This is a genomic window from Prosthecobacter sp. (assembly GCF_034366625.1).
Taxonomy (GTDB): domain Bacteria; phylum Verrucomicrobiota; class Verrucomicrobiia; order Verrucomicrobiales; family Verrucomicrobiaceae; genus Prosthecobacter.
This window is the reverse complement of record NZ_JAXMIH010000015.1, coordinates 57,672-115,342: the sequence shown is the minus strand read 5'-3', so window position 1 is coordinate 115,342 and position 57,671 is coordinate 57,672. Positions and strand designations below refer to the sequence as shown.

The following is a 57,671-nucleotide window of genomic DNA, read 5'->3' as shown; positions in this document are numbered from 1 at the left end:
CCTGCATCCAAAGTGCCTGCGGTGGTCAAGACGCTCGACAAGAAGCAGATGGAAGAACGCCTCGTGCGCACCTTCCCTGAAGCGTTGCGTGAAACCCCGGGCATCACCATTCAAAAGACCTCCAACGGCCAAGGTTCGCCCTTCATCCGCGGGTTCACCGGATTCCGCAACCTGCTGCTCATCGACGGCACTCGATTCAACAACTCTACCTTCCGCGAAGGCCCGAACCAGTATTGGAACACCATCGATCAGTTCGCCCTTGATCACATCGAGGTGCTGCCCTCGCAAGGTGGCACGCTCTATGGCAGCGACGCCATCGGCGGCACCGTGAACGCCTTCACCAAAGGCTCCGGCTTCCTCAGCGAAGCGGAAGGCAGCTTCTTCACCCACGGTCAGGCCGACTACCGCTACGCCAGCGCCGAACGCAGCCACGTCGAGCATCTCGAAGCCAGCATCGGCCAGGGCCAGCAGTGGGGGCTGCACCTCGGCGGCACCTTGAGCCAGTTCAACGACGTGCGCACGCGCCAGGGCATCCAGCGCCACACCGGCTATGACCAGTGGGCCTTCGATGTCCGCCTCGATGTCGCCCTGGATGACCAGTGGCAGTTCACCATTGTGCATCAGCAGGCACGTCAAAACGATGTGTGGCGCACACATGACACCACCTCCGGCGTGTCGTTTGCCGGCACCACCATCGGCACCAACCGCCTGCGCCTGTTTGACCAGGAACGCAGCCTGTCCTACCTGCGCCTCGCCGGCCATGATCTGCACGGCATGATCGACGCCGCCAGCCTCACCCTTTCGCTGCAAACCGCCGGCGAAGACCAATATCGCATCACCGGCCCCGGCGTGGTGAGCTATAACGATGTCGATGTCACCACGCTCGGTGTCGATCTTCAGCTCGAAAGCGCCTCGCCGATCGGCAAGCTCGTCTATGGCATCGACTACTACCACGACTGGATCGAATCCGACGGTGCGAACAATTTTGCCGGGCCCGTGGCCGATGATTCGAGTTATGACCTCCTCGGCATTTTCATCCAGGACGAAATCAACGTCTGCGACCGCGTGCATCTCTTCCTCGGCGGTCGTTTCACCCATGTGCGCGCCGATTTGGGGAAATTCCGCAATCCCGTGACCCTCACCCAGTCCAACTACTCGGATGAATGGGCCAACTTCTCCGCGAGCGCCCGCTTCCTCATCGACCTCGATGAACACGACCGCTTCCAGCTCTTCGGCGGCGTTTCACAAAGCTTCCGCGCACCCAACCTCTCCGATCTCTCCCGCGATGACTTCTCCGCCACCGGCATCATCGAAGTTCCCTCCACCGGCCTCAATCCCGAGACCTATCTGACCTATGAACTCGGTCTCAAAGCCCAGACCGAGGCCGTCACCACCAGCTTCAGCTATTTCTTCACCCAGATCGAAGACATGATCGTGCGCCGTGCCACCGGCGTGCCCGGCCAGGTGTCCAAAACCAACGGCGGCGACGGCTACATGCAGGGCGTCGAGTTCGCCACGCGCTGGCAGATCAACCCACATTGGAGTGTGTTCGGCCAGATCGCGTGGGTCGAAGGCGAGGCGGATCAATTCATCGGCACCACTCAGCAGACACGCCGCGAACCGCTCGGCAAGATCGCCCCGCTCGTTGGTTTCGGCGGCGTGCGCTGGCAGACGAAGGACCGCCGCTTCTGGACGGAACTCGTCTGCCTCAGCTACGGCGAAGCCGCCCGTCTCAGCACCCTCGACCAGGCCGACACCTCGCGCATCCCGCCCAACGGCACGCCCTCCTTCTGGCTGCTCAGCCTGCGCGGCGGCTGCAAGGTCAACGACCACCTCATCCTCACCGCCAGCCTCGAAAACCTCCTCAATCAAACCTACCGCTACCACGGCTCCGGCTCCAACGAACCCGGCTTTGGCGTGAACCTGGGTGCCACGGTGATGTTTTAACCGGGTATTGGCGCTTTACAGACCTCGGCCCGCTGGGAAAACTGCGAGCCTATGAAATGGCTCCTCCGCATTGTTGTCGTTCTCGTTGTTCTCATCGCCGCCTTCCTCTGGCTGGGCTATTCCCAGATCGACAGGCTGATCAAGCTTGGCATCGAAAAAGGCACCCCGCCCGTTGTGCAAACCAGTGTGACGGTCGCCGCCGTGAAACTCTCACCTTTTTCCGGTACGGGCACCATTGAAGGTTTCGAAATCGGCAATCCTAAAGGCTTCACCGGGCCCCGGGCCATGCACATCGGCAAAGCTGAGATGGCCTTGGACACCTCCAGTGTCAGCGGTGACAAAATCGTCATCAAGCACATCCGCATCGCCGCCCCCGAGATCAACCTCGAAGCCGGCCTCGGTGGCACGAACCTCAAGCACATCGCCAAAAATGCGCAGGACTTCGTCTCACAACAAAGCACCGCCGCCGGCAAGGACAGCACAGCCGCGCCAGCCGACGACGGCAAGCCCAAGAAATCCGTCAAACTCCAGGTCGATGAACTGCTCATCACCGGTGCCAAGCTCAGCGCCAGCGCCGCTGGTATCGTGCCCGGAGCCAATGCCAACGTGACCCTGCCGGACATCCGCCTGACCAACCTCGGCTCCGGCGGTGCTGGCATCTCCCCGGCCGAACTGATCGCCCAAGTCCTCAGCCGCATCAGCACGGAAGCCGCCAAGGCCAGCGCCAACGGCTCCCTCAAAAACCTGCTCCAAGGCAGCGGAGTCAAAATCGAAAGCGACGGCCTCAAGGACGGCGTGGATGGCGTCAAAAAGCTGTTCAGGAAATAAACGACCTCACGCATCCACCACACGCAGCACCACCTCAGATGAGGCGTCGTGCATGATCTGACTGGTGAGTCCGGCGATGCTGTGCCGCCCGGCGGGCTTTTCCTGAATCATCTCGTCCCGCGTGACGATGTCCCATTCCAAATGAAGGTATTCGGCGATCACATTGGTAAGGCTGAGCTGGAAAAAATGTCCGACCGCCGCCCACACGATGGCGATGTGTCCATCACACCGCCCCTGCTCCACCGCCTCACGCAAACGGCCCAGCACGGCCTGATAGCGGGCATGGCGCGTTGATTTAAGGAGCACGGCACCCGCGAACACGCTGCGTTTTGCCGCAGCGGCAGGAAGCTGTGCCGACAAGGCCGCATCTGTGGCGATGAGACCTTCCAGATCGCCGGCCTGAGCGGACTGCCAGGCCGACTTGAGCGCCGGGCCGAGCACCTCCCGCAACACCCCTTCCGTGAACTCCTCCCATGCCGCAGGCAAAGGCAGCACGCCGTCGTCCACCAACAACAGCTCCGTCCGCGCACGCACACTGCCGAGCAACCACTTCACCCAGTCCAGACCACGGGACCAGTCCTCGATGATCTGCGCCTCATCCGCTGTGTCATGCGGTGTCGGTAGCAGGGTGATGGATGGCAGCAGATGAAGTTTCATCACGACAACAGCTCGCGCCGCGGCTTGGGGCGGCGATTATCAAACCTTCGTTGCAGGAACCGATTCATCGCGTGAATTATGCGCTCACGCGCTGCATTGCGCGAACAGAATACTTTTCATGAGCGAAGCCTCCCCACTTGACACCACCACGCCCTGGTATGCCTGCCAGCGCTGTGGCAACTGCTGCCGCTGGCCGGGCGACGTGCGTGTCACGGACGAGGAGATCACCCGCATCGCGGCGTTTCTGGACATGCCCCGGATCGAGTTCATCGAGCAATGCACCCGCCTGAATGCCAACCGCACCGGCCTGAGCATCATCGACAAGCCGAACGGCGAGTGTCTGTTCCTCGAAGGCGTGAATGTCTGCCGCATCCAGCCGGTGAAACCGGCACAGTGCGAAGGATTCCCCAATGCGTGGAAATTTCCCGGCTGGCGGGAGAAGTGCGAGGCGGTGGAGATGCCCCGCCCTGCCGCAGTTCAGTCCTGAAGCTTCACAGTGGGCTTCGCGTGCTTGTCGAAGACGACGGTTTTCTTGTACGCGTAAGGTTTGCACAGCACCACCTTGCTTACCTCGGTGCGGATGACGGCGAATTTGTGGTAGTCCTCGGTCTGGCAATATTTGCGGTAGTAGGCCTGCGCTTTGCCCGGCATCTGGTCCCAGTAACGCTTCGCTGCCTCGCCCTCGACGATCCGCGTGAAGCCGGAAAGGTAAACGAGCGTCTCCAACGACGCCGAGGCGAACATCCACTCTGCCTGCGGATTGCGCCGCAACTCGGCCACTTTTTGCGAGGTGGGCGCCGTGATTGAGACGATCTCCTCCAAATCGCCCGTGACCTGCGTGGTCATCCATGTGGCATGTGGATGCCCCTGGTCATCCGCCGTGGCCAGCACGGCATTTTTGCAATTCATCACCAGTTGCTGAGCCTCGCGGGTCACATCATTGTCGATTTTCATGCTTAAACATAGCGCCCGGTCTCCCCGACGACTCCGCCTGCCTTGCCTGACTGTGCACGAATCTTGAAAAGGCACGGTGCTGGACAAACCGCCGATCTCATGACATCTCCACGCGATGAAACCCCAAACCATCGTCACTCTCGACCTCGAAGGCGTCCTCGTGCCCGAAATCTGGATCGCCTTTGCGGAGAAGACCGGCATCCCCGAACTGCGCCGCACCACGCGCGATGAACCGGACTACGATGTCCTGATGAAGGGGCGCCTGAAGATCCTCGATGAGCATGGATTGAAGCTGCCGGACATCCAGCAGGTCATCGGCACGCTGTCGCCCATGGAAGGCGCGAAGGCGTTCCTCGATGAGTTGCGCTCCATCACGCAGGTGATCATCCTGAGCGACACCTTTGGCGAATTCGCCCAGCCTTTGATGCGCCAGCTCGCCTGGCCGACGATCTTCTGCCACCAGCTCGAAGTCGCCGCCGATGGCCGCATCGTGAACTACAAACTGCGCCAGCCAAACCAGAAGCAGAAGTCCGTGGCTGCCTTCAAAGCGCTCAACTACCGCGTCATCGCCGCCGGGGATTCCTTCAATGACACGACAATGCTCGGCGAGGCCGATATGGGCTTCTTCTTCCACGCCCCCGCCAGCATCCAGGCGCAGTTCCCGCAGTTCCAGGCCTTCGAAGCCTATCCCGACCTGCTGAATGCGATTCGCGGTGCGCTTTGAAGCGCCGTTGCCACATGGCGCATTTGCATCCAGAATGCGCGCTCGTTTCCTGCCGCGCATGCCCCAGCTTCATCTTCAGCCCGACTTCGCCACCTTCCAGACTCTCGCGCAGAAGGGTAATCTCGTGCCAGTGATGGCCGAACTCGCCGCCGACTACGAAACGCCGCTCTCGGCCTTCCAAAAGATCCACGATGGCCGCTGCGGTTTCCTTCTCGAGTCCGCCGAACTGACGCAGCACTCGGGACGCTACTCGCTGCTGGGCAGCTCACCGCGCATCATCTTCACCGCACGCGGGCGCGAGATCGAAATCGAGGAGCGCGGCAAGAAGCGCAGTTTCACCACCACGGGCGATCCATTGACGGAGTTGCAGACCTTGATGCAGCCGTTCCGCCCGCTCGAAGCGCAACCGCTGCCCGTTTTCCACGGCGGTGCGGTCGGCTATCTGGCCTATGACATGGTGCGCTTCTTTGAACCGACGCTGCCCGCGCCGAAAAAGGACGAGCTGGGCCTGCCGGACATGGTGTTCATGATCACCGACACCGTGCTGGTGTTCGATCACCGCACGCGCCGCCTGTCCATCGTCGCGAATGTGCATACCGACGAGCATGCGACCTTGGAAGCGTCCTACGAATGGGCGCGTGAGCAGATCTCAGACGTGATTGCGAAACTGGAGAAGCCGCTGGCCGCCAAGCCGCTGCAAACCTTCGCCCCTGCCGGCCATAACCCCCTGCCCGCTCCGGTGAGCAACACCACACGCGAGGAATACGAGTCGATGGTGCTCAAGATGAAGGACTACATCGGAGCCGGGGATATTTTCCAAGGCGTGCCATCCCAGCGTTTCGAGACGGACTATAACGGCAGCACATTGGACCTGTTCCGGGCACTCCGGCATGTGAACCCCAGTCCCTACATGTTCTGCCTCGACTTCCCCCAAGGCTTCGCGCTCGTCGGCAGTTCGCCGGAGGTGCATGTGAAGTGCATGAACGGCCGCATCGACATCCGCCCTATCGCTGGCACACGCTGGAGAGGCAAAACCACCGAGGAGGATGATGCACTGGCCCAGGAACTGCTAAATGATCCCAAAGAACGCGCCGAGCATATCATGCTCGTCGATCTCGCCCGCAACGATGTCGGACGTGTCGCCGATTACGGAACCGTGCGTGTCAGCGACCTGATGATCATCGAGCGCTACTCCCACGTCATGCACATCGTCTCGAATGTGGACGGGCATCTGCGCGCCGATAAAACGGCCTATGACGTGATGCGCGCCACCTTCCCCGCTGGAACGGTCAGCGGATCACCCAAAGTGCGTGCGATGGAAATCATCAACGAATGCGAGAAAAGCAAACGTTGCGCCTATGCCGGTGCGGTGGGCTACTTCGGCTTCGACGGCAACCTCGACTCCTGCATCGCGCTACGCACATGCGTGGTGAAGGATGGCAAAGCCTATGTGCAGGCCGGTGCTGGCATCGTGGCCGATTCGATCCCCGCATCTGAGTACCAAGAGACAGTCAACAAAGCAACCGGCATGCTGCGTGCGATCCAATGGGCACGTCAACTCGGCGCGTCGTGATCATTGCTCGCGGTTGCTCACAAACTAATCACACACTTGCTCACAGTGAGACAGCGCACTGCCCCAGAAACAGAGAACCCTCCGGCATGCGTAGCCGGAGGGTTCCATTGCGATCCAGCAACCAACAACGATGGAGGACCGATTGGCACGAAATGCGGAGCTGAGGAAGCTTGCAAATGTGGCCTGCGAGTTGCCTCACAGACGCGACCATGTTAAAAAGTTTTGCCTGTCCCGTCAACCCACCCACCCTTCTTTTGCAAAAAGAAACCCCTGAGTCGCAACCTTGAGAGCCGAAAACCCTCAATTCTTCTCAAACTTTTAGCAAAACGACCCTTGACACCTCTTCCGGTCCCTGGCCCCACCTGATCGCCCCCTCACTGAGCTTCTGAACACCTCTCCCATGCCCTCCTCTCTCCCCCTTGGCCAGCTCCTTCTCATGGGTGTCCCCGGCCCCGAACTCACCCCGGAAACCGCCTCGCGGCTCAAAAGTCTCCAACCCGGAGGCTTCATTTTGTTTGGTCGCAACATCCAGACCCCTCAGCAAATCCGCAAGCTCATCGATGACCTGCGTGATCTGTCCGATATCGAGCCGTTCATCACCATTGATCAGGAAGGTGGGCGCGTATCGCGACTTCGCCTCATCGGCGAGGAGCCGCCAAATGCCCAGGCGCTGCGCGACAAGGGAGATCCCGCGCTCATCAAACGCCACGGACAGCTCACCGGCCAGATTTTACGGCTGTTCGGTTTCAATCTCGACCTCTGCCCTGTTTTGGACATCTCCTATGATGATGCAGCGGACAATTCTCTCAAAGGCCGCACCTATGGCCGCAATCCGCAGCAGGTGATCGACAACGCCGGCATCTTCAACCGCGCCATGCGTGCGGAGGGCATCCTATCCTGCGGCAAACACTTTCCAGGCTATGGCCCAGCGGAGTGTGATCCGCATGAATTCCTGCCGGTGATCACCAAAAGCCGCGAGGAAATGGAAAAGAGCGAACTGCTCCCCTACTCCGCCCTGCTCCCGGAACTCGACTGCGTGATGACCTGCCACAGCAACTACACCGCCTACGATCCTGATCGAGGCCGCTGGCCCGCCAGCCTGAGCCACAACATCGTGACGAAACTGCTGCGCCATCAATACGCCTTCGACGGCCTTGCAATGACCGACGATCTCGACATGGGGGCCATCTTGAATGAAGTCACCTTTGAGCAGGCCATCCAGGAAGCCGTGCGTGCCGGAAATGATCTCGTGATGATCTGTCACCGCGTTGAAATGGTCGAACTGGCCCGCCAGCATCTCGAAGGCGTCGAAGAACCGGCTCTGCATGATGCCCTCGTGCGGATTGAGAAGACCAAAAAGCGCCTGATGAAACCCGCCAAATTCGATCTCGACCGCTTCGCGGCAATCAATCGTGACATCTGGCAGCTTCGCGTGGATACCCTCGGCGAGGACGGGGCCAAGGTTCTCAGCGTCGAAGACGGCAAACGGTCACCTGTCGAGCTGTATTGATCTTCATCTCTCGAATGGAGCCTGTGTCACAGGCTCTTGTCGATCAGCAAGGATGCAGAACGGCGTGGATTGGGATGATAGCCGTTCATCGCCGCACGAATGCGTTTGGCGCGATCCACACAGGCCTCGGCTTTTTGGAAATCGCCAGCGGCTTTGTACACCGCCCCCAAGTTGATGAAGGTCTGGGACAGATCCGCAGGATCCATCTGGCTTTCGTTGAGGTTTTGCCGAATGGCCAGCGCCCGCTCGTGCATGGCCTGGGCGCGATCCACATCCATGCTGCTGTAGTAGAGAACGCCAAGGTTGTTGTAAACAGAGGCGACACGGGAACTTTGCTCGCCATCAATACGCTGGAAGGTTTCGAGAGCCTCGCAGTAATAGCCCTCCGCCTTTTCGAACTGACGGAGCTGCTTGAAGATCATGGCAAGGTTGTTTTTGATCGTGGCAACCTTGTCGCTGTCGTCCAAGCCGTTATCGACACTGATGGAAAGCGCTTTTTCGTAGAATTCCGCCGCTTTGTCCATGCGTCCCCAGCGATCATACAAATGTGCCAGGAGCGAATAAATGCCGGTGAGCAGGTCGGGATCCTGTCTGCGCAGTTCTTGGGCGCGGAAAAGCGCCTCACGATAGAGGGACTCTGCCTTGCGGAAATCACCCTCCTTCTGCCGCAAATCGGCCAGGACACTGATCTGTTCCACCAGTGCTCCAACCCGGACCGGATCGTGATACGCAAGCCGTCGCGCCTCCTCAACGCTGCGGGAGGCGGAGGCGATTTGACGCTCCAGAGCAGTATCCACAATTGGGGTTAAGGTTGGTGGCGGGCCTGAGCCGTGCAAAAACCGGCTTAGCTGGCGTCGCGATAAGATTGGGCAAGATTGGCGATGGTGTTACGTGCGTGCGCCATCATGTCGCGTGTAACCCCATTGTTCTCATACCAGTGCGTGTAAGCATGGTTGTCGAACATGATGTCGAAGTTGCTGATGAGGCGCTCAAACACAGCGGCAATGCCGGTGTGATTGACGAGAGCGAGGCCGCTGGAGGCGAAACCTTCGGGCGCAGTCTCGGCCACACCGAGCTTGACCCCGGTTGGCACGTAACTGGCAAAATTGAGGCCTTTGCGGATGGCGGCCATGTTTTCCTCCACTTCCTTGGCCTTCACATCGCCACGGAACAGGGCACAGGCGGAAAGATAAACGCCGTTGGTCCAATCAATGGCGGCAGTGAAGTTGTCCTGAGAGAAAGTTTCACGAGCAATATCAGGGAAATTGATGCGCACCTGTCCTTCCTGGCCTGGCCCACGCATGGGTGCGAAGGAGGCAGTGAGGAAATGATTGCCCGGGAACGGCACAAGGTTGGTCACGTATTCACTCAGATCGGTGTTCAACTTGCCAGGGAAACGCAGCGACGCGGTCACCGAACTCATGATGAGAGCGATGATGTGGTTGAGGTCCATGTAGTTCGGGCTGCGGTGCAGCTTGGACTTGGCAATGCGGAAGAGCGCCTCGTTGTCGAGCAGCACGGCGGCGTCGGCATTGTCGAGAATGCGTTGGAGGGTGAGCACCGCATTGTAGGGCTCGACGGCGGAGTCAGAGATGAGAGGCGAAGGAACGACGGAGAAGGTGAAGATACGCTTCTTCGGATAGGCCTGGCGCAGACGCTCCAGAATGAGCGAACCCAAGCCGGAGCCAGAACCGCCCCCGATGGAATGGGTCATGAGGAAGCCCTGCAGAGACTTGGTTTTTTCGACCGCAGCGTCGATCACGTTCATGATCTGGTCGATGATGCGCTCGCCTTCGACATTGTAGCCACGTGCCCAGTTGTTAGCGGCACCGGGTATTTTGCGGATGATGCAGCTTTCATCAAAGAGCTGGGCCATGTCGCCGCCTTCGATACGGGCGATAACACCAGGTTCGAGGTCCACCAAGATGGCACGGGGGATGTACTTCCCGTCACGGACTTTATGGAAGAAGACCTCCAGGTTTGCATTCGCAGCAGTAGCAGAGCCGCCTTCTTTCAGTGTTCCAGCCTCAGTCAGGCCATGCTCACGAAGTACCAGACGCCAGAAGCGGTCGGCAATCTGGTTGCCACATTGTCCGACATGGATGCTCAGAATCTCTCTCACGGGTGTTCCTCCAAACTGTTGTTTCTCTGTTACCTTGAATTGATGTTGTTATGCACGACGACGATCGACGAGATCACGCAGACTCATGCCGCTGCGACTGTCATCCGTGCTGGCGTTTCCGCGCGGAATGTCAGCCGAGCTGTCCTGCACCTTGGCCTTGGCTCCGCTTTCCTCGGCGACTTGATAGCTCTGGATGAGTTCCTGGGCTGAAGCACGAAGTGCATTGATCTGCTCCTCGGACATGCCTTCATTGAGGTACCAGTTGGCGAAGGCCTTGCGTTGCCAGAGCTTGTCGAAATTGTGGCAAATGCGGTCAAGTACACGGGCAATCTCGGTGTTGTTGGCGAGAAGCACCATGCTCTTGCGGTGCGAAATGCCGGGCTGCTCGACGTATCCGATTTTGAAAGCCGTCGGAATCCAGTAGGTGAGAGGAAGTTGCTCACGCATCGCGGCGAGGGCGGCGTCCGCGAGCGGCTTGTCGTCCATGATGCCACGGTAGAGCACTGCAGTGCTAAGGAAGCGCCCCTCCATGGGCGAACAGGCGGCAAAGACGGAACCGTTGTCGAACAAACTGCGAATCATGTCCTCGACACCCATTTCCTCGAACTTGCTACGGTCAGGCGGTGTGAGCGGGGCGAAAGCACACATGAGGAAATGCAGTGAAGGCTGTGGCACAAGGTTGGTGAGCAGTTCACGCAGGCTGATTTCGACGGTGAGGAAACCGCTGAAACGCATGGAGGCGGTCAAACCTGCCAGCGCTTCGGTAATCAGCAGATTCAAGTCATCCACCGTGGGGCTTTCGATGTTCCATTTGCGATGCGCGAGTTCGAACAGCGCCTCGTTGTCAAAGATCAAGCAGGCGTCGGCGGAACGGCGCAACGTGTTGAGTGTGAAGACGGTGTTGTAGGGTTCGGTAACGACCGAGGAAACCTGCGGAGATGGCAGCACGGCGCAGCTCAACACAGGGAACTCAGGATACTTCTCCTTGACGGATTCAATGAGTAGCGCACCAAAACCAGAGCCTGAACCGCCACCCGTGGCATGTAGTACGATGATGCCGCCGACGTTGTCACACTTGTCGATTTCGGAATCGAGCCGTCCCATGACTTCTGGCAGCACTTCGCGACCGGCGCCAAGATAACCAACGGCAAAGTTGCCCCCCGCGCCTTCGGTGCGGCTGATGAGATTTCCCGGATTGAACAAGGAACCCGAGGTTGCCTTCACGTTTTCGATCACGCTGGGCTCAAGATCGACCATGATGGCACGCGGCACATAGCTGCCGGAAGTTGACTCACCCAGCTTGGTGAAGAACGCGCTCCAGTTGCCGCGAGGAGCCTGCCCTTGCGCGGTCTGACCCGTCAGCGGATCAATGCCGTGCTCCTGGCAGATGGTTTTCCAGAAAGACGCGGCAATTTGATTGCCCGCCTGACCGATTGAAATGACGATTGTGTTGTTGACCTTCATCAGCCTCTCCTAGTTTTCGCGGTTTCTAATGTGATGTGTTACTTCCTGCAATGATGTGTAGAAACACGGCCAGCAACGCCAAGCCGCCGATCCTGCATCCGGCATGCCCCGGACTTTGCAATTAATGCGGCGTTGTTTGCGGCACTCATCTCCACACATGTACTTTTACCTGTGAGTGCGCCGGGAGTCCAAGCAAATTCCGTTCTTTCGTGAGGAATCCCACGTTGATCCAAGTGCAATAACGAAGTGCGGGCAACGGCTAAGGTCACGGTTTTTCGTTTCGTTTCGGCGGCAAAGGCGATGCTGTGGACATGGCCGGCAATTGCCCAGTTCTATTTTCGACGTGCCCCTGTTTCATACGGTCAATCTCTTCCTTGGTGGGAACGATGGCACGACGAATGGTGATGGGATCTTTTTCGGGAGGCTTGACGGCAGGCGCAGGTGTTATTGGAGCGGCGGGCTTCTGGCTGACCGCAGCAGGCCCCCCAGTATTGTTTACGGCCACTGTTTCCGCGGGTTTTTCCACAGCATCCTTCGTTATCGGCTTCACCTCAGCCACAGGAGCCGAAAGAGGCTGCCGCCTGTCGGGATTCGGCACCGCCACAGCAACAGCCGCGGACAGCTTGGGGGGAACCACGGCAGAGGATGGCACCTGAGGCTTGATCTCTGCAGATTGATCCGAAATCGGTTTGCTTTGACTGACGGCAATCGTTGGCTGTTTCACAGCAACCGGCTTTTTGTCAGCCTGCTGTGTGCCCTCTTTGGTGTTTGCAGGTCCTTCGGCTTCTGAAGATTGCGCCTCCGCCGCCGGTTTCGCCGGATCATTACCTCCCATAAACATCCAAGCACCGATGCCCAGAATCACCGCCGCAGCAGCAGCCAAAGCCCCCCAGGGCTTTCCACGCTTCTGATCGAGCAACGGGTTGAAATCATGCGTTTTGATACCGCGCTTGATGGGAGACATTCCGACGTCATCAAAATTGCTGGCCTCCGAATTACTTGCGGACCAATCATCCTCATAGTCAGAAACTGAACCCGCGCTTTCCATTTCTTCCTTCGCCACGGCATTACCACGCAGGCGTGTGGCCAGATCAACCGTCGGCGCAGAAAGCAAGCCCTCGAACTTATCGATGAATTCGCCGGGGCTGGGTGTTTTCCCAACGCGACGGGTCAGTTCAATGCACTCACGCACATACGCGGCGGCTGCATCCGGCACAGATTCGGAAAACTGCGGAACACCTCCGCTCTGACGTTCTCCAGTCAGCAAATAGGCTGCAAGCATCACAAAAGAACGATGCCGAAAATCACGATCCTGCAGATGCTCTTCCTGCAACTGCCCCTCTGTGATGTCCATGTCAACGAGGAGCGGCTCGTAAAGACTGCGCATCGTCATATGCGGACGCAGCTTCACCACAAAGGAAGGCCAGGCATCCAGGCGCTTCTGCATCAATCGTTCCAGTTCACGGGCCAGCAACGGCCCGTTTTTCCCCACGCGCAAAAGAATGTTGGAAGGATGCAAATCCACACGCTGCACACCACACTCCACCGCCTGATCCAGACCGGCACGAACCTGGCGCATGAGCACCGTCACCTCGGCAGGATTCAGCGTGATACGCTCTGCCATAAGGCGGCTTAGCGCAAAGCCTGGCTCACGCTCCTCGGTCAGAAACGTCCAGTCAGGACTCTCCCACAAACTCAGGGAACGCAGGATATTGGGGTGCCGTTCAGGATTGAAGCGCCACATCTGCAAAGGAACTGCCTCATAGCGTGATTTCTCCACAATTCGCGACGGAGGCAGCAGATGAACCGTGACGGGCTGCTCCGCTTTCGTGTTGATCGCAGGAATCGAGAAGGGATAACGTCGTGTGTGATCGGCATCCTCAACGCGAAAGCGTGTTCCCAAAATGGTTTCGACCGGCACGTTCTCGAGCAGCAGTTCCTGAAGTTGCGACTGGGGCAGCAGCGAGGCATTCACCACGAGGTGTTTACGAAAATTGCGGGCCTTGATATTGCTCGAAAGAGCACTGAATGCCTCGCGCACGTCATCGCGCAACTTCTCGATGGAAGCCGGAGCATTGGCAGGATCAGCGAGAGCGGTCCTAACCGCAGTGCGCAGGCTCATGGGAAGCTGTGTCAATGCAGGGAAACGATCAGGGTTTTCACCGTAATATGACTGCCCCGTAAGCAGGAGAAAAATCAACCGGCAAGCCTCCACTACAAGTCGCGCACCGCTCTGCTCCTCAGTTCCCGCATCCATCTGCGACAGACCATAATCAAACACACGGAGTTGCAGGAATGTGTCCTCCAGAGTCGTGACTAACACACGATCCAGATGCATGCGTGAGACCAGTCGCTGATACCCCTGCAACTGAAGCAGATCGTCCAATAGCTGGTAAACCATCGCAAGCGCCGTTGCGGGAGCCACCGCCCCACGCCTCTTGGCATAGTCTTCGACAAACTCACCATCATTGAGATTGCTGGTATAATAGACCAATCCCTGGTCCTCACCCACTTCCAAAATACGCATGAATGCATGCCCGCGAATCTCCGAAGCTTGGCGCGCACGGTCAAAAGCCGAACGCTTCATTGCCGCCTCCAAAGTGTTCCCACCCCTTAACACGTGCAGTTCCACCAGACGTCGAATCCTGTTGTCGAAGGCTAAAAAAACCACCTCATCCTTGGAACGCGCCAATTCCACCGGTGCACCACCGGTTCGATGCGCCACTGAGAGGCTGCCGAATTGCTGAAGTTCCTCAATCATAGAGAAATAAATGATCCACACCGTCTGGTCGTATCCGAGCAGAGAATTCGAACTGCGACCTGACGTTCATGTTCTAAATTCTAAGGGGCGTGGCTCAAAAATGCAAAAACATTCTGAAAAATCTAGTAATTTCATGTTTATGAAGGGCTGGGTTTTAGCCTTTAAACCAGTTTTTCTATAGAAAAGCTTGTTTATTATTGATTGCCGCAGGGAAAGCGCCTCGATTTCAAACCAATTCCTTACAAGCATCCCTCTGTTGTAAGATTTTCATAATTGCAAACCTTGCAATTTTTGACTCTCAAGACCCACCGCTAAAATGCCTCATTATTTCGAAACAGAGATAGCGGCATTTTTTTTGGCCTCATCTTCCTCTCCTGCAATCACACCCAGTCGCTTCTTTTCTTCAGCATTCCATTGAAAGGATACATCGGCCAACGCTTCACGTGCAGCACTCCTAATTTCGACAGCATTAGCCGAGCCTGGATAGACCAATTCCTCCCACAGGGTGATAGCATCCGCTTTTACCCGTTCCAACAGCAGTTTGGAAACACGCATTCGCACTTCGTCATCCTGTGGAGGATCCAGATGCAGCCATACCAGCAGTTTCATATACTGCGGGCTTTCATGCGGCAATTCCTGGCTGTGTCCGGAAAGAACCAGTTCATTATCCCGCCAGCTTCCTGATTTCGCCACCGCTTGCTGAGGAGCAAACTGAGTCATTTCAGAAGCAATTCTCTGCAAATTCTCCTTTCTCCACATCTCTTTCTCCTCAGGCGATTTGATTCGACTTTCACCTGGGATCAACGATGCCGCGACTGCGGCCGGTGGCACCGATGAATTTGATTCTGCTCCTCTGAAAGTGTTGAGTACTCGATTAATAGCCTCCGAAGGGAGCATCAGCACGGTGATAGCCATCGCCATGGCACCACAAACCCAACCCAGAACAAATCGAGCGTAAGGGCCAGCCTGCGGATGCGGGAGAATCTCCAGCGAAGCCTTCTCAGACATCGATACAAAATCAGCCACCACGCGCGGAGAAGCAATCGTTTCCACTTTTGCCACCGTCGTCTTTTTCATCGCAAGCACGAGTTTTTCCTGCTGCTGTGCGCACTTCATCGCCAAATCCCACCAGCATACAGGAAGGACCGCCTTGAACAAATCAACTCCTTCCAAGCCATTCGTCAGACGTTCCGACAAGGTATCCAGCGCTTCCCGCTCCTCCTTGCTCTGCCACAGCCATGCCGATTTGGGTTTCCTTAAACGCACATCCCAGAAATCACGTTCTTCCTGCGAAGCGCTGCACACAATGCGCCCTGATGCCAGCCAGCGCCTGGCATCAGCCAGCGCTTCTTGGTGTTCCTCACCCGCCAGTGGCAGGGCGGCATTGTAAAGCTGCTCCGCACGAGAAAAGCGTGTCACCGCCAGTGTGGCAGCCAGCGCCAGCATCACCTCGACCGCGCAGGCGTTCTTCGAGGCATGTGAAGCCACAATCGACTCCGCCAGTCTGGACAGACGATGTGTCTCGCCGCGGGCGGCCCAACGTGAGGCCACCATGCAGGTCACCGTGGCCTGGCCGCTGCCCATTTCGATCACAAGGTCCGGAATACGCGCCAGTTCTGCCAGTTGGTCCTCGTCATGGTCGAACAACTCAGCGATCAGCGGACTGGCTGCCGCCGCCCACTCGGGCTTTGAAAACGCCTGGCCGCAAAACGCATCGAAATGTTCCGCTACGGCGACCTTGGCTGCGACCGCGCGCAGCAAACTGCGGGCACTCGCCTGCAATTCGGCAGGAATTTCCGAGGTTATCATCGCCTCGACTCGCTCAACCATCTCTTCCGGCAGCGACTCGGACAAGACACCAGCAGACGTGGCCTGCACAGTGCTGGCGGGCGTCTTTGCTGTGGCTGCTGTGGCGCGCGTTCCCATTCTGAGGGCCATTCATAGGGCGAATCGAGCAGGATGCAACGCGTGCGTCGCGTCTAAATCAAATCCGTCATGCGATGATTTCCTTCGCCACCGTGCCATAGACATCGGTGAGCCTGAAATCACGCCCCGCGTAGCGGTAGGTAAGCCGTTCATGATCAAGGCCCATCAGCGCCAGCACCGTCGCGTGCCAGTCGTGGATGTGCATTTTGTTCAGTACCGCCTCGTAGCCGTAATCATCGGTCATGCCGTAGTTCATGCCGCCTTTCACGCCGCCACCGGCCATCCACATCGTAAAGCCCTTGTTGTTGTGGTCGCGGCCATCATCGCCCTGCGAATGCGGTGTGCGGCCAAACTCACCGCCCCAGATCACCAGCGTGTCCTTGAGCAATCCTCGTGCTTTCAAATCCGCCAGCAATCCCGCCACCGGCTTGTCCACCTGATTGCAATTGCGCTCAAGACTCGCCTTCAAATTGAAATGCTGGTCCCAGTTGCCATGCGTGATCTCGATGAAACGCACCCCCGCCTCGACAAACTTGCGCGCCATGAGGCACTGCTTGCCAAAGGTGTCTGATTCGCCGTCGCCGATGCCATAAAGCGCCTTCGTGGCCTCGGTTTCCTTCGTGAGGTCCATCACCTTCGGCACCTCGGCCTGCATGCGGAAGGCCAGTTCATACGATTCGATCACGCCCTCGACCTCCGCGCTGACTCCCCCGCCCTGCTGCATGGTCGATTTGTTCAACGACTGCACAAGATCGAGCTGCGCGCGCTGCGCATCGGTGTTGAAGCGGCTGTTCTTGATGTTCGCCACCGTGGCCTGGTCCATGCCGCCGCCGAAACGACGCCCCAGTGCCGCAGGCAGCCCTGGAATCGTCGGACCACCCACTTTGGTGCCTTGGTAGATCGCGGGAAGGAACGCGCTGCCAAACGTGCGCGTCGCATTGCCCGGTGGATTGATCGTCACAAAGCCCGGCAGGTTCTGATTCTGCGTACCGAGGCCATAAAGTGTCCAGGCCCCCAGCGAAGGGCGCACAAACTGCGTCGTACCCGTGTGCAATTGCGTGAACGCCTGCGGATGCGCCGGCAAATCCGTCGCCATTGAGTTCAGCATGCACAAGTCATCCGCATGCTTCGCCAGATTCGGCCACAATTCGGAGATCCACATCCCGCTCTTGCCATGGCGGCCGAATTTCCACTGCGGCGGCATCAGTTTCGCCGTGCCGTAACGTCCTGCCGCTGAAGGCGCTGACTTGCCCGCATCCGCGATGAGCTTGGGCTTGTAATCAAAGGTATCCACATGCGAAGGCGCGCCCTGCATGCACAGGAAGATCACATGCTTGGCCCTCGGCGTGAAATGCGGCTGCTTCGGCATTAACGGGCCTGCCGCCGGATTGGCCCGCAGCGCCTGCTGATGCGCGAGCGCCGCGAAAGCCAGATAACCAAAGCCGCTGCTGGTGGTTTTCAAAAACTCGCGACGATGAGAGAGTGGAGCATTCATGAGGTGCGATGGATCAAGGGTGATTAATTCAGATAACGAAACTCAGCACTGGCGAGGAGTCCCTGGCAGAAGGCGGACAGCGCCATGCCCTGGATCTTGTCCTTGGGGATGTCCTTGTTTTTGGCGGCCTCCTGCGGGAAGCGCATCCAGAAGTTCGCGATGGCTTGCTTCTCCTGCTGAGTCGGCCCACGTCCAAAGGCAAGCTGATAGGCATAACTGAGCCGTTCCTGCGAATCGCCTTCATATTTCGCGACGCGCTGCGCGAAGCCATCCGCCACCGCTTGCACCTGGGCGTTGTTCATCAGGAACAGGCTTTGCGAAGGCACGTTTGTCGTGTCGCGATCGCCGTTCACGAGACTGGCATCCGGGAAGTCAAAAACCGAGAGGAATTCAGGAATCTGATCACGAATGAGCGGAAGATAGATCGAGCGATAGGTCTGCGGCTTCGAGTTTACCTCGCGCAGCAGGTTGATGATGCCTTCCCTGCCCTCCCCGGCACGCGCCACGGGTGAACCATCAATCGGATAGAAGTTGATCGATCCCGAGACCGCCAGCATCGCGTCACGAATTGCCTCGGCATCCAATCGGCGCTGGCTCATGCGCCAGTGGAACTTGTTGTCGGGATCAGCAGCGTAATTCGCCGCGTCATAGGTTGAGCCCATTTGATAAGCGCGGCTCAGCATGATCTCGCGAATCAGCTTCTTCACCGACCAGCCGTTTTCCATGAATGACACCGCCAGATGATCGAGGAGTTCAGGATGCGTGGGCTTCTGGCCCATCGTGCCAAAGTTGTCCGGCGTCGCCACCAGAGCGCTGCCCATCAGTTTGAGCCAGACACGGTTCGCCATCACCCGGGCGGTCAACGGATTGTCCTTCGAGGCGATCCAATACGCCAAATCGAGCCTACCGCTGCCTTTGCCAATGTTCAGCGGCTCCCCCTTGGCGCACAGCACCTCCACCAAGCCGCGCGGCGTGACATCGCCCGGCTGCTTGAGGTCACCACGAATCAAAATGGGGCTGTTGATCGGTGTGGCGCGGTCCAGCACGCCCATCGCCAGCGTGCGCGGTGTGCCGTCTTCATGAAACAGGTCGAGATCGGCCTTCATCGAGTCCGCACGGTCAAAGGAACTGCGAATACGCAGGAAACTCTGCGCACCCTGGCGCTGACGCTCGTCCGCGCTCATGCTGCGCACTTGCTCACGCATGTTGTCAGCAGTCTGTGAGGCGTCCGCGTAGCGTTTCTTCAACAGCGCCACCTCGGTGGTCTCAATCTTCGCCAGGGCGCTGATTTGCTGCGCGTCGCGGTCCAGTTCGATCAGCGTGCCTGGATTCGCGTTTTGAAGCTGGCTGTAAGTGCCGAACTGCGTCTCGCTGCTCAGGAAGATGCCCGCCAGCGCATAATAGTCGCGCTGCGTCACCGGATCGAACTTGTGATCATGACAACGCGCGCAGGCCAGCGTAAGTCCGAGCATCGACTGCGACATCGCGTCGATCTGCTCATCGACGACGTCCATCTCAAACTGCCGTCGGTCACGCTGATTGTGCCCCTTCGATCCAATCGCCAGAAAGCCGGTGGCGACGATCTTTTCGGCCTGATCACGCTTGCCCTCAAACTTCATCAGATCACCCGCGATCTGCTCCTTGAGGAACTGGTCATACGGCTTGTCCTTCTTGAACGATTCGATCACATAATCGCGGTAACGCCACGCATGAGGGTAGAGCACGTTCACCTCCTTGCCGCTGCTCTCCGCGTAACGCGCCACATCCAACCAGTGCCGCGCCCAGCGCTCGCCGTAGCGTTCCGAATCAAGATACATGTCGATCACACGCTTCACCGCGTCCGGTGATTGATCCGCCACGAAGGCTTTCACCTCGTCCGGCGTCGGCGGCAGCCCGGTCAGATCAAAGGCGATACGACGAATCAACGTCGGGCGGTCCGCGTCACGCACCGGATGCAAACCGGCCTTCTCGATGCCCGCGAGCACGAATTGGTCGATCTCCGTCTTCGCCCAGTTCGGTGTTTTGACCTCCGGCGGTGTGTGCTTCACCGGCTTCTGGAAGGACCAGTGCTTGCGCCCTTCATCCATGTCGATCACACGCTTGCCGCCGCCCGCGTTCGCCACCTTCTGCTCACGCGGGTCCGGTGCGCCCATCTCGATCCACTTCTTGAAGTTGGCGATCACGTCGTCCGGCAGCTTCTGCTTCGGCGGCATCTGCATGTCCTCGTTCTTCCATGTCATCGCCTCATAGAGACTGCTCTGCGCGATGCTGCCCGGCGTCACGCCCGGATGACCCGATTCACCACCCAGCAGCGTCGCCTGCTTCGTGTCCAGCGTCAGCCCACCTTTCACCTTCTCCGATTCAGCCGAGTGGCACTTGTAACACGACTGCACCAGTACCGGCCGGATGTTCTTCTCGAAGAAGTTCAGTTGATCAGCAGAGATGCCCGCATGCGCCGTCTCGGCGGCATCCGCAGCGCACAGCAGCGCGGGAGAAAGGAGAATCAAAGAAAGCGTCAGAGTCTTCATGGGAGGGTTGAAGCAGGTGTTGATGCCTTCAACAGAACACCACGCAAAAAGTTGTGGGGTAAGTTTCAACAGTCAGTCAAACCGCCCGCCGTGATCGAGTTCAAACGCATGGAAGTAAAAATCTAGATTACTGCTTCCCGGCTGATGCAACGGAGAATTCCAGCACACAGCGGAAACCGATGAAGGGCGGCAACGCGACGCCAACCCTGCCGCGACTTCGTTTAGAGGAGAGCAGGTTCAGACGCTCAAAGTGTGCCCACGCCGTGCCACGAAGCACCCGTGCCTCGTGGGTATTGTCAAACCAGTCCTCACACCATTCCCAGGCATTGCCGCCGAGATCGTGCAGGCCAAGCGAGTTGGCTCGGAACGAACCCACCGGTGCTGTTTCGTTGTAGCCATCGTTATAGCCGCTGATCGGCGTTGTGATGTAGTCATACTCCCCGGCTGCGAGCACCGCCTTCAGTTCCTCTCCAGCAAAGTTTCCCGCCCCCGCAGGCGGCGGCCATTCGGTGCCCCAAGTATAGACATCATTGATGCGCTGGTCTTTGGCCAGCGGCAGCATGGTGGGGCTTTCCTGTGTGCCTATTCCAACCGCACAACTCCATTCATGGTCGCTCGGCAGACGATACCGTTCGTTTTCCCGCAAGCGGCCCACTTTCAGTTCTCGCTCCGTTAACCATGCACAAAAAGCCTGCGCATCATCCCAGCTTATATTCAACGCCGGATGAGTGGGTGCCTGAGAGAACATCACAGGCAACCACTCGCGCTTTGTCTCCTTCACAAACGCCTCGTAGTCCTGCACGCGCGTCTCCCACACGCTGAAGAGCACCCGCTTCCCGTCCGTCGGCCCGCCGGTGATGGGCACGGGGACGAACTTTATGCCGAGGGTGTTCTCAAATGGTGTGTCCTTCGTGGCGGCAGCGGGTGTGGGTGGATTCTTCTTCGCCTTGGGCACGCGCCGGATTTCCCACAAGTCCATGTCTCCCAGACTTCCCGGGCCATCCCAGGCGAACCACAGGGTGCGGCCATCGGCGGACAGCCAGGGATTACTCAATTTTCCAGTCACAGGAAAATCGAGAGCAGTGGTTTGGTATTGGCCACTGGCATCCGGCGCGGCCATGAACAAACGACAAACCTTGATATCCGAACCACCACGCAGGAAGAGCAGCGTCCGGTCGTCCGCTGCGAAAGCGGCATGGAAATCAGAGCCGGCCGAGTTGAGTTCCGATCCGACGTTCTCCGCCCGACCAAAAGCAGCCTCTCGCGATGTCCTGCGAGTGCGCCAGACATCCCAGATACCTTGTCCTCCAGGGCGGATGGAGGTGAAAAGGAGCGTCCGTTCGTCATTGGAAAGCCGTGGAGCCACATCGTGCCCCAGACTGTTGATGCCCGATCCAAGGTTTACCGGCGGCTGCCAAGGCTGATCCTTGGCCGCACGTTGTCGAAAATAGACGTCTCCTTCCGGCAGCCGCCCGTGATGCCCCGGTCCTGCAGTGGCGTGATAGAACAGCCTCAGTTCATCCACGCTCATCCAAGGCTGGTCTTGATGGCCATCTTCGATGGACGGAAACACGAGCGTCGGCTTCCCCCAGGGGGCGTCCGCGCTGGACCGACGAGATTCAAAAAGCTCGCCGTCACCTTCCCGTTTCGAACTGAACACGAGATGCAGTCCATCGGGCGAGACTATCGGACCAAGGTCAACGGTCGGACTGTTGACGAGCGGCCCCAGATTGACCGGTGCGCTCCACTCGTAGTCCGGCGAGGTGAGCAGGTGCGGGATGCTTCCTGGTTCACCGATCGGGGCAATGGGTACCGTAGTCTCGCCGATGCGCCGCATCTCGATGCTGTGGAAGACGGCCTCGCAGTCGAAGATGCCGACGCCGAAGAAGGGGCTGCCGGAGGTGTCTTTAAACATGGGATGCTCCGCGTTAGGCCGCTGCCGTATCTGCGACCAGTCGGCCTGCCAGCGGAAGGCTTCCACGTCATCCACGCTCAGGCGCACTTCCTTTTCCCGCACTTGAAGAAGCACGGTGCAGGTCTTGCCGCGCGGCAGCCATTCCTTCTGCCAGCCACCGACGCCGCCGGGTCGGAAGGTGATGGTGTTCTGGACGGACTCGAGACCGGCGATGCGCATGCCATTGCTGAATTCCGGCTTGCTGGCATCAACGTAGTCCACCGGCGCGAAGCCACCGGTGTCGCCTTTGCGGAAGAGAAAGAACATGGCGAGGTGCATGCCTTCACCCCGAGTGACCTTGTAGCGCAGGTCGTAGTCCGTACCGGGATCTTGCACCGGGATGTTGCACATGGCCCATTGGGCGCGCTGCGCGGTGAGGCCTTTCTCATTCACGGTCCAGCCACCGCGAATCGCATCGCGCTCCGGCTTGATGCGCGGGATGAGATCGGTCCATTCAGTGCCGATAGTGACTGTGGGAGCGGGCGGCGTCCATGTTCTGGACACGACATGAACGGTTGGTTCCACCGAAGGCCGATCCTTGTTCCACATCAGGAATCCCACCGCTGCGGACAAAACCAACGCGCCTGCCAGCCCAAAGACGAGCGGCTTTTTCGAGCGCGGCGGCGCTGGAGCCTGCACCACGGTGGCGCTGCGCCCGCCTGCCTGTGTCAGCACGGTGGTGGAGCCTCCGAGCGTGCCGCTGAATCCGCTTTTCCGGCTGGTCGCACGGCCTGTCACACCGCCTTGCGCGCCCGGCGCTGCCGTAATGCTGCTGATGTCCGTCTTGATCTCGCTGACGCTCGCGTAGCGGTCACTCGGATCGGTTTGCAGGGCGTGGGAGACGATTTTGTCCCAGTGCGTATCCACATCCGCCTTTTCCGACGGCGGTTTCCACGCGCCACGTGGAAGCTGGCCGGTGACCATCTGGTAAATCATCACGCCCAGCTCATAGATGTCCGCGCGGTGGTCCACGTTGCCGTTGGGATCAAACTGCTCCGGTGCGGCGTAGTCCGGCGTGCCCATGCCGGCGCCGGTCTGCGTTTGGAAGGTACTGTTCACATCAAAACGCTTCGCCAGCCCGAAATCCGCCATCTTGATGCGACCATCCCGCGTGAGCAGGATGTTCGCGGGCTTGATGTCACGATGCACGATGCCGTTGTCGTGCGCGAACTGCAGCGCGTCACAGATCTGCGGCAGCAGCTTGAGCGCCGTCTCCTGCGTCATCTCACCACTGCGGATCACGCCCACCAGATCGGTGCCATCGACGAACTCCATCACGATGTAGAGGTAATCCGGCCCCGCCTCGCCGTAGTCGATGACATTGACGATGTTTGGATGGTTGAGCTGTGCCAGCGCCAGCGCCTCGCGGCGGAAGCGCTCCTCGAAGCCATGGTCCTTGCCCTGGTCACGCCGCATGATCTTGATGGCCACCTGACGCTGCAAACGCACCTGTGTGCCTTTGTACACCGCCCCCATGCCGCCTTGGCCGAGAAATCCTTCCACGGAGTAGTTTCCATGCGGAAGCAGCAAGGTCAGCTCCTCTGGCAGCGGCAGATCAGGCGACTCCTTGGCACTCGCCGTCGGCACCGGAGCCGCCATCGGGATAGTGGCGTCAGGATCGTGCTGCTTCTCCGCATTTTCCGGCATGCAATGCCGACTTACGGGAAGAATGCAAAGCTAGTCAAGACCAACATGCCTTCAGTCAGAGACACGCTGGAATGACAGCACGTTATGCACCCAAGGAAGGAGGATATCTTTTGATCAACCGTTGGGCAGCAAGCGTTCCCAGAGAACGTCGTTCATGAGGACGTTGGTGATGAATTCGCGGCTGCTTTCGGCAGGGGCCAGCGGGACCGGGGCGACGGCGGGCAGCAAGATGTCGAGGATGAGGCCTTTGGCGGTTCGTGGTGAGGTGATGCGACCCCCATGGTGGTAGGCAAGCAGGAAGGCGCCCATGAGCGTGAGTCCAGGCCCTTCGGTGCCTGCATCGGCATGCGTGTAGAACGGATCAAACACAGAGCGCAGCACATCGGAGGAGAGTCCTGGGCCGTTGTCGGTGAGGGTGAGATGCAGCGAGCCGGCGTCCGCCGCTTCAGCCGCTGTCTGGGCGGAGAGAGTGACGTGAGCGCCGGTGGGAAGCATCGCCAGCTCGGTCTGGAGCAGCAGATGGAGCATTTTCTCAAAGGAAGGCCGGTTGACCTGAAGCGCCGGCAGCGGGCCGGTGGGTTCGAACTTCAGTTCGATGCCTTTCGCGGTGAACGCAGAGCGCAATTGTTCGATCACGGCCTGAATGACAGCCGCAGCATCGATCTTGTGCTCAGCACCGGAGGCGGATTGCAGCTCGCCGAGAAGCTCAGCGATGCGTGAGGATTGCTGGACGACGTGACCGTGGAAATCACGCCAGAAGGTGGCCTCACGCAAACGGTCGAGCACAAAATTCTGCTGACCGAGCCTGCCAGGAGTGAGATCCAGGAAGGCATGCACAGCACGCAATGGCTGGTTCAGATGCTGGTTCAATCCGGCAGCGACCACACCGAGGCCCATGACGCGATCGGTGATGAGCAGGTTCTGCAGCACGGAGAGTTTTTCGCGCAGAAGATCGTCGCGCTCCTGCTGGAGAATGTAGAACTCCATGGCGCGATGCAGGGTATTGCGCACATCGTCCACCTGGATGGGTTTGGAGATGTAACGGAAGATGCTGCCGAGGTTCACGGCCTCTACGGTGACGTCATAATCGGCATAAGCGGTGACCATCATGCGCACGAGGCGCGGACGGAGCTGGCGGGCGCGCTCAAGAAGCTGCACGCCTTTTTCACCGGGCATGCGCTGATCGGAGAGAAGAACGCCGATTTCTTCGCCCCGCTGCTCGATGATTTTGAGGCCATCCGCCGCGTTGTTGGCGGTGAGGATGCGGAACTCGTCTCCGAAGGTTTTTTCGAAGTACTTCAATGCCTTCTCTTCATCATCGACATAGAGAACGGCGTAGCGTTTGAGGTCGTATTGGTTTTGCATGGCGGAGTGTCCTTCTAGGTGTCGGCTTACGTGTTGTGGGTGCTGTCGGAGGAGGGTAATTCCAAAATAAACTCAGTGAACAGTCCGGGCTGGCTGCGCACCTCGATGCGTCCGCCATGGTCGGCGATAATACGGTTGCAGATGGAAAGTCCGAGACCCATGCCCTGCCCCACATCCTTGGTGGTAAAGAAGGGATCAAAGATCTTGTCCCGAATCTCCTGCGGGATGCCGGGGCCGTTGTCCTTGATGGTGAAGACGACCTTGTCCCCACGGGTGTGTGCGGAAAGAGTGAGACAGGCGGATTCCTCCGCCGGATATTCCTTGGTCCCCATGGCGTCGAGCGCGTTCTGGATGAGGTTGATGAGAATCTGGACGAATTGATTGCTGTCGCCACGGACTTCGAGGCCGGAGGGGATGTCCACCTCGCGTTTGATGCCGTCCTTCCAGACATGGGAGAAAAAGCGCATGCCGGTGTCCACCATGTTTTTCAGATCAAAGGCGTGGTTGAGCTGGCTGGCGTTGCGCGTGAAGCCACGCAAATCAGAAATGATCTGGATGACGCGGTTCACGCCGTCTTCCACATCCTTGAGCGTGTCGGCAAAGTCAGCGCGCTCGTCTTCGGGCAAGGATTTGGTGGAGCGGCCGATGATATGAAGGCCCTGGCGGGCATAGTTGAGCGGGTTGTTGATCTCGTGAATCAAGCCGGCACTGAGGCGGCCTAGCGAGGCCAGTTTTTCGTTCTGCACGAGCAGGGACTCGGTTTCCTTGATCTGCTCGAGTGCGTTTTCGAGCTGCTGCTTCTGCACCACGAGTTCTTTCTGGTAGAGGCGTGAATCGACCAGGTTTTTCAAGCGAACCATGATCTCGGTCAGGGAGAAAGGCTTCGGCAAGAAGTCACTGGCACCGGCGGCGAGACATTCGAGCTTCGTTTTCTCGTCAGCACGCGCGGTGAGCAGCACGATAGGAATAGAGCGGGTGGACGTGCGGTCGCGCAGTTCACGGCAGACTTGGAGGCCGTCCTTTTCAGGCATCATCATGTCAGAAAGAATGATGTCCGGCAGAAATTGCGCAGCCTTGTCCACGGCCTGCTGCCCGTCCACGGCCTCCAGAATTTCAAAGTTGTTGCTCAACTGGCTCTTGAGGAAGCGCAGCATGTCGGGTTCATCGTCGGCGATGAGCAGCATGGGCTTCTTGCTGCGGCTGATGCCCGTTTCCACTGGACGCAGCGTGGCCTGGAGCGAGGTCATGGCCGGGAACATCTCGGCACGACGGTAAAGATCGGCGATCCAGTTCTTCTCTTCTTTTGGAGGCTCGGCGGATGTTTCGGTCACTTCACGGGCCTCATCTTCGACCACGGCGGTTTCCGTCAGGTGCAGCGGCAGTTTCACCGTCATGGTGGTGCCTTTGCCGACCACGCTGGTTGCGATCACACTGCCACCTTGCACTTCCGCGAGTTCCTTGACGAGTGCGAGGCCGATGCCCATGCCCTGGAACTTGCGCTGGGAGGAGGTGTCCGCCTGCCAGAAGCGGTTGAAGATGTGCGGCAGTTGATCCGCAGGAATGCCCATGCCGGAATCGCGCACTTCGACAACCAGCCAGCCGTCCTCTTTCGCAGCGGTGAAATCCACCCGACCACCGGAAGCGGTGAACTTCACGGCATTGAACAGCAAGTTGAGGCAGATGCGCTCGAGCTTTTCTGGGTCGGCGAGCACGGTGCCGACATCCGGCTGGACGCTGGCATGCAATTGGACGCGTTTGTCTTCCGCCACGGCACCAATGGCCGTGGAGAGGCCGTGGATGAACTCGCTCATCTCCACCCGCTGCACACGCACCTGGGCGCGTCCAGACTCCAGGCGCACGAGATCGAGCAGATCGTTGATGAGCTTGAGCAGGCGCATGCCGTTGCCATGCATGGTGGCCATCAGATCACGATCTTCGGGAGTGGTGGTGGACTCCGAACGATGGATGAGGGATTCCAGCGGTGCGATCATCAACGTGAGCGGCGTGCGCAGTTCGTGGCTGATGTTGGCGAAGAAGCGGCTCTTGGTTTCGTCGAGTTCGCGTAGCTTCTGGTTGGTCTCGGCAAGTTCGCCATAGGCGGTCTCCAGTTTCGCCCGATTGAGATCCAAATCATGCCGGAGCCGGAATTCCGAGAAACGTATGCCATTGTAGAACGATGTGCCGGCAATGGTAAACACGCCCGTGACAAAGAGAAAATACAAGTTGTTGAAGAAGATGCTGCGGTTGCCGATGGGGCCGTGTGTATAGCAGGCGACCAAGTAGGACACCAAGGTCAGGGCCACGACTATGATGCTGTCTTCGAGCGTCCACCGCATCAGAATTGCTGCGCCGAGCATCACGAGATTCAGACCGGCGTAGTAAGGCGAGTCCGAGCCATCCTTGGCGTAGATCATCCACGAGATGGATGCGATCAAGGGAAACGCCATGCCAAAAAGACCAAGCGCCCGATGCATTTTTTTCCCCCAAGGCAGCACCAACAGCATCCAAACGCCCATGATGACGATGGCTGACAAAATGCGAGGCAGCATAAAGCGCCTGATGCCGTCCCAGCCAAACACGACCCAGTCCAATGAAGCCCCCGCGATCATGAACACTGAGGCCAGAATACCGCACAGCCGGTAGTTTTGGACGCGAATGTCCTGCTCGTAGGCCTGAAAGTTCTCTTTCAGGCTGGACGCTAAAACTGGAGACACTTCAGTCATTGGCGGGTTTGCGCACTTCCAAAAAGATGTTCACCCCCGTGGGATCTGCTTTTATGGTGACGGCATCAGGCGGAGCACGGTCCGGGGCCAGTTTGAGAAACTGTTCTTCATTCCGATAAACAAGGTGCCAGTCCGCCAGGTACTCCATCCAGTTTTTCCAGGGATTGCTCGGATGCACGTTGGTGGCGATCAGCAGTCCGCCGGGCGCGAGGAGGTCATAAAATATCTCCAAAAGCCGCCGGCAGATGCGGTCTGAGAGGTAATCAAACAGGCCCGCGCAATAAACCATGTCGTAGCTTCCAGCCTGCGCTGCGGCACGGCCGGTTTCCTTCAGAATTTGATGCACTGATTTTTTCTCAAAACGGAGACCGGTGCGGCGGCGGTGACGATTACGGAGATCTTCCAAAGACCGCGTGGTGTGAGTGATGGTTTCATCATTGAAATCCAGCAGCAGCAAGTCGGCAGAATCCGCGATGGGTTCGTGAGTCAGAAAATTCTGAATTTCCTGGGCGGGGCCGCAGCCGAGATTGTAGATACGGGCGACTCGGCTGCTGGCGGCGACGCGCGTGGTTTCGGCCTTCAACTGCTCAACAAGATAGGTGATGCGGTTGCGGTGAGCGATCACCGGCGGAATGTCGAGGTACAGCTTGTTGAGCAGCTTGGCAAAAATGGAGCTGCCCTCATAGGGGTCTCGCAACATCATGCTCACCATCTCATAATCACCAGCATAACCCAGCGGTTTGTGATAGGTCCGGTACACAAACGGCGCGCACAGAACCAGGGGATGGAGCTGTCGTTTGATGTAGCTCCGATGCACCGGCTGCTGTTCCTGCGGGATGGCCGATGCTGATTCTTCAAATCGCTTCATCAGCGGGTACACGGTCGGCACGATGGGTTCCTCCATCTGCATGAGCACTTCGCGCTCGGCCTGAATGCGGTCGCCGGTGGGCAGCGAGCGCACACCGAGTTCCACCTGCTCCATCCAGCGACGGAGGTCGGACAGCATCGTGTGCATGTCCGCTACCACAATTTTAAATTCGGGGACGACACGATAACTTTTCTCCGTCTCGCGCAGGAAATCGGCAAAGTCGGCCAGCAGGCGGCTCTTGTTCTGCGCAGGAGAGAGAATGTCAATGTCGATCCAGCCCTCATCCGACAGCGAGGCCTCGCAGATGAGCATGATGCCGGTGTTCACCAGATTGGCAATGGTGGCCCTGCCGGTGTAAACCACGCGGTCATTCATCATGATCCTGAAGTCATTGAGCACTTCGGAGAGCTGCACGATGCTGTAAGGATTATAGACTTCGAAGACGCCGAGATAGCGTGTGAGGCGGTGCAGCGTTCCGCGCACCTCCGCCCCCTGGCTGTTGCGGCAGACGATGAAACTGAGGCGCTCCCCGGTGGAAGTTATGTTTGGAAGTGAATTGTCGTTGTTCTCCATGTTACAGATCCCCTGCTAAGGCCTTTCAGGCTCGATGACAGCTCAATCGCCCTCGAAAGGGATATCGCGCGTTTTGGAAAGCCTCCCCGAGGGGCGAGAGACATACGGAGGAAATGCTCTTCATATCATTGATTTTCAATCAAAAACGTTGGGTGACACTGAGTGAGATCACATGCCACTGGTGTTTGTAGTTTCCGTTGAATGCTGGAGTGGCTGCACTGCCAATGGTGCGGATAGGGTTGTAAACGAAGGCATACGCGAGATCCACGTTACGAGTTTTGCCTCTCCAGCCAACCCCCACGCCAAACACATGGCGATCATACGCCGCCGCTGAAGGCAGGTAGTTGGTCTCCGGTTGGGAGTTTTCTGAAAAAAGATAGCCGCAACGCAACTGCCAAGCTTTGTCGAGCTTGTAGCTGGCGCCGAAACCGAGGTCGATGGAGTCTTTCCAGCCCAGCACCGCAGCACTCTGGCCGAAAAGCAGCGCCTGGTTGTTTCCCAAATCGAGCGGGATGTCATCGTGGGACGAGTTGTCCGACCACTGAAAATCAAACCCCAGGGTGAGCCGGTCGGTGAGGTCAACGCCGTAACCAATGGCAATAGAACCCGGAAAGGTCATTTCTGAGCCAAACCGGCTCGTGCTGGTCGCCCCTACTCCGGTCAAAAACGCATTGCCACTCGGCATACCCACGGTTTCCGTGCGGCCGCTGTAGCTGATTTTGATCGGCAGCCGTCCGATCAAGGCGAGCCGATGTCCTGGGGCAAACTCCCAGTTGGCTCCGAGGTAGCCGCCAACGCCCCAGCCATCCCCCTTCAATTGAAGCTCTCCGTCTGGAGTGCCACCGGCACCGGGCAAGACTCCCCAAGGGTAGATACGCCCCAGAGTGAGCTGGGAGTAAACAATGTCCAGACCAGCGGCCATGGTCAGGGTGTCAGTCACGCGAAACGCGAGGGCAGGTGTGAAGTCCACGGCCAGCAGCTTCGCTTCGAAGGGCAGGTTGTGGCGCAAACCGGCACCCACACCTGGACCAAAGGGCATGTTTTTCGGAAAGTACGAGCCAAGACCAAACGGCGTGCTGATTCCGAATCCGAATGCCAGCTTGTCAGGCACCACTGGAAGAACGGCATAGATGCTGCCGGGATAGATCCATGACTGGCTCATTTTCACCGATCCGCTGATGTTTGAGTCCAGCCGGATGTCGCCGTTCCAAACTGCAAGGTTGAGGAGAACCTCCGGCTCTTTGATTTGAAGAATATTCGCCGGTGACACGCGGACAGCAGAAGCATCGTGCAGGTTGGCCAATCTGCCGCCCACCATCCCCAGAGCCTGAGCGGAATCAGGCACCACGGAAAGGGTTTCGGCAGCATGGGCTGCGGCAAAGGCAAAGCCCGAGGCGAGGATGATATGAAAGGCGCGTAATTTCATAGGTTGGGATGTTGGGTTCAAGCCAGCCCGTTGGACTGGCAGTATCTGAGGATCTCGACAGTTCCTTTAAGCCCGGTTTTGCGGCACAGATTGTGCTTATGAACCGCCACCGTTCTCGGACTGAGAGAGAGATCGAGCGCCACCTGCTTGAGGCTCTTGCCGCGCGCCAACTGCATGAGCACTTCCAGCTCACGATTGGAAAGTTTTTCATGCACATGCCCGGCTGATCCTTTGCGGATCGATTGGTCCGCGAATTTTTGCGCCAGTTCCCTGGAAATGTAGCTGCGGCCTTCCAATGTGCTGCGGATCGCATCAAACAGCTCATGCGGAGGCGCATCCTTGGTCACATAGGATCGCGCTCCGAGTTGCATGGTGCGCGTGACGAAGGTTTCCTCCTGATGCATCGAAACAGCGATGATTCTGGGCGGGACCGGCAGAGTGCGCAGCTCCGTGGTCAGCTCCATGCCAGATCTGTCCCCCAGTTCGATGTCCACCAGGGCAATTTCATAATTGTGAAGACGGGCTTCAGTCATCGCCTCCGCACAGGTGCCGGTGGGAACCACCGTGGCCTGCGGGAACTCCCCTTTCAGCATGGTTGTGAAAGCTTCACGCACCAGTGCATGGTCATCGACAACCAGAATGCTGAACGGTGAAGAAGTTTGCATAAGAGGATTCAGTGCCATGAAGATGAAATCACGATGTCACCCGGGCCGGTGATGGAAACGCGATCAGTGAAACGCGCGAACTGCCGCCCGGGCCGGCACGCATGACCTGCATGCGTGACCCAAGTAGCAGACACCTAGCCTCAATAATGGCCATTTCTGACCCGACGCCGGTCTCTTTCCAGATACTGTCACCACCATCGTGATCGATGGTGATTTCCAGCTTCTCAGGGGAGGCACGGCAGGTCACCTCCACCCAGGAGGTGTTCGCATAACGCACGCAATGTTTTAGCATGGCCTGGATGATCCGATACAGGTTGAGCCGACTGGCCAGTTCAAACTGCGGCTCATCACCGTTGATGTGAAGAACCAGTGATCCGGCAAAATTTTCGCCGATGTTTCGCACAAGCTGCTGCAGCGCCACATTCAGACCGAAGGCTTTTAAAACCGGTGGAAGCTGTCCTTCCGTCAAATCACGCACCAGTTGAAGCACCTGCCGCAAAGTAGAATCCAGGCTGGATAGCAGCCTGCCAAGGCTGACAGCATCCCCCCCGTGGGCCAGTTCGTGCCTCATCATTTCCCCGAGCGATGAACAAGCCACCAAGCTTCCGGCCACATCCTTGTGAAGCAACTGAGCGAAATCGACGCGATGAGCATCATCTTCCTTCAGCAGACAGCTCAGCGCTTGCAGCAGCATCGCAGCTGAGTTTTTTTCCAGATCTGAGGCGGTGGATTGCATGCGTTCTAAATATTTAGTCCAGAGGATGAAACTACATTTAGAGCACCACAGATTAGAGCCGCCAGCATCTAAATGTTCATTTATTATTTAGGTTGATTATTTTAAGAACGCTCCGCCTCCGTATTTACAAAACACCCTTTTGATAACAGAACACCTTCAAATTGAACCTAATTTTATTAAATTTATAACAATTTGCGGCTACGTTCGGAAGCATGTATCTAAATACCATTCAGCCTAACCTAGCCACTTGCAGTCGGATTCTGATTGTGAGTGAAGAGCGAACGATCAAAGAAGATCTGCGCATTTCTCACGCTCTACAGAACATGGATCACAGCGGAACTTCCTCCGCCCCCCTGGCCACGGCAAAGCAAACCAATCAAGCCAGACCAGATGTCTCACCACCTGATGTGGTCTGCTCAATGAACGAGAAAGAAGCACTGACTTTGGTTGAATCTGCGGTGCAGGCACATAAGCCATTTTCGCTGGTGATCATGGATGGCCGCCTGTTTTATGGTAAAGACTACCGGCAGATCATTAAACGTATGTGGCAGATCCAGCGAGACTTGCACGTGGTGCTTCATGCAGTGTCCCAACTGGAGTCGTTTGAACAAATCCCTATCGAGCTGGGATCCAATCATCGGCTCTTGGTGCTCAAGTTCAGGCTTGTTCCCTTCGAGATCACCCAGCTCATCCGCACGCTCACGAGCAAACATGGTGCCGAGCATCAGACTTCCCACCGCAATCTCAGCCTGAACGCCCAGCTTCTGGAGGTGACCACTCGCTTCGAAGATGTCAGCAACCGGCTCAGGCTTGAGCAGGATCATCGCAAGCAACTGGAGGACAAGTTGTGCCGGAATCAGCGCTTGGAATCTACCGGCCGTTTCGCTGATGCGATGGCTCATTTTTTTAACAACTACCTCACCGTCATCCAAGGCCATCTGGAAGTAACTCTGGCCCATGAAGGAAATTCCAACGTGCCATCCACTCTGAAGGAACTTCTCGTCGCCACGCAACGTGCGGCTGGAGTCACCGCGCAGTTTGTGACATTCAATCGACGCGAATACCTGCAACCAGCGCCGCTGCATCTGGGGCAGATCATTGATGCGCAGGCAGCATTGCTGCAGCGGGCCTTGGGAGAGCAAATCAGCATACAGATCAGTCACACGCCCGATTTGCCGTGCGTCATGGCAGATCTGGCATCCTTGGAGCAGATTATTTTCAACCTTCTCATCCACGCCCGCGACTCCATGCCAGCGGGCGGCAGGTTGATGGTTCAAACCAGGCCGTTTGCCATTCCCGACGTCAAGACAGCATGCCAGGTGCATCCTGACGCAACACCAGGAGACTATGTGGCCATGATTTTCTCTGACACGGGAAAAGGCATGAATCCTGTCGAACTCTCACGGTTGTTTGATGCATCCCAACTGTCACCCGGTCAAGACGGCGGCGCAGACATCTCCTTGATCCTTGTCCAAGGATTGGTCCGTCTTCAGCACGGATGGATCAATGTCAGCAGCGTGCCAGAGGTCGGCACCGAGTTTTCAATCTGTCTGCCGGTTGCCAGCGGAGCCATCCAGACACCCGCCACGCCGGATAAAAAACTCCTGGACACCTCCTCTGAGGATGAAGCCTCGACCATTCTGATCGTCGATGACGAAGATTCTGTACGCCAGGTGATGGAATACGTACTCACCAGCCAGGGACACAAAGTTCTCACTGCCGCCGATGCCAATGAAGCCTGGACGCAATGGCGCAGCAATTCATCCGTCATCAAACTGGCGATCATTGACGTCAAGCTGCCTGGTGGAGTCAGCGGGTTTGATCTGGAAAAAGCCCTTTCCACCGAAGATCCCACACTCCCGGTCATCTTCACGTGCGGGTATTCGCCGACCAGCCTGAACAATGCGAAGGAACTGAAGGCTGGAGAAAACTTTCTTCCCAAGCCTTTCGGCATGGTGGAACTGCTCAATATTGTGGGCCAGGCCCTGCTGCGCCCAGCAAGACTGTAATTCCTGCCGGCTTATCCGGACGAAACCACGCTTGCGCTTCCGAGCAGTAAAGCTTTTATCTGCTCCGTTTTCATCCGCACGAGTAACATCATCGGGATGGCATGCTCTCACAGTCACTGCGGAAGAGAGACTGCTGGCATGCCGCCTTGAACGGTGTTTTAGTGCTAAACTAAAACGACCAGCCATGAAGCCCGATGCATCTGATTCTTTGTCGAAAGCGCGGGAACAAGACCTTCCACGGCACCTGGTCATTCTGGTGGATGCGCATGGCATCATTCAGGCGGTGAACGGTGAGTGGAATCCTTTCCAAACACCGGAAGATCGTGATTTGCCAATGCCTGAAAACGGCGGTGACTGCTTTGTTTTTTTTGCTGGGAAGTGCGGAGCCTTGCTGGAAGGCTCCGACAGATGGGCGAGTGCCCTCAGGAAAGTTTTGGACCGTCAGTCGGGAGGTATTCGCATCGAATCATGCCTGCCGGTTTCCACCGGGAGTCTCTGGATTGAAACTTCCATCGTTCCGCTGTCAGTTCATGACATCGAAGGCGCGCTCATCACCTGCATCGACATCACCACGCGCAAGCAGGCCGAACAGAAATTGCGCAAAAGCGAGGAGCAACTGCGGGCGATCATTGATTACGAGCCGGAGTGCGTGAAAGTCGTGGATCTCGAAGGAAGGCTGCGGGAAATGAACCCTGCCGGCTTGAAAATCATCGAAGCCGGATCGCTGGCCCAGGTGGAAGGGCGGCACGTCGCCGATCTGGTGCATCCAGATGACCGGGAAGCTTTTCTCCTGCTTCATCAACAGGTGTGTGCGGGTGAGGCAGGGCAGCAAACTTTCCGCGTGATCAGCACCAAAGGCAGGTTGATCTGGGTTGAGACGCATTCCGTTCCCCTGCACGATTCGAACGGAAAAGTGATCTCGGTGCTCAGCGTCACCCAGGATATTTCCGAACGGAAGAAAGTTGAAGAACAACTACGCCAGAGTGAGGCCACCATGTCGGCAGCTCAGCGGATTTCACGTTTCGGCAGTTGGGAGTTTGAATTGTCCGACCTGGAGGATCTGAACAACAACACTCTGCATTGGTCTGACGAGATCTTCCGCATCTTCGGCCATGAGGTGGGCGGAATCGAAGCCACCAACGACAACTTCTTCCGTGCCGTTCATCCGGATGATCGGGAAATGATCCAGCAGGCCGTCAGCGAAGCCATCCGCACCCAAGGTCGATATTCGATCGACCACCGGATCATCCTGCCAAACGGCGAGGTCCGTCATATCCACGAGGATGCCCAGTTGTTCCGGGATGAGAGCACCGGGCGGCCATTGAAAATGGTGGGCACGGCGCATGACATCACGGATCGTAAACTGGCCGAGGAGGCGCTCAAGACCAGCGAGGCGCGTTTCCGTCGTGCTTTCGCGAATGCCAGCGTGGGGTTTGCCATCACGGACATGAACGGGGGCATCCTCCACATCAACAAGCAGTACTGCCGCATCACCGGCTATGAGGAGGACGAGATGATCGGGAAATCCTTTGTCTCCATCACGCACCCTGACGATGTGGCGCGCAAGCAGGAGTTGAACCAGCAGTTGATCGCCGGGGAGATCAACGACTTCATTGTTGAAAAGCGCTATCTCTGCAAAAACGGAGATGTTGCCTGGGTGGAAAACAGTGTTTCCATCATTCGTGATGATTCCGGGGCAGCGCTGAACATGGTCGTTCTCTGCAAGGACATCACTGAGGCACGCCGCAATCAAGAGCAGCTCCGGCTGCTTGAAACCTGCGTTGCGCATCTTAACGATGTCGTGCTGATCACCGAGGCTGAGCCCCTTCGAGAACCCGGTCCGCGCATCGTCTTTGTGAATGATGCCTTCACTGCGCACACCGGCTACACGCGGCAGGAAACGATCGGCCGCAGCCCCCGCTTCCTGCAAGGGCCGGACTCGGATTGTGCTGCGCTTGATCGCATCCGCGTTGCGCTTGCCAAGGGACGCCCCGTCAAGGAGGAACTCATCAATCACAAGAAGGACGGCTCTTCCTTTTGTGTGGAGATTGACATCGTACCGATCACGGCCCCAGGAGGCAAACCACATCATTTTGTGGCCATCCAACGCGACATCACCGCACGTAAAGAGGCCGAAACCCGCCTGTGGAAGAGCAATTTGCGCTATGAAAAGCAGCGAGCCGCGCTGGCTCGGCTGATGCGTGGTGGTGTGATGCAGGCTGTTGATTTGGATGAGGCGTTTCGTTTAATCACGGAAGAAATCGCAAATGCCATGGAGGTGGCGCGTGTCAGCATCTGGCGGTTTGACCAAAATCGAAGCGCCATCGTATGCCAGGAGTTGTATGAGACGTCTTTTGGACGTCATTCCTCGGGGCTTGAACTGCGTGGCGGCGATTATCCCGCCTACTTCAGCGCCTTGAAGCAGAATGAAGTGATCTCGGCAGACGATGCGCGCTGTGACCCGCGCACCAGTGAATTCACCGACAACTATCTCGCCCCCTTGGGCATCACCTCCATGCTGGACACCCCGCTTCATGTGGGTGGCGTTCTGGCTGGAGTGCTCTGTCATGAGCATGTAGGCCCGCTGCGGTCATGGGCACCTGAAGAACAAAGTTTCGCCGTGTCACTGGCTAATTTCATCTCCCTCGTGCTCGCCCAATGGGAGCGCCGGCAGATCGAAGAGATGCTGCGCCAGCAGGCTTCACTGCTCGACAAGGCGAATGATGCCATTCTGGTGCGTGACCTTGACCACAACATCACTTATTGGAATAAAAGCGCCGAGAATCTCTACGGCTGGACCGCCGAGGAGGCCGTTGGACACAAGGTGTCCGAGCTGCTCTACAACGATGATGCGCAGTTCAGAGAAATAACCGCCCGTGTGCTCGCTAACGGCGAATGGACTGGCGAGATCCAGCAGATGACCAAGGCAGGCGAGCAACTGATTGTGGAAGGACGCTGGACTCTCGTCCGCGATGCTGCGGGCCGTCCCAAATGCATCCTGGCCATCAACACAAACATCACAGAGAAAAAGCGGCTGGAAGATCAGATTCTCCGCTCCCAGCGCATGGAAAGCATTGGCACGCTGGCGGGTGGCATCGCTCATGACCTCAACAACGTCCTCACCCCGATCATGATGTCGGTGGATCTGCTCAAACTGCGCATCTCGGATCCTGCCTGCCGGGAAACGCTCGGCACGATCGCCAGCAGTGCGAGCCGTGGAGCGGAAATGCTCAACCAGGTGCTGTCTTTTGCACGAGGAGTGGAAGGGCAGAAGATGCCCGTGCAGATCAGCCGCCTCATGCAAGACCTGGCACGCATCGTCAGAGACACCTTCCCAAAAAACATCCATCTCCGCATGCAGGAGTTGCCCGAAAGCTGGACCGTCTCAGGCGATCCCACGCAAATCCATCAAGTGCTGCTCAATCTTTGTGTCAATGCCCGGGATGCCATGCCAGCCGGGGGCACCCTCACGATCAGCGTGGATAATCTCATGATCGACACGCAGTACGCCGCCATGAACATCGAGGCCCGTGAAGGACCGCACATCTTGATCAGTGTCGAAGATGATGGTGTGGGCATCACTCGCGAAGTCCTCCATAAAATCTTTGACCCCTTCTTCACCACCAAGGGGCCCGGCAAGGGCACCGGTCTGGGCCTGTCCACTTCGCTGGCCATCGTGAAGAGCCATGGCGGATTCATCCGCGTTTACAGCGAGCCGGGGCACGGCTCCCGTTTTAATGTTTATCTTCCGGCGCAGCCAGTATCCGTCGTGGAACTGCCGGTCGTCGAGGAGAGGCCCCTGCCGCGCGGCAATCACGATCTCATTCTCCTCGTCGATGATGAGGCGTCTGTGCGTGAGATCACGCGTCAAACGCTTGAGGCATACAATTATCGTGTGCTGCTAGCAGCAGATGGAGCGGAGGCAGTGACACTCTACTCAAAACATCAAAACGAAATCGCCGCAGTTTTGACAGACATGATGATGCCGGTCATGGACGGTTCCACCACCATTCAGGTGCTGATGAAAATGAATCCCCAAGTTCGCATCATCGCTGCCAGCGGCATCACCTCCAATGGCAGCATCGCAAAGGCGGCCGGAGCGGGTGTGAAACACTTCCTGCCCAAGCCTTACACTGCTGAAACCATTTTACGGTCATTGCAGCACGTTCTGGGTGAAAAGTGAACGTGATCGTGTCAGCCCCTCATACGTGACTGCTTCAGCACCTCGCCGAGCGCATCTAGCAGGGCATCGGCGTTGTATGGTTTGCGCAGGAAGTGCCTCACTCCCAAGCTGTTCACCTGCGCCTGCATTTGATGGTTAAGTCCGCTCGCTCCGATGACCGGCAGTCCAGGCTGGATTTTGAGCAGCGCCTGGATCAGCGCCGGCCCATCCATGTTGGGCATCATCATGTCGGTGATGACTGCCACGGGTTTGTCTTCGCTCTTCAGGAATGTGGCGATGGCATCCGTGCCATCGCATGCCGTGGCCACCTGATATCCGAATGCTTCCAACGTGTGCCTGGTCGCGGTAAGAATAGCCGCTTCATCATCCACGACGAGAATGAGTTCTCCTTGTCCTAGTCGCCGCGGGGACTCAACCGGCCGTGCTGGAGGATTCTCCACGGCAGTCTTTGCGGGCAGATAAATGCGGAACACGCTCCCCTTCCCCACCCGGCTGGTGAGATCAATGAACCCATGATGTGATTTGACGATGCCCAGCGTGGTGGACAGGCCCAACCCGGTGCCCTTGCCCATTTCCTTGGTGGTGAAGAACGGATCGAAAATACGATCCCGCACCTCGGGGGGAATGCCCATGCCGGTGTCCCGCACTTCAAACACCACATGGGGCCCCGGCTGCGCATCAGGATGCATGCTGGCAAACTGTTCATCCACCACGACATTGCCTGCGGAAATGCCCAGTTCACCGCCTTCAGGCATGGCATCCCGGGCGTTGACGCTGAGATTGAGCAGCACCTGATGGAGCTGCGTGGGATCACCCTCCACATTCCACGCCTCCTCTGCGCAGGCAATACTGCACCGGATGGATTTGGGGAAGGTTTCATGAATGAGCTGTTCCATCTCCTGGATCACATCTTTGGGCCTCAGCAGCAGACTGCGGCCCTCGACACCACGCGCAAAACTCAAAATCTGCTTCACCATGTCCGCGCCGCGGTTCGCACTGTTCTCCATGGCGTTCAGCAGCTCGACATCACGCGGCTGAGCCAGCTTCATGCGCAGGATCGTGAGCGACATCAGGATCGGCGTGAGCACGTTGTTCAAATCATGCGCCACACCTCCCGCGAGCGTGCCGATGCTCTCCATGCGTTGCGCGCGCAGGAACTGCGATTCCATGCGGCGTTTTTCGGTCACATCGGTCATGAAACCCTCGATGTATTCCATCCTGCCATCTTCAGACGGGATGCCCTGTCCGCGCTCCCAGATCCACTTCACCAACCCTTCTGCCGTACGAATGCGGTAGGTCACCTCAAAGCGATTTCCAGCAGCGACGGCATCCTCCACCGCCTTGTGCACATGACGCCGGTCATCCGGATGGATCAAATCACCAAAAAACACCTCGCCTTTGCCCGCGAACGCCTCTGGCTCGTAGCCAGTGAGTTCGTGACAGCCTTCGCTGATGAACTCCAGCGTCCATTTTTCATCAATTTGCGATCGATAGGCCGCTCCGGGCAGATTGCCCATGAGCGTTGAAATCATGCGCTCATTTTCACGCAACGCCTCGATGGCCCGTTGACGTTCCTGCTCTTTGGCCGCCGTTTCCAAGGCAAATGAAAGGTCGTCCGCCAGAGCGCAAAGCACGCGGATCTCGTCCTCCTGGAAATAATCAGCCACATCCGCATAGATCAGCAGCACTCCCACCGGCTTGCCGCCAAGTTTCAGCGGAAAGGCGGCACAGGAGTGAAACCCGCGCTGCAGGGCTCTCTCGCGATAGAAAAACGTCTCATCGCTTTCGATGTCATTGGAAATCGCATGCACACCGTCGCGGAAGGCACGTCCAGCCGGACCACACCCTGCAGGTTCATCCTCCCGTATGCTGATAACGAGTCCTTCAAGATAGCCTTGATACTCGCCGGCACAGGCCACCGGTTTCAAATCTGCCGTGGCCTCAACGTGCAGACCGATCCAGGCCATTCGCATGTTGCCCTCCTCCACAGCAATGCGCACTGCCGCCTCGTAAAGCTGCTGTGGCTCGCGAATACGGACAATCGCCTCATTGATGCTGCTGGACATCGCATACAGCCGGTTCAAGCGCAGCAGTCGTTGTTCGTCCAGCTTGCGCTCGTGAATGTCGAGCGCGGAACCCGCCATCCGGTAAGGCTCGCCATGCTCGTCCCACAGGGCCTGTCCCCTGGCCTCAAACCAGCGGTAATCTCCCGACTTCACCTGAATGCGGTACTCAACACAGAACACCTCATGCTTTTCCAGGTGGCTCTCCAACGCCGCGCGCAAAAGAGGAAGGTCATCCGGATGCATTTTCTGCTCCCAGGCGAAAAACAAGCTGGGAAACTCATCTTGGTTGTAACCAAGCAGTTCACGAAAGCGCGGGGAGTAATAAACCCCGCCGGTGCGAATGTCCCAATCCCAGACTCCTCCGGTGGAACCCCTGGCCGCCAGCACATAGCGTTCCTCGCTTTTCCGCAGGGCCAGTTCCGCCTGATGGCGCTCCATCTCCGCCGCCGCACGCACCGCAAAGAGCTGGAACATGGCCTGGAGACGCTCCCGGTGGTCCAGCGCATGGTCGCTGAACACAGCTATCATGCCAATCACGCGCCCGTCTGCGGCATGCAACGGCATGCCCATGTAGCAGTTAACACCCATTTCCTGGAGCATCCGGTCATCCGGGAAATGCTGCCGCACATCATCGTCATAATAACAAATCTCACCGCTCGGCACATTGTAACATGGCGTTCCCACCAGTGAATAGGTGATGTTGCCCTGCACCTTGCCATCCGCACAAAAGCCCAGCGTCCGCACCATCCGGTCGCGTTCGGGGAGGACCATCGCCACCTGCGCATATCGGGCCTCCAAAGTGCGCGCCATTTGCAGGCAGAGCGATTGGAAAAATGTCTCTCCACTGCGCGAGTCCACACCTTCCGCCATCGCGCGAAGCGCCTCTTCGACTTTCTTCTCCACGGTGATGTCGGAGGCCAGCGATAGAATGGATTCAATCTCACCCTGTTCGTTCAGCAGGACGGAATTGTGCCACTCACACACAATCACCCGCCCATCACGGCTGAAATTTCGATTGATGCAGGTGTTGCGTGCTTCGGACCGGTCCAGCAGCCGGCGCAGTGTCGCCTCCACCCGCGACAGATCATCCGGATGAATGAAATCCCAGTCACTGTGGTGATTTCCCATGACCTCATCGGCTTTCCATCCAAAGATTTTTTCCGCCTGCGGTGACCATCTGCAAATACGGCTGCTCGTATCACACTCCACCAACGCCAGTGAAGTGTTTTCCAGATGGAACAACAGCGCGGCATGGGCCTGCTGCTGAAGCGCCTCCTCCTGCTCCCGCCGTGCCGTGAAATCCCGCAGATTGCCGATAATTGCCACCGGTTTGCCCTCGTTGTCCCTGACGATGGAACGATTGTCGCTGATCCAGCGGTAGCCTTGGTTCTTGTGCTGAAACCGATATTCCAGCACCGCTTGGAAATCCCCGTTCAGATCGCGCTCCATCAGTTTTTCCAGACGGTCGCGCTTCAACTGATAATCCTCAGGATGAATCCTCGAAATGATGAACCGTATCCCGCCAGCGATGCACTCCTCCATGCTGAATCCGAGCACCTGCTCCACCGCAGGACTGATGTAATCATAAGTCAGCGAGGGAAGGCTCAAGCAGTACACCGGATCCTTGGAGTTGCCGAGTACGGTCCGGAAGCGTTCCTCGCTGCGCCGCAGTTCGTTCTCGGCATGCTTGCGCTTCGAAATATCGCGCACGGTGACCACCAGCCGCTCTTTCCCGAGGATGTCTGCCTTGCGCATGTTCACCTCCACCCAGAACACCCGTCCAGAGAGCGCACGCGCCTGCCACTCAAAAAGCTGCGGCCCTTCTTCAATCGACTTACGCATCCAGTACAACGCCTCATCCTGGGTGTAAGGAGGAGTATTGGCGCTGAGCGCCGCCACTGAAAGCGCCCGCAATTCCTCCGGTACTGAGCCGTACAACTCACAGGCACGCTGGTTGACCTCTAGAATCGTACCTGTGACAATGTCATGGATAAAGACAGCATCGTTGAGGCATTCGAAGACGCTGCGAAACCACTCGTCTCGCACCTCCAGGTCCAGAGCATCAATGGCGGCGGCCGTCGTCATGGTTTAAATGGATAATGAATCAGATGGAGGGTCAAGTCATTCGCAGGGCCGGCTCCCGTTCCGCCAATCCCATCCTCTCAGGCATTTCCCCACTGCAAGTCTCCAAAATCACCTCTGACAGCATCTTCAGGCCCTGCTCCTTCGAGACATAGCCATGCACATCACGGCGGCTCAGGACCGGCAGCATGTCGGCGGTCGAATGACTGCTGAACACAATCACCTTCACACCCTGCTCGATGAAGCACCGGGCCTGTTCCACTAAATCAACCGCAGATCCGTCCGGCAGCGTCATGTCGATGACCATCACATCAACCTTGTGCGACTGCAGAATCGGGAGGGCCGATGCCACACTCCCCGCCTCCACCATCTCAAAGTCGGGCAGGTATTTGCCCAAGGCCGCACGCACCACCTCACGATAGATGTCATGATCCTCCACCAGCAGGATCACCCTGGATTCTCCCGAACGATTGGAATGCCAATTTGCCTGCTGCATAAATGCTCTTTATGATTCTGATTGTGCCTGAAACTCCGATAACATACAGCAAATCTGGCGCTTGATGCGCGGAAGCATGATAATGAATAACGATTTAGATTTTCCTAAGGCTTCGCAGCATAGCACCTTGACGACAGACATGCCCGCCGTGGACGGCTCTGCCTCTGAAAAGAACGAGTTTCTCACCAGCATGGGGCATGAGCTCCGCAACCCTCTTGCCAGCATCATCGCCCATGCAGAAACCCTCATGGAGGGTGTCTATGGGCCTCTGGAAAGCGCGCAGAAGACCGCGTTGACCGCCGTCCAAGCAAGCGCACGACACATGCTCCATCTCGTCGCGGATGTGATGGATCTCCGCAGACTCGAAACAGGCTCGTCGTCTCTGGCCCCCACCGCATGCCTTGTGAATGAAAATAGTGCGAGCAGCATGAAACTGGTGGCCGAACTGGCACGCTCGCGGTCCGCCCATATAGTCAGCGAGATTCACCCGCAAAACCTTAGAGTCATGGCTGATGCCCGCAGGCTTCAGCAGTTGATCTCCGAGCTTCTCTCCGCAGCCATTTTATCCATCCCCATCGGAGGCCGGGTGCGACTTTGCATCGCTGCCAGCAATGGAGGACTGCATCTTCAAACTCACAGCAGTTCCAGCCAGACGTCCAGCGCCACACTCCATCCATCAGCGAATGAGGAAGACGCCAGGCACTCGCCTCTCCTCCGCCGACTGAGAAAGGTGAAGCCCATCGGCATGGCCTTGCTGCAAAAACTGGTGCAACTCCAGGAAGGCACCTTCACCGTGCGCGAGACAGCCGAACATGTTGTCAGCATGTCCATCCACCTGCCACTGAGCATTCTGCCATCGACGGAGCCCAGTCACGAGCAGAGCCCGCCCGAGTGCTTCCCTGCGGATGAGACGCCGCATGCAGCATCGTCCCACTCGCCCACCATTCTGATCGCCGACGACCAACCAGCACTCATCACCGTCACCCGCAACTACCTCGAGAGCCTCGGTTTCCACGTCATCACCGCCCGGGATGGCCGCGAAGCCGTTCATCAGGCCTTCACTCTCCGGCCAGACCTCATTCTGATGGATGTGCGCATGCCGGTTGTGGACGGATTGCATGCCATCCGGCAAATCCGCGAGTCTTCCGACCCAAAAATTCGCAACATCACCATCGTCAGCCTCTCCGGTCATGCTGGTGAAGCCGACAAAGAAAAGTGCCTGGCCGCAGGTGCCACCGCCTATCTCAACAAGCCTTTTGGGGTCAAGGAACTGAATCTCATTATCGCCGATTTTATCCAACCTCATAGACCCTGACAGGCCAGCCAAGCTTTGGCACGTTTCATTTCAATACTGGCTTGGCCGAGTTCTGCTCCGCAAGCATCATGGACTGATGCTGGGCCGCCATATCTGGCATGCCCAAATTCTGGTAAAGCTCGATCAGCAGCACGTGCGCTGGTTTTTTGTTCCGCGTTTTCAGCAGCGAACGTTCCAGATCACGCACGGCTTCCTTGATCTGCCCCAGTTTGGCAAGAACATGGCCCCGCGTGTCGAGGAAGAAAGGATTTTCAGGCTCCAGCTTTACCAGTTCGTTCATCATTGTGAGGGCCTTTTCAAGATCGTCCTTGTTGTCCGACACCGAGGAGATCGCCATCGCGAGATTGTTGCTGATGACGCCAAAACCTGGGTTGAGCGAGCTGGCCAGCTCGAAGTGGGAGCGCGCGGCCTCTTTATCGCCCTTCTTCCACTCCTGAACGCCGCAATAGTAATGCATGAATGACGTGGCAATGCCGCCGCCGTTGAGAACCCGCGCGACATGCTGGTGCCGTTCTTCCCCACTGATGGGCAGTTCGTCGCAGTCATTGAGGAAGGCCATGATGAGATCCTGGCTGTCCGGACTGAGCTGCATCCCCCTCTCCAGCAGTTCCAGCACTTTCATCCTATCTGCTGGAGGCTGTTCTTTAAGATGCCTGCTCCAGGAAAGATAGATGCCTCCGATCACCTGGCGCTCTTCCTTCGTGGGGCTGCCTTTGCCGCTGTCGAGCATCCATTGAACAGCCTTCTCAAACTGGCGCTGCAAGCTGAGGCTGACGGCGATGGAAAAACGTATCTGGTCTGCACCGGAGGTCACCGATTTCTGCATGACACGCAGGGCGGCTTCTGCTTTGCGAGCGAATTTAACCGCTTCGTCCTCCAGGCCAGAGAATTGGAGCGCCGTGGCCTTCATGAGCATGAGGTCAGCCCGCTTTTCCATGTTCAGCTTGTCCAAATGAAGCAATGCCGTTTTCCAGTCTCGTTGACCGGCGGCGAATCGTGCGGCCAGTTCCAGCGCATCTTGATTGGATGGATCGCTGAGGAGGGCGTTGTTCATGTGATGGTGCGCCGCCTGAACATCGGGAGTTTTCTGTGTGAGAAGAATCGCGGCCTGCATCACATGAGCAGGAGCGTGGCCGGGACGGTCGATGGGGGCCACACGGGAGAGCAGACGAACGGCATCCATCTCCCTGCCCATGCCACGAAGCGCCTTTGCTTCGATCAAGACAGCCTTCTGGCTCTGCTCACCCTCCTGAGTCATTCGCATGGCCGCGATGCGGGCTTCGACGAAGCGTCCTTTGTCGAGATGGGTTTGCGCCTCTCTTTCCAATCTGTCCAAATGCTCACGGTCGGTGCCGTTGCGTGAGTTTAGAAACATGAAAGCCAGCAGGCTCAGGGCAAGGAAAGCGGGCAAGCCGATGAGGCCGTCCAGCGGTCTGCGCTCATCCAGCATGGTGGTGAGGCGGAACCGTGTTTCGTGAATGAGGTTTTCGATCATTCGCTCTCCTTTCCAGCATGAAGGTTGTGGTTTGAAATGGCCTCGGCCAAGGAGTTGCGCGCCCCGGCGAGCAGTTCGGTGAACGCTTTTTGCTCCCGATTCTCCGCTTCCGGCTCAATCGTCAAAATTTGCAGCACATAAGTGGTCGAGACAGGCCCGGGACTAGTCCAGCGTGACAGCAGTCGTTCCGCCACGCGGTCCAGTGGATTCTCAGACGTGAACTTTTGGGCGATGCCATGTTCATCAAACACGCTTAACCAAAGGTGCGCCCGGGTCATTTCGGTGGGCTGGTTCATTTCCAGAAAACGCACGGTGTTTTCCTTCTCACCAGGCAACGCTCCATCCACCTGCTTTTGAAACTGCCAGCCCTGGCCGGTGTAGCAAAGCCGTGTGTCATGAAAACCCAGGAAGGGGAAGTTCACCGCTACAAACGCCTCCAAGCCTCCTTTACGATAACGCCACACCTGGTTGCGCACACCAAGCTTGCCGATGACCGAGTCTTCGATGGGCTTTTCGCCTTCACGAACCCAGCCAGACAACTCTCCAGGCAAATGAAACTCCGCGAGGCCTGCCTGCCCCCCAGCCGTGACCGCAACAACAGCAGCGGGCTGACAACGCGCCAAAATTTCAGGACCGGCAAGCACCACTGTTCCAATGATCGCCACGGCCATGCTAAGACGACTGTACCAATGATTCGCAACAGCAGGCACGGGAATAACAGCCGCACCCCAGGGCGCTGGTCTGGCCGCTTCCGGAAAGCCGTTCAGGATGAAGTGCCAGCCATGATCCGCGCTCCACACCAGCGCCAAGTCCAGCAGAAAGAAGGCCAGTCCTACAGCCCCGTGTATCCAGCCCTTATCGAGTTCCATCCCCCAAAAATGCAAACCACCAATGACGAGGCAGATGCGCAGAACATTCGATGTCACGGAGATCAATCCCGCTGTCACAAGCAGGGCAGAGGCATGCGCCCATGATCTTCTGTTCATGCTGCAAACAATCAAAGCCACGCAGATGGCGACAAGCATGGAATTCGTACCGCTACATGCGTCGTCGACGAAGAATCGCTTCTCCGGCGTTGCAACGATGGTTCCCTGCACGACATGCAACACCTGCATGGCATCCAGCCAGCCCTGGCTTAACCTGGCCGCGAGTCCGGCGAGAACCTGATGCAGATCCTGATCCAACATCATGGGGGGAGGAATCAGGAACAGGGATAGTGCAGGAAGCGACCATGCGGGAGCCTCGTTCTTGGCAGGTGCCCTCCTGGCTGCGACAATGGCCATCGACGCCAAGAAAATAGCAAGGCCCGCCAAAACCGGCGAAACCAGAAAAAAAGATGCCAGTGCCAACACCAGATGGCCTATGGCCAGCCATTTGAACGCAGATGGATGACACGGGTTAAACACGTCCGGCAGCATGCCATCCCGCACTGCAAGCCACACCCATGCCACGAGTGGAAGGGGGAAAAAATGCAGAGCCGGATGACGCACCCAAATCTCATGCAGAGAAAAGAGCAGGCAGACCACTGACGAGGCCAATATCATCAACCACATGAATCTGTTTCCTGCCTGTGATGAATGGCTCAAAGCGCAGCGGGAATGGTGAGAGGTTGATGTATTGGTTGATGAATCAGGCCAGCGCCGACGTGGCGGACTTCCGGCGTTGCTTGAAGGCGAAGGCTGTCATGAACAGCAGGCCGCCACAGCCGAGAATGATAGACGGCGGTTCCGGCACCGGCGCGATAGTAGCTGAGTATGTATAGGTCACTTCAAGGCTGCCGGTGCTGCTGCCGGTGATGCTCGTCAGCCAGGAGGTGGTGCTGCCGGAGCCCGATGCCGTGGGAGTGGCCCCAAAGGTGTTTGCGAGATACAAAGGGACATCTCCCGTGCCTTTGAACGAGTCAAAGTTCGCATCCGCCGAAGTATAGTTATCCTCCTGGGTAAAACCGCTGAAGACGATGTTGTTGACCGTGTAGGACTGACCTTGCGTAAGCGTCACCGTGCCGCCTGGCGGGGTGTGAGACTTGCTTTTCAACACTTCCGCCACCAAGTCGCCATCTGTGCCAATGGAGGGAACATACCCCTCAACGGTGTTGGTGAACGTAATGCGGGTCACAGTCACCGTCCCAGTGTTTTGATTGGTGATTGAAGCAGTGGAGATGCTGGAATTGACTGTCCAGGACAGCGTCACATCCGTCAAAGTGCCAAGAGCGGTGTTAAACTGGGAAAAATACAACTGCGTGTCCCCAGTGATCGTGCCGAAATCGACAGTTTGAACGATGACCTCTGCCCGAGAAGTAAGAGCAGTGGTAAGAAGGAGCATTGTTAGAATCGAAATCTTTTTCATATCAGCCATACAATCGACAAAAGAAAGAAACAAACAAACTACTAATAGTAAGTGAAGCCTTATGGCTCGGTCGGCCTGACACTTGTGATTTCAAACCCAAAGCCGCACCGCATCCAGAATGCTTGTCACTCCCAGCTTGCCCAACGCATTGCGCTTGTGGCTCGAAATTGTCTTCATGCTTAATCCGAGCCGGTTTGCCACCTGACTGGGGCGCAATCCGGAAACAAGCATGTTTAACACCTCCTCCTCTCGCGTCGAGAGGGCGCATTGAGAAGCATCTTCTTCCTCGTGGGAACCACGCGGCGGCACGGCTGACCGGGCCAGCACAGACGCGAGTTCGCTCGACATATAAGGCACGCCTTGCAGTGCCGCATGCATGGCACGCTTTAGTTCTTCGATAGATTCATTGCTGCCAATAAACACGCTGGCACCGGCCTGCATCGCCGTTCGCGCCGTAACATGCGCAGGCGTACCACAAATTAGCATCACGTGCCTGCCACCTGCCAGGGCAATCACAGACTTCAATGCCTCCAGGCCGTGATCGACATCACAAGGATGGAACTCCATCATCACCACATCCACCACGTCGTGCTGCGCGAACATGCGAACTTCTTCCACGCTGGATGCCTCGCTCGTTTCGCATTCAGGCAGGATGTCCTTCAGCAAGAGCCCCCAGCTCGAGCGAGTGATCTCGCTCGGGTGAAACAACACACAATTTGACATGTTCATGGCGGTTATGATTGGTCGCCTGCCTTCACATTCTCTTTGTGACGACATCACGAATTGAGCGGCAGCTCAGGGGGGCGGTGGCTGAAAAAGCGGGAGAAAACCCCACGGTTGAGATAACGACAGGGGGATCGACGAAAAACTTCTCGCTGCGGAGCGGCTGTCCGCAAAAGCGTTCCAATCACCATGCGTGATGTGATGAATTTGGTCCGTTTTCCAGTTGGAGGGTGGAATGTGATGCGGAAGGCAGGAAACTGAGGCCAGTTCCGGTTTCGATGGTTGTTGCAGAGTCGTCACGGTTGTATGCCTTTCACCGCCCGTTTTTATCCGCGCTTCCAAAATGTGGATGCAAAGAATTAAAAATATGGGAGATCGAGCAGTTTCAATTTAACAACTGTGGCTGTTGTGGTTCATTAAAGTTCACGCTTGGAATGAGCTAAGCATAGGTTTAGGCGGTAATGACTCAAGGGACGCAGGCCACGTGGTGGCTTAGAGCCATGGCGGTAATTTGCATACACTGTTTGAACAGAGCAAAAAATTGGCACTCCGGCAAGAGTGCCTGTTTTACGCATTTCCTCAGATATTGAGGATCTCCGTTTAAGAACTGGCTTAGTCGTGTCGCTTTTCAGCCTAAAGAAATAAATCTTAATTTAGCTGTAAAATAATATTTCCCATATAAATATACATGGCCATAGCAGTCACAGTGTCTGTCAGCACTCTCAATACCCCCACTCAAACACTCCCATAAACGATGATTCCTACTCCCAAGAAAATCTTAATCGTTGATGACCACGCCATGTTTGCCGAGACCTTGGGCCAGTATTTGCGCATGATGTTCAAGGATTTCGAAATCACTGTCGTGACGAGCGCAGAAAAGGCACGTGAGCAGGCATCCAGGCAGAGCATGGACGTGGTGCTCCTCGACCTCGAAATGTCTGACTGTTCAGGGCTGACTCTCCTGGCGGATTTCTCATCAGCCGTGCCGTCCCCCGCCTGCATCATCGTCAGCATGCACCTCCAGGCATTGTGGATCGAACGCGCCTTGAAAGCCGGAGCTTGCGGCTACGTCGCCAAAGACTCACCGCCGAGTGAAATCGTCAACGCGATCAATTACGCCCTGCTCGGGAAAAAATACCTCTCACGCAGTGTCGCGCAGTCCTTCGCTGAAAATGCTGTTCGGCTCCCCATGGGGGGCAAAGAACTTCACAAAGTGCTGAGTGATCGAGAGTTCGAGATTTTCCTCCAACTCGCCCACGGCAAGAGCCTGAAGATCATTTCGCTGGATCTGAGTCTTTCCGCCAAAACCGTCTCAGTTCACAAACACAACATCTGGAAGAAAACCGGCATCAATTCAGTTGCGAAAATCGCCCGCTACTGTGTCGAGCATGGCCTCTTGTCTGGAAGCGGGCAGGCTCCCCTGGCCGCATAGCCAACCAAAGCGACATACCGATAAAAAAGCCGCGGCCGCATTCATGAATGCGGCCGCGGCTTTTTTGTTCTTTGATGAAGAGAAGAACCCGCTATTTCAGCAGGCAGAATGACTCACTGCTCTTGCGCAGGCGCATTCAAACCCCGTGTACTAGGGCGCAGCGGAGCGGTTTCCTCCGCCTCCATCGTATTGTAATACGACCTGTGATAGTAGTAGTTGTAACTGCGGGAACGCTGCTTGAGCCGGTTCAAAACCAGACCGGTAAGCGGAATGCCGGTTTGTTGAAGCTTGCGAATGGCCTCCTGCACGATGTCCGATGGTGTCCGGTTACACCGGACCACCAGGAAGGTGCTGTCTGCCAGATGACCGAGTTCCAACGTGTCGTTCACAGGGATCAGCGGTGCAGTGTCGATGACAATGCGATCAAACCCTGCTTGAAAAGCCATTTCACGAAGTCTCTCAACCCCACAGGTGGACAGCAGTTCCGCAGGGTTGGCAACACGTCGGCCTGCCGCCATGATTGCGAGGTGAGCGATCCCTCCACTGAGGCAGACCTCGTCAAATGTCGCTTCTTCAAGCAGCAGATCGACAACACCTTTGCGGTTTTCTGCAATCCCGAAAACCTGGGCTAGTTGGGATCGACGCAAGTCCATGTCTATCAACAACGTGCGCAGTCCCTGGCTGGCAAGACTGACAGCCAAATGGGTGGAAACAAAGGTTTTACCCTCATCTGGGACGGCGCTGACGATCATATGGCAGGTCTGCTGACTTCTGGCCATCCTGGCGATGATCGCACGAAACTCGCGGAAGCTTTCTGCGACATTCTTGTGCTCTTTCAACACAGGCGTAAGTTCATGTTCGTGGCTGGCAGCATGCTTCCCGTGCTGCGCGGAGTCGATGTGCTGGTGCAGATTGGCGATCATGCCCAGCACTGGAACCCGCAGCTTCTCACGCGCGTCGTCCACAGTGCGGATCGAGCGGTCCTGCATGACAATGAGGCCGATGATGGCCAGGCCCAGCATGAAGCCCCCGGCCGTGGAACTGCCCACCAGCTTTTTAGCATTGGGAGACATCGGCTCACCAGGCACCATGGCCAGTTGATGGACCCAGATCGGCGGCGTTTCCATGCCTTTGGAAACGTCCACCTGCTTGATGCGCGTGAGCACAGATTCATAGACCGCCTGGTCGGACTCCATCTCACGCTTCAGCACATTGTATTGAACAGCGAGGTGCTCGAGGTCGAGCGCCTCGGACTCCTGCTTCTTGAGCTGCTCCTGAAGTTTGCGTTCCAGCTCCTGCGCGTTTTCACAACTGGACTGTAGCAAATTGACGGCATCAGCCAGGATAGAGGTGAGTTGCTGTTCCAGATTGCTGATCACCGCCTCGACAGCCTCGTACTTCGGATGCTTGGGCTTGTAGCGCTCGGCCAGCACAGCCAATGTCGCCTTCTGACTGCCAATCTGCGAGAGAATCCCTGATACCTTGGGGTGGCTGGCGATGGTCGGCAGGTTGAGCAATTGATCGCGTGGCAGCTTTTCCTCCCTGCATGCTTGAAGGTGAGTTTCGAGTGTCAGGCGTTCTTTGGACTGATGATTCAGCTCTGTGCCTAGTTCCTTCAGCTTTGTGAGCACGAGATCCTTGCGCTCATCAAGCGAGATGGCTTGATTCGACCGCTTGTAGTCATGCATGGCGATCTCTGACTTCTTCAGCTTGTCCTGCAAACGCTGTCCTTCCGCCACCAAGGACTGGATGGCCCCCTGCATGGTTTTGCTCTTTTGATCTTCCAGCTCCGCCACGAGGCTGAGTACCGCCTGGCTGGACAAGGACGCCACGAGTTCCGGGTCAGCCCCGGTCACATTGAAGTCAATCAGCCGAGTGTCCTTACGTAGGGAGATGCGGATCATGGAACTCACCAGGGAGATCGCATTTTCCCGTGCCTCTTTGGAGCCAGCCGCATGTCCGCCTGAGAAAGCAGGCAATTGTGTCAGGTTCAACTCCGTGATCACGCGTCCGACCACCTCGCGGCTTTTTGCGGCCTGGATGAGAGTGTTGATGGATTTTTCGTCGCCAAGACCAGGTGCGTTCATCCCGTTCATGCTCAGCAGGGAATTCTGCTCCGAGCCAAACTGGGCGACGCTCGTCGCTTCGTACACCGGTTTTTGGCGTTTGAAATAGGCATAACCCAGGATCATTCCAAAAATGGACAGGGTGATCGGGATCCAGCAATGGCGGCGCATGCCATCCATCATCTGTGCCGGGTTCAGAAACGAAGAAGATGCCTCGGAGTCATTTTCCAGACGTGGCAGCGCCTCCATGGACGACTGAAGCGTGGGTAAAGTGGCAAGTTGCATGGTGATTAAAAGAAGCTTTCCGGCACGGTGATGACGTCGTCCTCACGGACATAAAACATCATGGTTTGATTCCCGGACGCCATGCTGTTGACGTCCACTTTGTAAACACGCTCCTGGCCGCCCTCGACTCGTTTCACGAGGACCTTTTTGAGATTGGCGATGCGGGTTGGCCCTCCTGCCATACCCAGCACTTGCAGGATGGTGAGATCTTTTTCCGCAGGAAGCTCATGCGCGCCTGGCCGCTGCACCTGCCCCAGAATCGTGATGCGTTGCACAGAGAACTGGGAGATGAACAAGTTCACCTCTGGATGCACCAGATAATCCTTCCGATATGCCTCCTCAATCAATCTGGCGGCAGCCGACTGGCTGAGTCCCTGGATCTTAACCGAGCCGATCATAGGACACTGGATGGTTCCATCCTTCCGCACCCTGCCGCCTGCGGCGAGCTCAGGTTCATCAAATACCGAAACCTGCACCATGTCTCCTTCACGAATCTGGTAGTCAGGTGAAACACTGCTTTTCGAAAGCGCTTCAGCACCCGCCGTGCTCATTGAACCCGCGGCCGTTTGTTGCGCATGCAGCTTCATGTTCAAGCCAAAGCAGCAGAACACGAAGCAGATGCCACGCATGCAGACGAGTTTGGTGATGGGAGATCGATTCATAAGTGTGATCGCGAGGATAAATGAAATGATGAGAAAATTCAGGCGCCTACCATGAGCTGGTAAGACCGGCTCCGAATAGATTACGAACAAACGGTTGCGCAGCAGCGCCGGAGGAATCGTTCGTCGTGTGCTGGTAAAACAGCTCCAGCGACAGATGACGGTGCAGCGTGTACTTCAGCCATGGCCGGAAAAAGCGCACATGATCCACACGGCTGCTCGCCACACCGGCGAGATAGGAACCGTACTCGGAGAAATCATAACCAAAATCCGCGCCGATGTTGAGCTTGCTGCCCACCTGCTGCTGGATGCCCACCAGAACACCTTCCGACTGGTAATACTGTCCGGTGAGCGAGGGCGAGTTCTGCGCCCGCGCGTACACACTCGCATGCAAGGATGTCTTCGGCCCGACCTCATACTTGAATCCAAGCGTTCCGACTGGCAGCACACTGTCGCCTGCGGAAACCGTGTGCAGCAGATGAAAGCCGGCAGTTCCGGTGAGAGAGACCTTCTGCGCCGCCTCCCACTCCACACGCACAAGAAAATCCTCCCCAGTCTGATTTCCACTTTGCTCCACCTCTTGAATCATTTCGTTGAACTGCACGCCCAGCCGGAAGCGTGGTGAGAATGCATAGTCCGCGAATAACCCAAATCTCCATGTGGTGGACGAAAGCAGTGAATCGTAATGACTGCGTTGAAGCTGCCCGCTGATGCCAACGCGGATTTTTTCAGACACTTCGTACATCAGCTGCAGTTGAGGAGAAAACTGTATCCGCTGCGCCTGACCGCCCACGTCAAGGTCGCCACCGGCAACATCATTGAAGTTGCCTGACAACTTGATCGACGTTTTTTTCATGCGGTAGCCCAATGACAGGCTCAGGAACTGGTTCACCGAGTTCTGTGCCTCAAATTTCTCGAAAAAATTGAACTGCGCGTTGTAATCCGCCAGCACCCGCAGCTTCGCCTGCTCGTCTCCGTAAGAGTATTGAAATCCGGGGCGTGCGCTCCACATCACATCGCTCTGTGCCCCGGTGTTGGTCAGGAAAACATTGGAGTCATAGCGCCAGGAGCCGGAAGCAAACACCCGCAGCTTCCAATTTTTCAGAAGCTTCATTTCATAGTTCATAAACTCTTCCAAAAAGACGTCTTCCTGGTCATTCGGATCGAGCACTTTTCCTTCCACTGGCGCGGCGAGCGAGGCTTTTGTGCCGGCGGCCTCGTCGCGAAGCGTGTCCTGGCCCTCTGTGTTAACAGCATGCAACAACACGCACCACAGCAGCAGCGGTGCTGAAAGATGGAACAGGGGTGGTTTTTTTCTTTTCATCACGAAGTTAGGGGGTGTCGGCAGAAACAACCGGAAGTTGTGGCTGGGGGTTGGACAAATCGGGGTTCGAAGGGCCGCCGGTCGGCGTAGTGCCAGGCTGGGTGGTCGGCGTTCCCAACGTTGAGGACGTTCCACTGGATGATGGAGTGACGAGTTGCTTCTTCGACTGCTCCACAAGATCGCTGCCGCCTTGCGATGGCCCGCCGGTGAGATTCGTGACTTTGCCGGTCAGCGTGTCCACCAGCTCGGCCTCGATTCGGCCGCCTCCACGGTTGAACAACCAGATCACCGACCCTTTCGGCACCTCGATCTGTCCGCCCACGTCTCCATTCGCCGCTGACGAGCCTTTGCCAATGCTGACATTGCTCATTCCCTCACCCACGGCCACCACAGTTCTACCTTCGTCGTGTTGTACCGTCCATGTCGCGACACCAGTTTGTTTCGCATCCTTCTCTGCCGGGTTTGTGTCGTTGCTCCTTTGTTGACTGCCGCCCATGTCGTTCACGATCACACCTTCCTCGGTGTGAACAGTCACTTTGATTTTCGGCGTGGAAGAATCTTCCCCGCCACTCTCACCGTCTTGACCGATGTGAAACAAGGCCTTTCCCGCAATGATGCTGCACGTCACATTTCCACCGCCGTCAGAAAGGATTTCCGCTCCATCGAAACGCACCTTGGTGTCGGGATAGATGATCACGCGCAGTGTCGGCAGAGGCTTCAAGAGAGCGCCGGCGATGGCACCACACGAGATCACTGTCCCGGCTCGAATACTGTCGCCTTTCTGCACCTGCTTCTCACCGCCGCCAGAGGTGGAGACCATCACCACCCCTTTGATAGCGGCAAATCTCGCGGAAACAGCGGTGCCTTGCTGCGCCTGCAGTTGTCCGGAGGTCAGCAGTGGCAAAAGCCAGCACAAGGAGATCAAACGCCGCCCCAAAAGCCGGGCTGCGTCCGATTTAAGCACTCCATTTGCCATGAACTCTCGATTGATCAGAATCATCAGGAACTATAAAGCACATGAGCAACCCGATGGTGTGTCGCGTGGCTTAAATGACCTTAAGGGAATGCTTACTCACGCCAAGGCATGAGAGTCCCTTGAGATTGCCAAGCCTGGCATTCACCGGCGCTGTGAGCAGCCCGGTGTGGCGTCCCTTCCAATCCGTTCAGGATGGCAGCATCTGCTCCATCCCCAGTCCCTGGGCCGCCTCGTCGATCATCACTTCCTCCGGCATGGTCTGCTGCCATCCACACCTGCCTTCAGCCGGACGTGTCTCCACACCTGTGGAATATGCTTCAAACCGTTCCCACTCTCCTTCGACGAAATGTTGGAAGCTCTCGCGGAAGAGCCTCGCGCTGAATCGTTCCGCATTGAGCCGGCAGTTTAGCGCATCCCATTCGCGCGTTTCAAACTCGGCGATGGCGCTCCGTAGTGAATCAACGTTCTGCTCACCAAAGAACAGGCCGGTTTCATTCTCGATGACCGTTTCAAGCGCACCTCCGCGTCCGTAGGCGATGACCGGAGTGCCGCAGGCCTGCGCCTCCAGCAGAATGATGCCAAAGTCCTCTTCGCCACCAAAGACAAAACCCCTGGCGCGCTGCAGGTGGTCCTTCAGCACCTCATCGGCCTGCCAGCCGAGCACCTTCACATTGGGTCCTGCCAGGCGCCGAAGTTTGGACAGTTCCGGCCCGTCTCCAATCACGACAAGCTCACGGTCAGGCATCGCATTGAAGGCCTGCACGATCAGGTCGATGCGCTTGTAGGGCACCAGCCGTGACGCAGTCACATAGAAATTCTCTTTCTCACGGCATGTTTCAAAACGCTCCACGTTCACCGGTGGATAGACCACCGTCGCATCCCTGCGGTACACTTTTTCGATGCGGCGTGAGATGAAGCGCGAGTTGGCCATGAATGCGTCCACGCCTGCCGCCGTACGGCTGTCCCACATGCGGATGAAATGCAGCAGCCCGCGCACCAGCCAGGACTTCAGGCCACGGTCCAGCTTCGATTCTTTGAGATATTGCGTCTGCAAATCCCAGGCATAGCGGATGGGTGAATGGCAGTAGCACAGATGCAACTGCCTCGGCCCGGTGATGATGCCTTTGGCAAACGCATAGCTGCTGGAGATCACCATGTCGTAACCGCTGAAGTCAAACTGCTCGATCGCCAGAGGCATCAGCGGGAAGCAGTGGCGGTAGTATTTTTTTCCGCCTGGAAGCCTCTGCACAAAGGAAGTTTTCACCGTCTTCCCTTTCAGGAATTTCCGGCTCTCATCGTCAAGGGCGTCGATCAGGCTGAAAAGATCGGCGTCCGGGTAAACCTTGAGCATTTGCTCAAGCACTCTTTCAGCTCCGCCATAAACGGGAAGCCAGTCGTGGACAATGGCGATACGACGCTTGGATTTAATGCTGCACATGACGGTGTTTTTTTTGGGGGGATGTTTTTGAAAAAGTGCTCATGCTGCCTGCCTGATCTGCGCGGTTGTCTCCGCAACCGGAGCCTGCTCGTTTTCACAGCATGCCGTTTCGCGGATCACGGCCTCGATCTTTGCCTGCACTGCATGCAGGGCATAAGTGTCGTGCGCAGTTCGTTGCGCGTTTTGCGCAAGATCGGCGGCGAGTTTGGGATCGTTCTTCAAACGCATCATGACATCGGCCAGCTCCCTCGCGTTACCAGGTTCCACCAGCAGACCCGTATGCTCATGCTGCAAAATCTCCGCTGCTCCGCCTGCACGCGACGCGATCAC

39 protein-coding genes (2 of these 39 cut by a window edge) are annotated in these 57,671 nt (G+C 57.2%); 11 read left to right on the top strand and 28 right to left on the bottom strand.

Annotated elements, in window-relative coordinates:
• Together U1A53_RS17905 and U1A53_RS17900 are read left to right on the top strand one after the other, a co-directional pair.
• Positions 1 to 1,947: the 3' portion of a TonB-dependent receptor gene (locus U1A53_RS17905; protein ID WP_322283082.1), read on the top strand. It extends 141 nt beyond the left edge of the window; the window shows 1,947 of its 2,088 coding nt (coding positions 142-2,088); the start codon falls outside the window, past its left edge; it ends in the stop codon at positions 1,945 to 1,947.
• Positions 1,948 to 1,998: 51 nt separating this feature from the next.
• Positions 1,999 to 2,775 (top strand): hypothetical protein, encoded by a 777-nt coding sequence (locus U1A53_RS17900; RefSeq protein ID WP_322283081.1) that lies wholly within the window; start codon positions 1,999 to 2,001, stop codon positions 2,773 to 2,775.
• Between the two features lie 6 nt (positions 2,776 to 2,781).
• Here U1A53_RS17900 and U1A53_RS17895 read toward each other — a convergent pair whose 3' ends face one another.
• On the bottom strand, positions 2,782 to 3,432 hold the full coding sequence (locus U1A53_RS17895; protein ID WP_322283079.1) for an urease accessory UreF family protein: 651 nt from the start codon (positions 3,430 to 3,432) through the stop codon (positions 2,782 to 2,784).
• Between the two features lie 118 nt (positions 3,433 to 3,550).
• Here U1A53_RS17895 and U1A53_RS17890 point away from each other — a divergent pair, with 118 nt between their 5' ends.
• A complete protein-coding gene (locus tag U1A53_RS17890) occupies positions 3,551 to 3,919 on the top strand; it encodes a YkgJ family cysteine cluster protein (RefSeq protein ID WP_322283078.1) in 369 nt (122 codons plus the stop codon).
• Here U1A53_RS17890 and U1A53_RS17885 read toward each other — a convergent pair.
• Positions 3,910 to 4,386, bottom strand: a complete 477-nt coding sequence (locus U1A53_RS17885; RefSeq protein ID WP_322283076.1) for a pyridoxamine 5'-phosphate oxidase family protein — start codon at positions 4,384 to 4,386, stop codon at positions 3,910 to 3,912. The genes U1A53_RS17890 and U1A53_RS17885 overlap by 10 nt on opposite strands.
• 115 nt (positions 4,387 to 4,501) lie before the next feature.
• Here U1A53_RS17885 and thrH point away from each other — a divergent pair, with 115 nt between their 5' ends.
• The 3 genes from thrH to U1A53_RS17870 all read left to right on the top strand — a co-directional run bounded on the left by thrH (position 4,502) and on the right by U1A53_RS17870 (position 8,193).
• Positions 4,502 to 5,110, top strand: a complete 609-nt coding sequence (gene thrH, locus U1A53_RS17880) for a bifunctional phosphoserine phosphatase/homoserine phosphotransferase ThrH (RefSeq protein ID WP_322283075.1) — start codon at positions 4,502 to 4,504, stop codon at positions 5,108 to 5,110.
• Between the two features lie 58 nt (positions 5,111 to 5,168).
• Entirely contained in the window at positions 5,169 to 6,683 is a 1,515-nt protein-coding gene (gene trpE / locus U1A53_RS17875; RefSeq protein ID WP_322283073.1) for an anthranilate synthase component I, read from the top strand.
• Between the two features lie 400 nt (positions 6,684 to 7,083).
• On the top strand, positions 7,084 to 8,193 hold the full coding sequence (locus U1A53_RS17870; RefSeq protein ID WP_322283072.1) for a glycoside hydrolase family 3 N-terminal domain-containing protein: 1,110 nt from the start codon (positions 7,084 to 7,086) through the stop codon (positions 8,191 to 8,193).
• A gap of 26 nt (positions 8,194 to 8,219) precedes the next feature.
• Here the strand turns inward: U1A53_RS17870 and U1A53_RS17865 are convergent, their stop codons facing one another.
• The 14 genes from U1A53_RS17865 to U1A53_RS17800 form a co-directional block, all read right to left on the bottom strand.
• The gene (locus tag U1A53_RS17865) at positions 8,220 to 8,990 is read right to left on the bottom strand and encodes a tetratricopeptide repeat protein (RefSeq protein ID WP_322283071.1); all 771 of its coding nucleotides are present in this window, start codon (positions 8,988 to 8,990) and stop codon (positions 8,220 to 8,222) included.
• A 47-nt stretch (positions 8,991 to 9,037) separates the two neighbouring features.
• Positions 9,038 to 10,315: a tubulin beta chain gene (locus U1A53_RS17860; RefSeq protein WP_322283070.1), complete on the bottom strand. Its 1,278-nt coding sequence runs from the start codon at positions 10,313 to 10,315 to the stop codon at positions 9,038 to 9,040.
• Between the two features lie 48 nt (positions 10,316 to 10,363).
• Positions 10,364 to 11,779 carry a tubulin beta chain gene (locus U1A53_RS17855; RefSeq protein ID WP_322283068.1) on the bottom strand — a complete coding sequence of 472 codons (1,416 nt, stop codon included), beginning with the start codon at positions 11,777 to 11,779 and terminating at the stop codon, positions 10,364 to 10,366.
• A gap of 265 nt (positions 11,780 to 12,044) precedes the next feature.
• On the bottom strand, positions 12,045 to 14,540 hold the full coding sequence (locus U1A53_RS17850; protein WP_322283067.1) for a hypothetical protein: 2,496 nt from the start codon (positions 14,538 to 14,540) through the stop codon (positions 12,045 to 12,047).
• A 324-nt stretch (positions 14,541 to 14,864) separates the two neighbouring features.
• Entirely contained in the window at positions 14,865 to 16,466 is a 1,602-nt protein-coding gene (locus tag U1A53_RS17845; RefSeq protein WP_322283066.1) for a hypothetical protein, read from the bottom strand.
• Between the two features lie 67 nt (positions 16,467 to 16,533).
• Entirely contained in the window at positions 16,534 to 17,961 is a 1,428-nt protein-coding gene (locus tag U1A53_RS17840; RefSeq protein WP_322283064.1) for a DUF1501 domain-containing protein, read from the bottom strand.
• 23 nt (positions 17,962 to 17,984) lie between these two features.
• Positions 17,985 to 20,489 carry a PSD1 and planctomycete cytochrome C domain-containing protein gene (locus U1A53_RS17835; protein ID WP_322283063.1) on the bottom strand — a complete coding sequence of 835 codons (2,505 nt, stop codon included), beginning with the start codon at positions 20,487 to 20,489 and terminating at the stop codon, positions 17,985 to 17,987.
• A gap of 127 nt (positions 20,490 to 20,616) precedes the next feature.
• Complete coding sequence (locus U1A53_RS17830; RefSeq protein ID WP_322283061.1) at positions 20,617 to 24,090, bottom strand: protein kinase; 3,474 nt, start codon at positions 24,088 to 24,090, stop codon at positions 20,617 to 20,619.
• 114 nt (positions 24,091 to 24,204) lie between these two features.
• Entirely contained in the window at positions 24,205 to 25,455 is a 1,251-nt protein-coding gene (locus U1A53_RS17825) for a hybrid sensor histidine kinase/response regulator (protein WP_322283060.1), read from the bottom strand.
• A 26-nt stretch (positions 25,456 to 25,481) separates the two neighbouring features.
• Positions 25,482 to 28,178: an ATP-binding protein gene (locus U1A53_RS17820; protein WP_322283058.1), complete on the bottom strand. Its 2,697-nt coding sequence runs from the start codon at positions 28,176 to 28,178 to the stop codon at positions 25,482 to 25,484.
• Positions 28,171 to 29,619 (bottom strand): class I SAM-dependent methyltransferase, encoded by a 1,449-nt coding sequence (locus U1A53_RS17815; RefSeq protein ID WP_322283056.1) that lies wholly within the window; start codon positions 29,617 to 29,619, stop codon positions 28,171 to 28,173. The genes U1A53_RS17820 and U1A53_RS17815 overlap by 8 nt, the downstream gene beginning before the upstream one ends.
• A 139-nt stretch (positions 29,620 to 29,758) precedes the next feature.
• Positions 29,759 to 31,045 (bottom strand): outer membrane protein transport protein, encoded by a 1,287-nt coding sequence (locus U1A53_RS17810; protein ID WP_322283054.1) that lies wholly within the window; start codon positions 31,043 to 31,045, stop codon positions 29,759 to 29,761.
• A 17-nt stretch (positions 31,046 to 31,062) separates the two neighbouring features.
• Complete coding sequence (locus U1A53_RS17805; RefSeq protein ID WP_322283052.1) at positions 31,063 to 31,728, bottom strand: response regulator transcription factor; 666 nt, start codon at positions 31,726 to 31,728, stop codon at positions 31,063 to 31,065.
• A gap of 10 nt (positions 31,729 to 31,738) precedes the next feature.
• The gene (locus U1A53_RS17800; RefSeq protein WP_322283050.1) at positions 31,739 to 32,446 is read right to left on the bottom strand and encodes a hypothetical protein; all 708 of its coding nucleotides are present in this window, start codon (positions 32,444 to 32,446) and stop codon (positions 31,739 to 31,741) included.
• A gap of 212 nt (positions 32,447 to 32,658) precedes the next feature.
• Here U1A53_RS17800 and U1A53_RS17795 point away from each other — a divergent pair, with 212 nt between their 5' ends.
• Positions 32,659 to 34,455 (top strand): response regulator, encoded by a 1,797-nt coding sequence (locus U1A53_RS17795; protein WP_322283048.1) that lies wholly within the window; start codon positions 32,659 to 32,661, stop codon positions 34,453 to 34,455.
• Positions 34,456 to 34,639: 184 nt separating this feature from the next.
• Positions 34,640 to 38,638 (top strand): PAS domain S-box protein, encoded by a 3,999-nt coding sequence (locus tag U1A53_RS17790; protein WP_322283047.1) that lies wholly within the window; start codon positions 34,640 to 34,642, stop codon positions 38,636 to 38,638.
• Between the two features lie 11 nt (positions 38,639 to 38,649).
• Here the strand turns inward: U1A53_RS17790 and U1A53_RS17785 are convergent, their stop codons facing one another.
• A complete protein-coding gene (locus tag U1A53_RS17785) occupies positions 38,650 to 42,789 on the bottom strand; it encodes a PAS domain-containing protein (RefSeq protein WP_322283046.1) in 4,140 nt (1,379 codons plus the stop codon).
• 31 nt (positions 42,790 to 42,820) lie between these two features.
• Positions 42,821 to 43,282: a response regulator transcription factor gene (locus tag U1A53_RS17780; RefSeq protein WP_322283045.1), complete on the bottom strand. Its 462-nt coding sequence runs from the start codon at positions 43,280 to 43,282 to the stop codon at positions 42,821 to 42,823.
• Positions 43,283 to 43,421: 139 nt separating this feature from the next.
• On the opposite strand from U1A53_RS17780, the gene U1A53_RS17775 reads away from it, so the two are divergent.
• Entirely contained in the window at positions 43,422 to 44,597 is a 1,176-nt protein-coding gene (locus U1A53_RS17775) for a response regulator (protein ID WP_322283044.1), read from the top strand.
• A 25-nt stretch (positions 44,598 to 44,622) separates the two neighbouring features.
• On the opposite strand, the gene U1A53_RS17770 is transcribed toward U1A53_RS17775, so the two are convergent.
• The gene (locus tag U1A53_RS17770; protein WP_322283042.1) at positions 44,623 to 45,651 is read right to left on the bottom strand and encodes a hypothetical protein; all 1,029 of its coding nucleotides are present in this window, start codon (positions 45,649 to 45,651) and stop codon (positions 44,623 to 44,625) included.
• A gap of 3 nt (positions 45,652 to 45,654) precedes the next feature.
• Here U1A53_RS17770 and U1A53_RS17765 point away from each other — a divergent pair, with 3 nt between their 5' ends.
• Positions 45,655 to 45,960, top strand: coding sequence for a hypothetical protein (locus U1A53_RS17765; protein ID WP_322283041.1), 306 nt, complete (start codon positions 45,655 to 45,657; stop codon positions 45,958 to 45,960).
• A gap of 128 nt (positions 45,961 to 46,088) precedes the next feature.
• On the opposite strand, the gene xrtU is transcribed toward U1A53_RS17765, so the two are convergent.
• The 3 genes from xrtU to U1A53_RS17750 form a co-directional block, all read right to left on the bottom strand.
• Positions 46,089 to 47,678, bottom strand: coding sequence for an exosortase U (xrtU, locus tag U1A53_RS17760; protein WP_322283039.1), 1,590 nt, complete (start codon positions 47,676 to 47,678; stop codon positions 46,089 to 46,091).
• 43 nt (positions 47,679 to 47,721) lie between these two features.
• A complete protein-coding gene (locus U1A53_RS17755) occupies positions 47,722 to 48,447 on the bottom strand; it encodes a choice-of-anchor E domain-containing protein (RefSeq protein ID WP_322283037.1) in 726 nt (241 codons plus the stop codon).
• Positions 48,448 to 48,528: 81 nt separating this feature from the next.
• Positions 48,529 to 49,167: a response regulator transcription factor gene (locus tag U1A53_RS17750; RefSeq protein ID WP_322283035.1), complete on the bottom strand. Its 639-nt coding sequence runs from the start codon at positions 49,165 to 49,167 to the stop codon at positions 48,529 to 48,531.
• A 748-nt stretch (positions 49,168 to 49,915) separates the two neighbouring features.
• On the opposite strand from U1A53_RS17750, the gene U1A53_RS17745 reads away from it, so the two are divergent.
• Positions 49,916 to 50,593: a response regulator transcription factor gene (locus U1A53_RS17745; protein ID WP_322283033.1), complete on the top strand. Its 678-nt coding sequence runs from the start codon at positions 49,916 to 49,918 to the stop codon at positions 50,591 to 50,593.
• Positions 50,594 to 50,706: 113 nt separating this feature from the next.
• Here U1A53_RS17745 and U1A53_RS17740 read toward each other — a convergent pair whose 3' ends face one another.
• The 6 genes from U1A53_RS17740 to U1A53_RS17715 all read right to left on the bottom strand — a co-directional run.
• Entirely contained in the window at positions 50,707 to 52,944 is a 2,238-nt protein-coding gene (locus tag U1A53_RS17740; protein WP_322283032.1) for a polysaccharide biosynthesis tyrosine autokinase, read from the bottom strand.
• Between the two features lie 5 nt (positions 52,945 to 52,949).
• On the bottom strand, positions 52,950 to 53,573 hold the full coding sequence (locus U1A53_RS17735; protein WP_322283030.1) for a polysaccharide biosynthesis/export family protein: 624 nt from the start codon (positions 53,571 to 53,573) through the stop codon (positions 52,950 to 52,952).
• A gap of 79 nt (positions 53,574 to 53,652) precedes the next feature.
• Positions 53,653 to 54,927 (bottom strand): hypothetical protein, encoded by a 1,275-nt coding sequence (locus U1A53_RS17730; protein WP_322283028.1) that lies wholly within the window; start codon positions 54,925 to 54,927, stop codon positions 53,653 to 53,655.
• Positions 54,928 to 54,934: 7 nt separating this feature from the next.
• Complete coding sequence (locus U1A53_RS17725; protein WP_322283026.1) at positions 54,935 to 55,747, bottom strand: hypothetical protein; 813 nt, start codon at positions 55,745 to 55,747, stop codon at positions 54,935 to 54,937.
• Between the two features lie 343 nt (positions 55,748 to 56,090).
• On the bottom strand, positions 56,091 to 57,341 hold the full coding sequence (locus tag U1A53_RS17720) for a glycosyltransferase family 4 protein (RefSeq protein ID WP_322283025.1): 1,251 nt from the start codon (positions 57,339 to 57,341) through the stop codon (positions 56,091 to 56,093).
• Positions 57,342 to 57,380: 39 nt separating this feature from the next.
• Positions 57,381 to 57,671 carry the end of a glycosyltransferase gene (locus U1A53_RS17715; RefSeq protein ID WP_322283023.1) on the bottom strand. The gene runs 1,344 nt beyond the window's last position, so only the last 291 of its 1,635 coding nucleotides appear in the window; the start codon falls outside the window, past its right edge — the gene reads right to left on this strand; the stop codon is at positions 57,381 to 57,383.

What these genes read in the sequence shown, in the direction of transcription:
- U1A53_RS17900 (WP_322283081.1), top strand. Translation starts at nt 1,999, where the DNA reads ATGAAATGGCTCCTCCGCATTGTTGTCGTTCTCGTTGTTCTCATCGCC.
- U1A53_RS17895 (WP_322283079.1), bottom strand. Translation starts at nt 3,432, where the DNA reads ATGAAACTTCATCTGCTGCCATCCATCACCCTGCTACCGACACCGCAT.
- U1A53_RS17890 (WP_322283078.1), top strand. Translation starts at nt 3,551, where the DNA reads ATGAGCGAAGCCTCCCCACTTGACACCACCACGCCCTGGTATGCCTGC.
- U1A53_RS17885 (WP_322283076.1), bottom strand. Translation starts at nt 4,386, where the DNA reads ATGAAAATCGACAATGATGTGACCCGCGAGGCTCAGCAACTGGTGATG.
- thrH (WP_322283075.1), top strand. Translation starts at nt 4,502, where the DNA reads ATGAAACCCCAAACCATCGTCACTCTCGACCTCGAAGGCGTCCTCGTG.
- trpE (WP_322283073.1), top strand. Translation starts at nt 5,169, where the DNA reads ATGCCCCAGCTTCATCTTCAGCCCGACTTCGCCACCTTCCAGACTCTC.
- U1A53_RS17870 (WP_322283072.1), top strand. Translation starts at nt 7,084, where the DNA reads ATGCCCTCCTCTCTCCCCCTTGGCCAGCTCCTTCTCATGGGTGTCCCC.
- U1A53_RS17855 (WP_322283068.1), bottom strand. Translation starts at nt 11,779, where the DNA reads ATGAAGGTCAACAACACAATCGTCATTTCAATCGGTCAGGCGGGCAAT.
- U1A53_RS17850 (WP_322283067.1), bottom strand. Translation starts at nt 14,540, where the DNA reads ATGATTGAGGAACTTCAGCAATTCGGCAGCCTCTCAGTGGCGCATCGA.
- U1A53_RS17845 (WP_322283066.1), bottom strand. Translation starts at nt 16,466, where the DNA reads ATGGGAACGCGCGCCACAGCAGCCACAGCAAAGACGCCCGCCAGCACT.
- U1A53_RS17840 (WP_322283064.1), bottom strand. Translation starts at nt 17,961, where the DNA reads ATGAATGCTCCACTCTCTCATCGTCGCGAGTTTTTGAAAACCACCAGC.
- U1A53_RS17835 (WP_322283063.1), bottom strand. Translation starts at nt 20,489, where the DNA reads ATGAAGACTCTGACGCTTTCTTTGATTCTCCTTTCTCCCGCGCTGCTG.
- U1A53_RS17830 (WP_322283061.1), bottom strand. Translation starts at nt 24,090, where the DNA reads ATGCCGGAAAATGCGGAGAAGCAGCACGATCCTGACGCCACTATCCCG.
- U1A53_RS17825 (WP_322283060.1), bottom strand. Translation starts at nt 25,455, where the DNA reads ATGCAAAACCAATACGACCTCAAACGCTACGCCGTTCTCTATGTCGAT.
- U1A53_RS17820 (WP_322283058.1), bottom strand. Translation starts at nt 28,178, where the DNA reads ATGACTGAAGTGTCTCCAGTTTTAGCGTCCAGCCTGAAAGAGAACTTT.
- U1A53_RS17815 (WP_322283056.1), bottom strand. Translation starts at nt 29,619, where the DNA reads ATGGAGAACAACGACAATTCACTTCCAAACATAACTTCCACCGGGGAG.
- U1A53_RS17810 (WP_322283054.1), bottom strand. Translation starts at nt 31,045, where the DNA reads ATGAAATTACGCGCCTTTCATATCATCCTCGCCTCGGGCTTTGCCTTT.
- U1A53_RS17805 (WP_322283052.1), bottom strand. Translation starts at nt 31,728, where the DNA reads ATGGCACTGAATCCTCTTATGCAAACTTCTTCACCGTTCAGCATTCTG.
- U1A53_RS17800 (WP_322283050.1), bottom strand. Translation starts at nt 32,446, where the DNA reads ATGCAATCCACCGCCTCAGATCTGGAAAAAAACTCAGCTGCGATGCTG.
- U1A53_RS17795 (WP_322283048.1), top strand. Translation starts at nt 32,659, where the DNA reads ATGTATCTAAATACCATTCAGCCTAACCTAGCCACTTGCAGTCGGATT.
- U1A53_RS17790 (WP_322283047.1), top strand. Translation starts at nt 34,640, where the DNA reads ATGAAGCCCGATGCATCTGATTCTTTGTCGAAAGCGCGGGAACAAGAC.
- U1A53_RS17785 (WP_322283046.1), bottom strand. Translation starts at nt 42,789, where the DNA reads ATGACGACGGCCGCCGCCATTGATGCTCTGGACCTGGAGGTGCGAGAC.
- U1A53_RS17780 (WP_322283045.1), bottom strand. Translation starts at nt 43,282, where the DNA reads ATGCAGCAGGCAAATTGGCATTCCAATCGTTCGGGAGAATCCAGGGTG.
- U1A53_RS17775 (WP_322283044.1), top strand. Translation starts at nt 43,422, where the DNA reads ATGCCCGCCGTGGACGGCTCTGCCTCTGAAAAGAACGAGTTTCTCACC.
- U1A53_RS17770 (WP_322283042.1), bottom strand. Translation starts at nt 45,651, where the DNA reads ATGAACAACGCCCTCCTCAGCGATCCATCCAATCAAGATGCGCTGGAA.
- U1A53_RS17765 (WP_322283041.1), top strand. Translation starts at nt 45,655, where the DNA reads ATGGTGCGCCGCCTGAACATCGGGAGTTTTCTGTGTGAGAAGAATCGC.
- U1A53_RS17755 (WP_322283037.1), bottom strand. Translation starts at nt 48,447, where the DNA reads ATGGCTGATATGAAAAAGATTTCGATTCTAACAATGCTCCTTCTTACC.
- U1A53_RS17750 (WP_322283035.1), bottom strand. Translation starts at nt 49,167, where the DNA reads ATGAACATGTCAAATTGTGTGTTGTTTCACCCGAGCGAGATCACTCGC.
- U1A53_RS17745 (WP_322283033.1), top strand. Translation starts at nt 49,916, where the DNA reads ATGATTCCTACTCCCAAGAAAATCTTAATCGTTGATGACCACGCCATG.
- U1A53_RS17740 (WP_322283032.1), bottom strand. Translation starts at nt 52,944, where the DNA reads ATGCAACTTGCCACTTTACCCACGCTTCAGTCGTCCATGGAGGCGCTG.
- U1A53_RS17735 (WP_322283030.1), bottom strand. Translation starts at nt 53,573, where the DNA reads ATGCGTGGCATCTGCTTCGTGTTCTGCTGCTTTGGCTTGAACATGAAG.
- U1A53_RS17730 (WP_322283028.1), bottom strand. Translation starts at nt 54,927, where the DNA reads ATGAAAAGAAAAAAACCACCCCTGTTCCATCTTTCAGCACCGCTGCTG.
- U1A53_RS17725 (WP_322283026.1), bottom strand. Translation starts at nt 55,747, where the DNA reads ATGGTCTCCACCTCTGGCGGCGGTGAGAAGCAGGTGCAGAAAGGCGAC.
- U1A53_RS17720 (WP_322283025.1), bottom strand. Translation starts at nt 57,341, where the DNA reads ATGTGCAGCATTAAATCCAAGCGTCGTATCGCCATTGTCCACGACTGG.